We start from the raw sequence: 57,671 nt of genomic DNA on the forward strand, positions 1-57,671 counted from the left end.
ACCCCGCACTATTATAAGTTTTAAGGCATTAGTGGTGAAAGCGTGCTTTACCGAGATACATACACAGTCGCTGACGCCGCCATACTGCATAGCAGTGGCTTCCACCTCTGTGGGGTCTATCTTAAAACCACCTATATTAATAACATCATCGCCCCTACCCTGCAAGCGCAACCGCCCCTTGCTGTCTATATATCCCATGTCGTTAGTAACGATAGTGTTGTCCTTTAAGATAGTTTTAGTAAGTTCAGGGTCGCCAAAATATCCCATCATGAGGGTTTTACCTTTGCAACAGACCCTACCTTCGGGGGTTATAGCAAACGAAGAGTGTTTCATTGGCACACCCAAACACCCAGCCAAGCACTCGCCCTCATTATAATCGTAAGTGGCTATTATACCTGTTTCGGTAGAAGCATAAGTGTTATAAAGCCGTGTGTGGGGTAAGATTTTGCAAAGAGCCTCCATGTCCGTTTGCGCCATTGGGGCAGCACCTGTCTCTATGAAATCTATCTTATCGGCATAAGAGGCTAACTTCTCCTTAGATAATGTTAGCAGCATACGTATGTTAGTAGGTACTAAGAATGTGGCTACCTTAGAGGGAGCATCGTCAATGGCTTCATAAAAGGCAGTGAGGTTTTTCATTCCCCCTACAAGATGTATAGTACCTCCTACAAAGATAGTGGGGTATAGCTTAGAGAGGCTACCTATATGGCTGAGAGGTCCGCTTACTATAAAGGTAACATCTCTTGTAAACTTTTGTGCTAAAACAAGGTTTTCGGCATTAGCAAAGATAGTATCATGGCTAACCATTACTGCCTTCGACTTGCCCGTAGTGCCAGTAGTATATAGCACATCGGCAACCCCCTTGGGAGCTTTCTTACCTGCAAACATAGCTGTTATTTCCTCTTTTCGCTTTTCAGGCAGCCCTGCCTCGAAAGGTACGGCAACGGCATCTATGAGATGAAGGGCAAAGTAAGTTACTACAAACTCTATCGTAGGTGTTGCCTCTATGGGTACGAGTTCGCCGGGAAAGTATGTCATGGTCTTTGCCTTGCTACACACATAGTTGTATAGCTGTGAGTAGCTAACGGTGTAACCCTCTGCCTTTAGGGCTATGCTTTCACGATGTCTCTCGGCATTGCTTCGCAGCTTATCCTCTATTTTCATTTTAGTTTTATCTTTTCTTTAACCATATTAATAAGGCTATCTATGGTTCGGAAGTTTTTGGGAGTAACATCACTGTAGTCGAACTCTACACCATACATATCTGAAAGGGTCATCAATATAGTTGTTATACCAAGCGAATCGAGTTCCTGAAAAAGGAAATCGGAATCGAAATCGACGAGCGGCAACAGCTCTTCAAGTTTTGTTCTTATAGCTTCTTTCATTTTTATATTTATTAAAAAAATATTGTTGTTTCTATTATATATTAATGTGTCTTCTCTTAGTTTGCGTGTTATATGCTACAGGCTAATGATATTAACATCGCTAAACGTAGACAGCTTTTCGCCGTCAGGGGCAAAGGCAAAGACCTTACAGCGCGTAACGTCTAAGGCTTTAAGGTAGCTGTGAGATATTATTTTCACGTTATGCGTTATGCCTTCAGCGCAATAACTTATCAGAGCAGCCCGCTCATTATCCTCTTCGAGGACATATACCTGCACATCTTTATGTACTAAAGCATATAACAGGGCAAACTCTCCGTAGCCTTTATTTACCACAACGACATCATTATGACGTGTGGGCGTGGGCGATATCCATTTATCAAAGTCGTCAAAGCGTTTAAGGCTCTTTTTCACCGACTTATATACCTCTACGCCTTTATAACGATAACGGTCGAGCAGCAAGCCATGAAAGTAACGGGCAGTCTCCCTCAAAGAGGCTATCTTAGCATACTGCTTAACATAGTATGTATGTATGGCTTTAGTCCGGCTAACATAGTCTGTGCCCCATGTGGCATCGTTTTGTGATATTCTCTTGCCTATACTTACATCTATGTGGCCTGCATATACCATAAAGCTACCTCGTGGCAGCACCTCGTTAAGCCCATGGAGCAGTACGGGTACAATGTCTAAACTTAGCTCTTGGGCTATGTAGAACGCTCCTTTATGAAAGCGTAGTATAGACGAGAGCGGGTTACGCCTGCCCTCGGGAAACATCACAAGGCTATAACCCTGCCGCACACGCTCTTTTAAAAGGGCTATGTTAGCCTGCATATCGCTACTAAGAGTAACATATCCCAGCCAGCGATATATGCGCTTTACCACCCATGAGCTGCTTGGAGCGTTATTAGATATAAGCACCAGCTTAGGGCTTAAAGCCATAAACACGGCAGCATCTAACATAGACTGATGATTGCTAATAACCATTACAGGAGCCTTAAAGCTCTCTTTAAAAGGGTTATCTACCCTATATCTTACACTCGGTATATGCGCCAAGCTATAACGGTAAAGCCTATGCACATACTGTCTAAAGCTCTGCTCCCTACCCTCTGTATGCCTTAAAAAGCAAAAAACAAAAAAGCCTCTTACATATACTGTTATTATCTCAAAGAAGAATACCACTACAGCAAGCCCCATTCTTAGCAAAGGCTTCATAGACACTGGACGCCTTCTATAACCGCCTGCGTTACTAACTAAAAACTTAAAGATGAGCGGCGGAAAGATATAAGCCATCAAGACCACAGAAAACATACCCGTTATAGTAACCTCTGCTAAAGAATGTAGAGCAGGGTGGCGAGCCACTATAAGCGTACCCATACCTATAAACATTATCAATGCCGAGATGATAATGGACTGCTTATACGAAGATAACATCTTGCGGCGGTAAGCATACTCGTATACAGCACCCTCGGTCATAAAGATGGTATAGTCGTCGCCCTGACCAAAGATAAAAGTAGCAAGGATAATATTAACAATGTTAAACTGCATTCCCATAAGCCCCATAAAGCCTAATATCCATACCCAGCTAACAGCCATTGGCACAAACGAGAGCAAAGCAAGCTCTATGCTGCCCATAGACAACCATAAAAACAAAAACACTATAAAGCCGCATGCAAAGCCTATATAATTGAAATCGTTAGAAAGGTAACTGGCTATGGCACTGTTCATACCCACTACGTCAAAGCTACTGCTACCATTCTTCTTCAGATAAGCCTCTACGGGCTTCACATTATGCTCCTTTACAGATAAAAGGCTTATAACGTTATACTGCTTCTTGGCATGGTCTATGCTGATGTTAGAAGAAAAAATCTGCTTTATAAGCTTATCAAAGTAAGCCACTTCACGCACAGGGTATTCCTTTTCTAACAAGGCATAAAAGCTATCAAAGCTGTTAGGAGCAAAGCCTTCCGAGAGGGTACTACGGTGTAAAGATGTCTTTAGAGCCGCCTTATGTCGAGAGAGAAACTCCCGCCAGAGGCTTAACCTATGAGCCTGCTCTTTCTTAGAGGGTAAGAAGCGGCTACAAGAGGAATATTCATGTATATAGCCTTTATCTTTCAAACGCCTGAGATATGGCTGCAAACGAAGGTTTTTATCTAAAGCAGCGTCTATGGTAGTATCGGTAGAGATGGCATATACCTTCTTTAGACCGCTGCCATGGGTCATCATGCGCTGAAAGTAAGCCATGTCTGCCTTTTGAGCGCTTGTCATATAGTTGATATGTGCGATGTTGGCATCAAACTTTGTCTTAAAGCTAAAATATCCAAACACCACAGTAAGTATAAGCACTACGATAATAAAGGCAGGCTTATTCTCTAAGGATATGTTGCCAAGTTTGTCTAAAAAAGTATGCTTTCTGCTTGTAGTAGCCTTTGAGATGTGCGGAAGATATATCAAGACAAAGAAGATAGTGCCTACAAGGAGCAAAGAGCTAAACAAGCCCAAGTCTCTTAAAGCTACCGACTGCAATGGTACTAACGCCAAGAAAGCTCCCACCGTGGTAACATTACCTACCAAGAGCGGCACTACTATTTCGCGCAAAGCCTTACGATGGTTAGGCGTATGTGAGAGGTGGGCTATGAAGTGTAGCGGATAGTTGACAGCAATACCTAAGATAACAGACGATATGCCTATGACGATAACAGACACCTTATCGTGTAAAAGAGCCATAAGCCCCATAGCGAAGAGCCACCCCCACGCTATGGAAAGAGCTATTAAGAAGAGGTTACGCACATTGCGAAAAGAGAAAAGCAGCAAAGCTAATATCAGTATTACAGATATTGCTACAGACAAGATACTGTCCGTCTTTATCTGCTTAGCATTAGTAACGGCTATAACAGGGCCGCCTATGATGTGTACATCGATGTTTTTGCCTGCCACCTTAGTAGCGCAAAGATTAAGCATATCTATTAGTGAGGCGTTGTTTTCGGTCTCGCTTGCGCCATACGGCGAAGAGATCATAACAAAAGCTTTCTGCATATCGGGCGAAAAGATATGACCATCGTATAGCTCATACTGTAGGTCTGCGTCAGATGGTTGCAGCCTTTTCAGTATAGGTAAGAAAAGGTTAAGAGGGTCGCGCTGTATGTTATCTGCTAATATTCCTCCTACGGGAAACATAAGCATCTGCTTATCTCGCTGCAACTCTCTCTTAGCATACCCTTGCTGTGATAGCAGGCTGTCCATTCTTATATAATCTGCCTTAGTGAGGAAATAAGGTATGTTATCGTAAACGAAAGATGTTATATCCGTCATCTTCTGCATATCTACCTGCGACATCACGTTTCTTATAACCTTAGCCGTATCGGCTTTTGCTATTTCTTTGGTAAAGGCATCTATAGTGCTTACCATAGCATCAGGGTTAGTATGAGTGGTGTCTTTATACTGGAAGACGGCAAAGATCCTGTTAGCTCCAGATATGTCCTGATATACCTTTAAGGCGTTATGGTGTGTGCTGTCTATGGGTAGGAAGTCGGCTATGTCTTCCTTATAGTTAAGACGCAGCATAGATAGCACCAATAGCAAGGTTAAGCCTAAGAAAGAGAAGAGGCACATCATGCGGTGCATCTTCATATAGGCGTATATGTTTAATATAAAGTTAGTCATAGTTCCTTTTCTTTTACCCTTTTAAAAAACCTGTTACCTCGTTATATTTTTCTTTATTAACCCGTTTAACCATGAGAGAAACTCACCTTTCCACCTTCTGCTCTCTAAAGTTCCCTTATGTTCGGCAGCTCCAAAGCCATGCCCCCCAGTATGATATTGTATGTACTTGTGAGGTATGTTATTAACGCTTAGGGCAGAATCGAGCAGCACAGCGTTACGAAAGTCCACTATAGGGTCGTCTTTACAATTAACTAAAAACACAGGCGGGCAATCTTTTGGTACATGATTTTCTGTTGACAGAGAGTGTCTTAAAGAAATATTATTCTTCATATCATCGCCTAACAACGCCCTGCGTGAACGTTTATGCACACACATTTTCTCCATAGTAACCACTGGGTATATAGAGGCTATAAAGGTTGGGCGTTCTTTAGGTGAAAGGAGTTCGCCTGCTAACATCACCAGATGTCCACCAGCTGAAAAGCCCATAACACCTATACGGTGTGGATTAATATTATATGCGTTAGACTTTTTGCGTATATAGGTAAGAGCTTGGTGTAGATCGTTGAAAGAATCAGGGTACCTATAGCCACGAAAAAGATAACGAAAACGGGTAAGATATGCCCAAAAGCCTGCTGTACGATACCTTAGGACAAAGGCTGAAATGCCGTTTCGCTGTAACCACTTACCCACTGCTTCACCCTCTGCCTTGAGATCGTGCCAGAAGTAGCTACCCCCCGGACACACCACAACAGATATGTTATCATGCCCAGCAGCAAGATAAGGCGTCATCTCTACTGCTTTTCTTACATTGGTGCCTTGCCATACGTTTACCCTTAGCTCCTCTTTTTTAGCTTTTGTAAAGGGCAATAAGACCAACAATATTATGCTTAGCACATATAATCGCCTATTCATTAGCCTCTTCATTATTAATCTTATTTAATATATAGTCTTTTCCCAAGATAGCTTCTGCGGTATTAATAGCCGTTAGAGAGACACCACAAAAGCCATGAAGATTATTATTTTGCCCTGTAAGCAAAAGGTTGTCCACCTTAGTAAACACTGGCACTTGTGAGAGAGTTATATTTTTATAGTCCTTACTATAACCGCTCAAAGCCCCATCTTTAACACCATAAAAGTCGCGAATGGTAAGAGGCGAAGAGGCGTTTACCTTTTCTATGCAAGACATAAAGCCAGGGTGCAACTCTTCTACCTTTCTTAATATCTGCTGTGTCTTTTGCTCCTTCCACTGCTCATAGTCTTTACCACGATGACCCACAACAGTGTTTTCCCACTTAGCTACCTCCTGAAAAAGCATAGGTGCCGTAACTAATGCCTTATTAGCATACTTAGACTGCTGTTCTTCGGGTGGAGTCATAAACAAAAACCCTAATGGCCAAAAGCTATGAGGCTCACCAAAATGCCACACGTCAGCGTATTGCGTCATATAATATTCCGAATGGTTAATATAAGGAAAGGTATTAGGCTTAAACTTAATATATACCGAAAAAGCAGAATAAGAGTTTGGTATAGACCTAAGCCTGTCTCTGTAAGCCTTAGGGAATGCTTTCTGGGGCATAAGCTCAAGAAGAGTGCATGGGTGAACATCTGATATATAATACTGCCCATGATACTCTCTACCCTTAGAGGTTTTTACAAAATCTATATGATGATCGTTTACCTCTATCCATTCCACTTTATCGCCTACTATCACCTCTCCGCCAGAGCTTTCTATAATGGAAACTAACAAATCGGCAAACTTACTGCTTCCTCCCACAAACCTGCTTGCACCGTTTATATATAGCGTACTGATAATAGCATGTATAAACGAAGGAGTTTCATCGCCCCTACCACCATAAAGCGGATTCATATAAGCTACTATGCTACGCAGCTTAGGATTATTAATATACTTTGCCACAAAGGCATCTGCCGAAAGGAGAAAGTCGTCGGGATATCTTTTAAACAGGCTGTCTTTAGAAGGGCGAAGATGAAACAAGTCTACATTATCACTAATATCATATATCGCTTTAACGTATGCTGCTATATTTTCCCTTTCTTTAGGAAAATAATATGCTAAAGAGCTTATAAAGCCCTCTTTACCCTCTTTGATATTATAACGCTTTTTGTCTTCTGCAAAATAAAGACTATCCGCACATTCGGCATCAACACGCCTTAAAAGCACCTTGTCTATAATACCTAAATACTTACAAAGACGGTAAATATTACCTCCTTCCTGCATACCTCCTATAACGTGCATACCTGTGTCGAACCTTTCGCCAAACCTACTGAAAGTTTGTAACCCACCACCTATAGTAGAATTTTTCTCAAGCACTACTACCTTAAAGCCTTCCTTTGCAAGTATAGCACCAGAAACAAGTCCGCCTAATCCTCCACCTATAATAACTACTGTTTTCATTTGTTAGCCTCCTGTATCTGTTTATATATTGTTTTTGCTGTAAGAAGCTCGCTGCACGTTACTATAGCTCCTACCAAAACCCCTAACATACCATGAGAGTTAATGTTCTGCCCTGTAAGAAAAACATTCGGTATCCTTGTTCTTTGTGGCACCCTGCAAGCTGCTGCCATATTAATATCCTTAGCGTTGCCATACATAGATCCTCCCTCTGTGCCTGTATAATAACGATAGGTAAGAGGAGTGGACGTATAATATCTGCTGATATTATCACTTATATTAGGGAAATGCTGTTCTAAAACAGATATAAGTTTTTCGGCTTTTTCCTTCTTAAACTCCTCATAGTCTTTCCCCCTATGCCCTACTGAAGTGTCTGCCCACTGCTCTACATCTTTCATCTGCATATACGACAAGATTACCCCCGTAGAGGCAAAGCCTGTTAGGTTGTTTGGACAAAAGTGCATATAAAGAAAGCCTTTAGGCCACGTTTCAGAGGTATATTTCTCACAATCCCAAGGAGTATCTGTCTGATAACCATAATAATTATAATTAATATAAGGCACAGTGTTTTTCTTAAAACTCAAGTAAACAGAAAAGCCCCCAACCGTTTGTGGTATCTCGTTAATGCGCTTACGAAAGGCAGGACGTATGAGCTTGGTGTTAAGTAGCTCTAAAGTGCGCATGGGGTGAGCGTCAGAGATAACATAATCGCAAGGCAAAAGGTCTTTACCATTCACCTCAACGAAGGTGGCGTGTGTGTCGTCGCATATAATCTTAGTGGCTTTCTTACGGGTTATAACCTTACCGGCATAGCTCTCTATTACTCTTACTAACGCTGCTGCAATGGTATCGCTCCCTCCTTTCACTCTGTAAGCACTCTGATTATAAAAGTCCATAATAAAAGCATGAGTAGAAAAGGGCGTTTTATCTTTTTCAGCAGCATAAAGCGGCAAGTTGCCTACAAGAACTTTAGATAGTAAAGGGTCTGTGATAATATTGTCGATAACCTCATTTACAGAGCGTAGCTGATACTCCGTATTAACAGAAGCGTCCGTTTCGGCATATTTCAAAGAGTGTAAAGACGATGCAGAGGCTATCTTTTCTACCAGATCATAATATCTCACTAAGTTGTCGTGCTGATGTGGAAAATATTTAGTCATTTGCTTAATAAAAGCCTCCTTACCATTTGCAAACCTATACCGCTTACCCCCTAAAGACACCACATCATAACCTTTAGTATCTAATGGTGAAAGGGTAATATCCTTATCTATCTCCAGAAAAGTAAGCAGCTTTCTTAATGTTTGCCCTTCAGAGGCACTACCTATAAAGTGCATACCTGTTTCAAACTTATCACCACCACGATAAAAGCATTGCAAACACCCTCCTACCTGCGTGCCTTGTTCTAACACAGTAACATCATAACCGTTTTTAGCTAAGATAACTCCTGTGGACAACCCTCCTAATCCACTTCCTATAATAACGACCTTCTTCTTATCTGCCCTTAACATAATTATTTATATCATTTGCTCACACCTGTTAGATATCTCCTCATACCTTTCCTTATAATGCTTACGCATGGCAGAGGCTTGCTGCTGACAATTGCCCATCTGCTGCAATTCTGCCTGCGAGAAAGGCTTATCTACCTCTATATATAACAAGCCCTTGCGTAAGTGATAAGTCTTTTTAGGAAGCACCTTACCTGTACCATAAAGATACATAGGTAAAATATCTAATCCTAACTCTTGCGCTATGTAAAAAGCTCCTTGGTGAAACCTGCCTATCTTACAATCCATAGAACGAGTGCCTTCCGGATATATTGCTATGCTATACCCCCTTGCTACAAGCGGCTTGAGCTTACATACTAAAGAGTCAATACCCTCCTTAACGGGTAAATATTCTGCCTTACGTATCATAAAGCCATAGAAAGGATTGTTCCATACCCACTCATTGGTGAGAAAGATTATCTTTGGTGTAAATATAAGCTGACACATTAAGTCGAGATGCGACTGATGATTACATATTATGATACGTGGCTTATCGAAACTTACATTTGCTAAAAACTTACTATAAAACTTTGCTCCGGGAACACCATGACGCATAATAACAAAGCGTGAAGCATAATAGATAAGCTGATGTAAACGAAAACTCTTCTTTTCGGTCATCTTACCTAACTTAATATATAACCATGTGAACGGAGTAAAGATAATAAGAGAGAAAAAAACAAAAAACAACAAGGAGTATGCTGTTCTTATAAAAACCATTAAAAGACGCCATAAACGTAAAGGCAAACCATACACTACGGCTAAAAAACAAAGTATAGTGTTTAAAACTGAAATCCTCGCAAAGTCAGTCCCAGCTCTAAAATGGCTAACACGCTCTTGACGAGGAGGATAATATACATTAACAGGTATTGACACCAGCTCTACGCCATGCCATGCTGCAAAAACCAAAAGCTCTAACTCTGCTTCATAACGAGAGGTGAGCAATGATAGCCCATATAGCTTGCGTAATGGATACAAGCGATAACCCGTCTGCGTATCACTTAAAAACTTACCTGTCTGAACACAAAACCAAAAATTAGAAAACTTATTAGCAAAGCTGCTACCCTTAGAGCGATCTACCCCCTCTAAATTGCGATTTCCTATTATCAAAGCACCGGGACTCCTCTTGTTAGCCTCTAAGAAAAGCTCTATATCTTTAGGATAATGTTGCCCATCAGCATCAAGAGTGATAGCATAGGCAAAGCCCATTTCTAAAGCCTTCATAAACCCTACCTTTAGAGCATAGCCCTTACCCCTGTTTTTAGAATATGATAACAACGTGATATTATCTATCTCCTTCAAAAGAGACGTTGTGCTATCTGTGCTTCCATCATTAACAACAATAACATTATCACAATAAGACAATGTTTCCAACACCACCTTTAGAACACTTCTTTCATTATTATAAGTAGGTATAACAACACAAATGCCTCTTAGGGTAAGCTGCCTTTTTACTTCTTCTTTCAACATTGCTTTCTTAACTCTAAAGACATCTTACACTTTAACTCACCCGAAGCACTTACCTCTATTTGTGCCTTAACCCTAAGAAAGTCTTCTAAGACATCTAACTTCTTTATTTTATATTCCACCCTTGACGCATCTATAGGCGAAATAATAGAAATAAACTTTACGTTCTTTACCTTTACTATCTCTAATGCTAACTTTATAGAGAAATAATCCTCTAAGTATTCTTCTAAAAGCTCCTTACCTATCTGTACAATACATACACCGGGAGTAATAGGTTCGCCCGGGAAATGAGCCTGATAGATGATGTGAGCCTTGTTTAAAGCTATTGTAAAGCTGCATGGAGGCTCGGTTATAGACTTATCTACTATAGTATATAGATTATTCTTCAGCTGCATCTTTTAATAATGAAAATTTATAATCTATCTTATATTTCTCATTACGATAACAAGAAACACCCTGCTGCAAATTCTTCATCAGGCAAAGCAAATCGGTACGCAATACTCTCTTTATATACCACTTATCAAACATCTTAATAACACTATCTATCTTTACTTTATCAAGGTCGGGGAAATAAGTGAAGCTAATAACAGAGATGCCAAACTCATTAAACAAGCAACCCTTAACACCACTTACATCATGCATCAAGACACAGATGCCACTTGCATAGCCTTTCTGCATTTCTATAGTAGCATCATACCTTACCCTTGAGCCTATACTGTCAGGAAATAACGACTGACCATGCAAAGGTAATACCAGAAAACTTAGTATGCAAATACTAATTGATACTAAAAACCTTTGCATATATAGGAACATTAGTCTTGACATTCTTTAGCACTATAACAGTCTTATCGCCTTTCTTTTCTACAAGCTCCACTGTAGAAACCATAGAACTATGCTTGTTAAAGCGTAAAACTATCTTTTGAAACATTTGCCTCATCTGCTTTTGCTGTGGATAAAGGGTAGCTATATATTCTGTAGAAGCATCGGTTATGCTCGACTTAAAGTCCTTTGTGTCCGTCAAACATTTACCTACCACACTATTCATCATAACACGAGCTATCTCCTTAAACATCTTGCTCTGATTAATATTAATAACATCACTGCGCTTACCCCTGCTTATAAGCACCTTTTGCCCATTAAGAACAAAAGCATAAGTATAAGGAGATGTATATTCCCAACGAAGCTTATTACCCTGTTGATAAAACATCTTACCTCGTGATACCATATTATAATTGAGCATCTTGATATACTTTGTCTGCACAAAATCACATTGCATCGACTTCATTTTCAAAGCCAATGCATTTATTTGACGCTTTAGCTGTGCCTCATTAAGCTGTGCAGAAGCTATAGAGAAAAACATACCTAAAACAATAAAAAGAACAAAAAACCTTTTCATAATTATTTTGCTATTAAAAAACATCCTATTATTATAAAGCCCACTCCTAACCATTTTACCATAGAAACGGACTCATTAAAAAACAACATTGCCGCGAGAAGACCAAAAACATAGCTCAAACTTATCATAGGATAAGCAACACTTAGCGGATAACGCTTAACAATATACATCCAAAGAATGGAACTAATGCCAAAGAACACACCACAGCAGGCAAACTGCCAGTTAAGCAACAAGCTAACCCAAAAGCTACGCCTCCAGCCAAAAGGCTGCATCTTACCTAAGCCAAACTTTAAGAACACTTGCCCACCTGATAGCAGAACACTTTGCAAAACAGATAACACTATTACTCTCCACATGACAACACCATAACTACAGAATGTACCCCGGGCAAATCCTTTTGATGAACATCATCTGATAAAGTATCAAAAAGCAACGTACTCTCATCATGACAGCCCACTAACACGTTCTTAACCTTACCGCTACGCAGCAACATTTCAGCATCACGAATAGCCCAATCTAAAGAATGAGACTCCTGAGTATAAGTAACATTATAACCATTGCAATGGGTCTTTATAGCTATATTACTACCAATAGTATTATGTGTGCTCTGCATAAAATAAGTGGGCTTTAACATTACCTCACCCTCTGACCTTATCTGATATAACAAACGCTCACTGTTTTCCAAACAGCCATAAGCAGTAGCTGTAATGATAGCTTCTGGCGTCTTTATACCTGCTTGCTCCAAAGCCTCGAGCGATGAAAGAAGAGAGCTCTTCATTATCTTACCCATACGACGAGATTCCAAAGGCTTAACATACTTACTAATACCAGACAACTGCTCTATACTTGTTATCTCTACCTTAGAAAGAACCTTTATTTTATCTTTAGAAAAAACAGTTTCTTCTTTCAACGTAGGACAAGAAGATATTACTAAAGATGTATCATTACCTCCAAAACCAAACGAATTACAAAGTACATGACGCAACTCAATATCTCTTACTCCCAAAGTAGGGGTTATACCGTCTTTCATCTGATTACTCCAACCCAAATTAGCTGGAACAAAATGGTTTTCTATAGCAAGCAAACATATAACAGCTTCTATACCTCCCGAGGCACTTGTAGTATGCCCCGTAAAAGATTTTGTACTCGATACCAAAGGAAGATTATCTCCAAAGACACGTCTTAAAGACACACTTTCGCTCTGATCATTATTAGGAGTACCCGTCCCATGAGCATTTATATACTGTATATCATTAGCCGAAAGATGTGCGCTATGCAAAGCCTCCTTCATAGCAAGATAAGCTCCCTGACCATTTTCTGAAGACGCCGTTTGATGGAAAGCATCACAAGCATTACCATAACCCGTCAAGTAAGCATGTGGGCTAACACCCCTTTGCGTAGCTATCTGCTCCGATTCTAACACTAAAAAGGCTGCACCCTCGCCAAGATTTATTCCAGCTCTTGTTTCATCAAAAGGACGACACTGCTCATCATCGAGTATCATCAACGAATTAAAACCATTAAGATGAAAACGAGTCAAAGCCTCTGTACCACCTGCTACCACCATATCTGCCTGCCCTGCTTCTATAAGCCTTGCACCAAACATAATAGCATTAGCTGCCGAAGAGCAAGCGGTAGACAAAGTAGTTACATCGCTAAAGATACCAAAATAGTTAGACATAGACAACGTATTATGACCACAATCGTGATGACGTATAAGCGACGCTCTATCCTCTTGCTCTATATGGTCAAAGCAAAGCTCGGTAATATCCATACCACCTACCGTTGTTCCCGACACAAGAACTATACGCAAAGGCTTATCCCTATACTTTGATACATCTATGTGAGCATCTTTCAAAGCCTCATCTATAGCTAACATACCCAACAAAGCAGTACGGCTCATCATCTTATCGGAAGGTATGCCAAGAATAGATTTCATCTCTTCATTAGATAAATCGACCTCTGCTACAGGCAATTCGTGATGAACAGATTGTAAATGTTTCATCTTACCTATACCCGTTCTGCCATCAAGCAAAGATGACAATACCTCCTGCTTGTTTTTACCAATAGCAGAGACTATTCCCTCTCCTGTAATTGCGATATTCATCTTTATATGATTTTTAGAGAATACCTATATCTATTTTTTTCTATTCTTATCTACATAATCAGCTATTGTTGACACACTCTTAAAGATCTCTTTACCCTTTGCAGGATCAGAAAGCTTTATTCCGTATTTTTTCTCCAATAACACTATAAGTTCCAATGCATCAATAGAGTCTAACCCTAAGCCATCACCAAAGAGAGCATCATTCTCATCAATATCATCAGGGGTCATCTCCTCAAGATTTAATGCTTCTATAATTTCCTGCTTCAATTCTTTTATCAATTCTTCCATTGTTGTTTTTATTTTTTTTTATTTATTTCTTATTTCTATAAGCTCAAGATCCACTTCAAAATGGGTATCGTCCTCATAATCTATCCAGCCTGTTAACACACTCTTTATATGCTTATCCTGCGCCAAAGTATCTAACACCTCATACATCTGCTCCTCGCTCTTTTGAGGCAAGATATAAAAGGAAGTTTCACCATGATAATGATTTCTAATAGCAATTTCTCCTGTTACTATATTAGGTAATGTGTAAACAAACACCAAAGGACTGGGATAATAGTTCTCTTTACTTTGTATTGATTCTAAATATTTCCTATCCGAGGAAATAGAAGAAGAACGATTAAAAAGTACTACAGCCCTATCATCACAGTCCTTAAACCTTTCTTTCCCTTCAGCCTGCAACAACAATTCAGATGCAACAAAACCTAAACGGCACAGACCGTCCATCTTATAATACCTAATATAGCTGCCTATTTTTTGCTTATAAATAGCAGTAAGTAGACTCGCATCACCATTACCATTATCTACTACAACAGCTTTACCATCAACAAAAGCACCCTGAGCAGACAAACTTACTTTATGACGCTTTATAAAACTTACCTCCTGCATATACTCTAAACAGCTCGTAACAGGCTCTTTCTTTTCTACTAAGACTGTGGCATTACAGCCACCAAAGCCTGAAAGCATCTTTACAAAAGCCTTCTTGCTCGTAACGCTATTAGCCTTAACTACATTCACTCTACCTGAAACACCAAGCTCCTCATAACCATACGTACCTATTATGTTATTATCATCTACCGACTGCATACATAAAATAGTTTCTAACACTCCTGCAGCTCCTAAGGTATGACCAAAATATCCTTTCAATGCGTTTATAGGAACTTCTGACAAGTTAGCTCTTTGAATAGCTAACGACTCCATCTGATCATTAAACAACGTTGCTGTCCCATGAGCATTTATAAAGGCTAAGTTAGCTTTATCTACATCATATAACGTTTCTCTTAAAGCCTTATACAAGCCTTCAGCTGTCTTTGAAGGAGCACTAATGTGATAGGCATCATTCCTTACAAAGCCTTTACTTATAGTCCAAACCTTATTAGATGAAAGATGTTGAGGTAGAACCCTTGAAAGAACCAACGTTGCAGCAGCTTCGCCAAGGTTAAGCCCAGACCTGTCCATGTCAAAAGGTTTACAAGGCTTTAAGGATAAGGCCTTCAACGATTGGAATCCGGAGATAATAAAGCCTTTAGGCGTATCACAACCACATACCACTGCATAGTCGTACCTGCCTTGATCTAACAAGCGAGAAGCTAATATCAAAGCCGATAAGCCTGACACACAAGCATTACAAACCACAAAGGGCTTCATTCCAAAAGTTAGCGCAACGTCTTTAGCAACCTCGCTCAAATACCATTTATCATCATCTTCTACACCTAAGCTCTCAATATCTCCTTTGGTAGAACTTAATATAAATGCCACTTTCTGCTTTTCTATATCTACATTGAGCTTGCTAATGGCTTTCTTTACTGAGCGAAAAACTATCTTTTTAAAATCTGCAAAAAGAAAAGATCCTGTAAAAGATTCAGCAATATCATGATAACCTTTAGCATAAGTGCGAATACCAGACTTACCTGATTTCACTGCTAAATAGTTTTCTTCAGATGTTTCTCCTAAAGCAGATATGATATTATCTGATAATATATAAGCCATAATCTTCCTTTCTATACACTTTATTTCTTACCAAAATACTTCTCTTTCCATGCTTTATAAAAAGGAGGATTATCCCAAATAAGCTGATAATTCATATCTACAAAAACCTGCACAGAATGGCCTGTAGCTATCAAAGTATTATCTACGGCATCGTGTATCTCGTAATCGAAAACTATTTTTGCCGACTCTGTAGGACGATATATTATATCTATACGAGGAGTTAAACCATACTTTATAGGCTTCTTATAATGAATGCTTAGCTCTACTAAGGGTGCAAAATAGCCTTCATCGAAGAAATTCATATATTCCAATCCATATTTTTTGCCAAAAGCCTCACGAGCATCTTCAAAGTAAAGAGGGTAAGAACCATGCCATACAATATTCATAGAATCTACTTCACTAAAACGTATCTCAAACCTTTTAGACTCTTTTAGCTCTGTCATTTCTCTGTCTCCATTCCTTTTACGGCTATCTTTATATCTGTCGTTGCGAGTATCTTATCATTACTCTTTATAATAGCACTTGCTAAAGTCATACCAAAAACCTCTTCCTTTATCTCTACCTTTGTAGTAATTACATCGCCTATCTTAGGCAAAGAGATAATATCAAAGTTGCGCACTGCTCCGATAAAGCCTAACTGAACACTTTTCTTTAAAATATATTTATTAACATAACCTATACGAGCAGCACAACTCTGAGCTATGTTCTCCATCAGACCTGATGCCGAAAAACAACCATTATCCACAAAAATATTCCCAGCCTTAACCTCTGTTTCTGTTATAGTAACCCTCTTATCAAAATGTATAAGGCTACCTATCATCACAAAAGGCTCTTGCTGAGGCAGGAGTTCGTGAACGTCTATCTTGCGAAGATCTTGCTCTAATGGATTATTTACATCAAAATAGATCATAATATATATAAACACTAAAAGTATTTATCATGCCCAAAAGTCGTAAAAATTATACCACTGCTGAGGATATTGCTCAAGCCTCTTTTCCAGCTCTTTGGCATAGCTATCAGCCAATTGCTGCATCTGCGTATTACGAGATACTGTTTTGTCATATTTCAAAGATGAAACATAAACAGTATATCCCATAGCCGATGTCTTAAACACGTTAACTGCTATAACTTCCATTCCACGCATTGTAGCTACCGAGAAAGGTCCCATGGGCAGCTTTGCCTTTTTACCCACAAACATTGCTTCCAATACCTTATGCGAACCTATAACACGATCGGCAGGCATACTGACAATCTCGTTATTAGAAAGAGCTTCGTTTATCTTAAACAAATGGCTCATATCATGCTCTACAGGTATCATACGGATATTAGTATGATCAAATATTTCTTTCCTACCATTCATCACCGTAGCCTTCTCGCTGCCATAAACTAAAGCATTCACACGCTTCTTATCTGCCACTAAGGTATAACCCGCTATCTCGTAACAACCCACATGAGCACTAAGCATCATGAAGCCTTCGTCCTTATCTGCCAGGCAAGAAAAGTCTTTATAACCTTTCACTGTTACCTTAAAGCGCTTTCCTGCAAACATAGCAAACCTATCTATCACAGTCTGACCAAACAAACAGTGATTAATATACGTAGACCACGCTGCATGAAGCTTACTATATCCCCGTCGCTCACGAAAATAACGATAAGCAGTTACTCTGCTCTTATTAATGATAAGACAAACGGGAATAACAAAAACAGCAGTAAAAGCATATAGCAACCTAACATCTACATACCTTAAAATGCTTACCAAATGGTTATGCATCCAAGCTGTGCCAAAGGTAGTATTAGCTTTCACCCTTTTACCCTACCTTGCTCTGTATATAATCGCAAAACTGCTTCAAGGTTGTTACGCCTTGCATCTCTTCTGGCTTTATTTTAAAACCAAAATTCTTCTCCACGATAACAACAATATCCACAAAGTCAAGACTATCTATGCCAAGATCGTCCTTAAGACGAGCCTCTGGAGCTATCTTGTCTTCTTCTATTTCCAAATCCTCAACGAGGAAGTTTCTTACCTTTTCTTCAATTTCTGTTCTTTCCATTTACTTCTTTTTTTATTATATTTTCTTTACTTCTAATATAGTGTGTCCTTGCCCAATATTATCATGTGTAGCTACCACTTTCATACCTGATTTCTCTATTTGCTTAATAAGATCATCAGAGTGATACATCTTGCTATTACCGTTTGCCATAACCGTAAAATAAACACTGGTCATGGTAAGACACAGCGAAGCAGGTTCATACTTCTGTCTATCCCAGAAAGTCTCCATAATATATAATGTGGTAGCAGACGTCATCACCTTAGCTGCACGCTTTAGAATGCTACATATATCTTCCTCTGAAAAGCAATCGAGAAACTGGCTCATCCATATTGCGTCCCAGCTACCTTGTGGCAGCTCGTTGCACTCTTCAAGGATATTAGTAGGATAACCACTTATCCTTTCTGCACCATTCTTACCTTTTATATTATTCTGCATCATGCCTATCTGTCCCGGAAGATCCACAATGGTAACATTAACGTCCTTATCATGATCTACACAACGAAGAGCAAACCGCCCTGTGTTACCTCCTACGTCCATTACATGCTTAACTGTATTCTTGCCAAAGACTATCTCTAAAGCTGTATCGAAAGAATTATCACTATAAAAATGGTCGAACCCAAACCAGCTCCGCTGCACTTGCTCATCTAGCTTAGATAGCCCCTCATATATAGTGTGCCAATCTCCAAGTGTTTTAAGACCTGCAGGCTTACCCTCTTTAAGAGCCTCATCAAGGTAAAACATTCCACGATAGTTTACATCATGATTAAAGTCGATATTAACCCGAGTGGCAGGGTCAGTAAGCAAGAACCAACCAGTCTTAGAAATAGTATAACAATCGGTGGTTTTATCTATCAATACAGTGCCTATGCTAAGCGATGCCTCTAATAATATCTTGAGAACATACTCCGACAAACCTGTCTTTTGCTGCATATCAGCAAGTGTCATACCGCCTACACTATCGCGCAGATGATCCAAAATACCCCACCTTATCATAAGGCGGGATACTTGAAATATAATTGGTGCCCATGCTATATACTCTGCCTGACGCTGAGCCTCACGAGCCGACAAATGCTCCTTTGTATATCTATCACTTTCAGATTTGAAAAGATTCATAATTTTTATATACGTTAAGAATGCTTCTTATATATATATATCTTTACTTTAGTTTTGCTACACGCTCTGCTAAGTTGAAAAAAGTTTTTCCAAAACATTCTCTTGGCACTAAATCCTTTCCATCTTCAGCCTCGTCAATAGTTATCTTTACTAACGATTCCTTTGTCTTAACATCTACTATCTCAAGGCTTCCCCACATCTTAGCCTCATGTTTAGGAACAAAACTCATTACTGAAAAGTAACGATCTATACATGTTACTTTAAGGATAAACTTATATGTAGCCTCTGAAGCATCTTCTGCTAATTTTATTTTTTTAGATTTTCCATTAAAACCTTTTATAAAGCTCTTCTCACAATCAGACAAGACAAAGTCATAATCCGTACCGAGTTTCTCCTTTAAGTCTTTATCTTTATCATATTTTGCTTCACTCCAGTCGAAGACTATTAAAGCCTTTCCTTTCGACCTCATTATTGTAGATAGATTTTTCTTTCCTTCTATTGCCTTTAAAGGATTACTTGCCATTGCTACTATGCTACATAATAGAAGGCACATGGTCATAAAAAAGTTTTTCATTGTTAAAAAAATGTTTTATTATTAAATAGTTATTTTATTTTTTTTATTATTAATGCCGAGTTGGTACCACCAAAACCAAAGCTATTGCTAAGCACCGTATTAACCTCTGTGTCTATAGTCTTTGCTGCTATATTCAGCTTAGAAGAATACTCGTCAGGATTTTCAAAATTGATATTTGGTGCTACAAAGTTATCTTGCATCATTAATGTGCTATAAACTATCTCTGAAGCACCTGCCATCCAGCATTCATGACCCGTCATACTCTTTGTAGAAGATATTAAAGCGTGCTTACCTTCAAACATTCTATTTAAAGCTATAGCCTCATACATATCGCCTTGATGAGTGCTCGTAGCATGAGCGTTGATGTAATCTATATCATCTACGCTTAAACCTGCCATAGCTAAAGCTCTGCTCATAGCTATCACGCTACCATCATCGGAAGGCTGACTAATACCTCCACCATTACTTGAAAAGCCATAACCCACTACCTCCGCAAGGATATTAGCACCCCTTGCCTTAGCATGATCATAATCCTCTAACACCAAAGAGGCTGCACCACCACTTGGTATTAACCCATCACGATCACGATCGAAAGGTCTGCTCGACTTCGTTGGCTCGTCCATTCTTATAGAAAAAGCTCCAAGAGCATCAAAAGAAGCCATAGAATAATAGTTAGTTTCCTGAGCACCACCACAAAGCACCATGTCCTGCAAGCCTTGCTTTATCATCATAAAGCCCAAACCTATAGAATGGCTACCACTGGCACAAGCAGAGCTAACGGTAAAGTTTACCCCACGCAAATGGAATATAGTACTAAGATTCATGTTCACAGTAGAATTCATCGACTGAAAGATAACACCATACCCTAACATAGCCGAGTCGTGTTTCTCGTCCATTATCTTTGAAGCCTCTATTACTGGCTTTGCAGAAGAGTCGTTACCAAAAATACAGCCCACCTCGTTCTTTAACAAGTATTCATCTGATACACCTGCTTGAGAAAAAGCCTGCAGACTAGACATATAAGCATATTTCGCCTCTTCAGACATACCTGCACGAGTATGCCTATCCAGCATTTTCTTTGTTATAACAGGCTCTTCCACTATCCCTGTAAGAGCCGAACGGTAACCATACTCTAAACGCTCCTTCTGAAGACCTATGCCAGACTTGCCTGAACGCAACGACAACTTAACAGCTTCAAGGTCTGTACCTAAGCAAGACCAAATGCCCATTCCGGTAATAACTACTCTTCTTTCCATCTATATTCTGTTTCTTACGCTTAACTTTCTTTAATAGCTTTTCTTTCTTTAATAGCTTTTCTTCTTTTTCCTCTTATGTATATAAACCTCCATTAATACTAATTACCTCGCCCGTAATATAAGCAGCATCGTCAGATGATAAATATTCTACCAGTGATGCTACCTCCTCAGAAGTACCAAACCTACCCACAGGCACCAGCTTCTTTAGCTCTTCCTTTGGTAAGTCTTGCGTCATGTCAGTATCTATAAAGCCGGGAGCTACAGCGTTTACCGTTATGTTACGCGGAGCTACCTCTAAGGCTAATGCCTTTGTAGCACCTATTAAAGCAGCTTTTGCCGCACTATAATTTACCTGACCTGCCATGCCCTTTAGCCCTGAAAGAGAAGAAACGTTTATTATCCTGCCTCCATGCTTACGCGGCATCATGTGCTTTAGCAAACGCCTCGTAACATAGAAAAAACCATTTAAGGTAATATCAAGCACTTTTCTCCACTCCTCATCGGACATCATAAACATAACATTGTCCCTACGAATGCCCGCATTGTTTACCAACAACGAGATATACTCACCCTGATGATTTTCCTCCCAAGAGCTAAGAGCCAAATCTGTCTGTTTACTATCGGAAACATCAAAAGGTAAAAGCTCTGCACTGCCTCCCTGTGCCTCTATCAAAGCCTTTACTTCGTTTGCCTTGTCAGCCCTCGAACAGTAATTGATTATTATTTTATATTTAGAAGATAAGCGCAATGCTATAGCACGACCAATGCCACGTGAAGCCCCTGTTATTAAAGCATATTTCATATTTTTTGTCATCTTTTCTAATCTTTTATAAAGCACCACTTAAATGTCATAAGCAGCAAGTAAAGAAAAAAGCATTTTTATACATATTTAATTTATTTGCAAATGTATATAAAAAAACAGAAAAAACAGAAAACATTTTGGCTTTTTTCGATGTAAAAACGACATTCATTACAGCAAGCATCACCTTAACTTACATCACAAAAAAAGAAGTGTATATATTACCATTATCCCTATATAGCTCCTCTCGCTATGCAAAGACAAAAGTAAATATATAACATCCTCTTTATGTTATAACTCTTTAAAGTTCGAAGAACACTTTAAAATTTACTGCTATATTATCACCTGTATTTCCTAAAACTATTCCTCCTAATGCTACGTTAACAGCTTGCCCTTTTCTTCCTACACCTATACGAAGACCTGAAGATACTTCAGCATATACACCTGTAATTCCTGCCAAACTGTAACCTTCTTTTACTTCTATAAAAGGAGAAAACCTTTTACTTAATAAGTTATAACGAAAATGTGCATATACAGGAAGAAGATAATCTAATTCATCACGCTTATCAACTAATCTATAACGCTTATTAAATCGTTTATAAAACTTATCATAATATAATTCATAATCTAATTCATCACGCCCATCACCAGATATTTTTTTTAGGTAAGCAATACCTCCACCTAAGAAAATATGAGAATTAAACTGGTAACCATGACTTGTAAATACTGATGCTGACGACTCGTCGCCCTTCCAATATTGCACACCTAAACCTGCAAACCCTTTATAACCTCTTTTTGCAACACCAGCAGGCTCATCATCATCTTCGTCTTGAGATAAGCCATTTACCTCTTTTGTAATCTTGCTTATATCCTTATAAACAAGCATATTACCCTCTTGTGCTTGCATCTTAACAGGCTCGTTTGATACCATGTCCATACTTGTACCATTTAGAACGCTACCATCTTTAAGGCAAACCTCCTCTTGTGAGCTTCGTGCCATACCCGCTAATGTAAAACCTAACATAAGCGCAGCGAATAAAACCTTTTTTGACATAATGAAAATATTATTTAGTTAAACTTATATATATTTATATCGCTGCAAAGATACACTTTTTTAAAAAAAGAATTTACCCCCCCATTTTTTAACTTTTCATAACATACGGGTGATAATTACACACACGTCTCTTAAAAGTTTACACCTTACAAGAGGGGTTACCGTTATAAACAAAAAGAAACATCATGGCTCAACCATCTCTTTTAAGTTTCTTTGCTTAACAGAAACAGACACATGCCTACCGTGCCGTGTGTTTACTACACTCATCAAGCTCCGAAATATCTTACCATGAGCAGAAGAATCTCTTATACCTTTATAAGCTATATAATAATGTATCATCTCATGTATTATAACATCGTCTAAAGCATCTTGTAAAAGGTCATAAGCCGTAGAAATGCTTATACGAAAGTCGTAATACTCTATATGTCCAAGCCTTACCTTCCTTTTATATGCCATCTGCCCTAACCTTGTCTTTGCTCGAGAGAGCTTTATGACGGGTATGGGCAGACAATCGTCAAAAATCTGATGATTATACTTTTTAAAACTTTCTTCTATATAAGAAACGCTTGCTATCATTAGTCGGAGAAAAAATAAAAGTCATATAACCCCTAAGAACGATTATATGACTTTTAGCTTATTCTTAAAATTGGCTTAACGTATAAAGGTATACCACCACTGCAGGAATGGCAAGCAAAGAGGAGTCGAAACGATCTAACATACCGCCATGCCCGGGCAAAATCTTACCACTATCTTTTACACCTATTGTTCGCTTAAAGAGGCTTTCCACCAAGTCGCCCCATGTACCAAACACTACTACTACCACACCTAAACCTATCCATACCATGATGTCCATACCCTTAGTTCCTGCGCCATTAGCTCCATAATGACCTATGAGAGCTGCCACGATAATGCTTAGCACACCTCCTCCTATGCTCCCTTCCCAGCTCTTTGCGGGAGAAATGCGTGGGAAAAGCTTATGCCTTCCTAATAACGACCCTGTGCAATATGCCCCTGTGTCGTTTGCCCAAAGCAATATAAAGACGCTTAAAGGTAAAAGCATATTTGCCGATCCTCCCACACTAACATCACCGTTTCCAAAGGCAAGTATGTTTATCAAAGACAGCGGAAAGGCTATATACATCTGTCCCAGCATGGTGTAAGCCCACGAGAGGATAGGACTCTCGTTTTTAAGATATAGCTCTGCCACAAAAAGATATATAACACAAAGTATATAAGGCACAAAAACTACAAAGCTACTCACCATACCCAGCTCTAAAACAGCAACGGCTAAAAAGAAATAAACACCTGCCACAGTAGATATAAAACGATTTATCCTTACGCCTTTTATCCCGTTTACCAGCCCTGCATATTCCCATATAGTAAGCCCTGTTATAAGGGCAAAGAGCCCTATCATAAAGTCGGCACGGGTAAAGCTACAAAGTATTACCACTACGAATAATATGCCAAAGACGGCTCGAGTAATAAAATTGCGCTGCTTATCTGTCATAGCTCCTACTCTCCTTTCTTATCATTATCTATACCACTACCTTCTTTAGAGCTTTCCTTAGACGATGCTCCTTCTAAAGGTGCTTGCTCTTGCTTAGAGCCTTCACCGTCCTGCTTAGCCCGTAAAGCTGCCTCATGCTCTGCCTGTGCCTGCTTTACTGCTTCTGGCATATCCTCTAACTTAGGCTGAGATGCCTTTTCTGCCTCCATAATCTCTTGCGAACGGCTCACCCAAGGACGTTTGCCAAATATCTCTTCTACGTCTTCTACCATTATCACCTCACGGTCAATAAGCACCTGTGCCAGCTTGTTATGACCCTCTTTATGCTCTGTAAGTATATCTTTAGCACGTTTATACTGCTCGTTTACCATTTTAAGCACTTCCTCGTCTATAACCTTTGCCGTTGTTTCAGAATAAGGTTTTTGGAAGCCGTACTCATCGTTGTTATAATAACATATATTAGGTAAACGCTCGCTCATACCTGCATAAGCTATCATTCCGAAAGCACTTTTTGTAGCACGCTCTAAGTCGTTCATAGCACCCGTTGAAATATGACCCGTAAAAAGCTCCTCTGCAGCCCTACCACCAAGCAAAGCACACATCTCGTCTAACATCTGTTCCTTTGTTGTTATAGGACGTTCTTCAGGCAAATACCATGCTGCACCTAAGGCTTGCCCACGAGGCACTATGCTCACCTTAATAAGCGGATTGGCATGCTCACAAAACCAGCTTATAGTGGCATGACCAGCCTCATGAAGAGCTATGGTGCGCTTCTCGTCAGCCGTTATTACCTTTGTCTTCTTCTCTAAGCCTCCCACGATACGGTCTATGGCTTCAAGGAAATGCTGCTTACCTACATGCTTATCGCTATGACGTGCTGCTATAAGCGCAGCCTCGTTACATACATTTGCTATATCTGCACCCGAGAAGCCCGGTGTTTGACGAGATAAAAGGTCTACGTCTACCGTAGAATCGTACTTTATCTTGCTCATGTGCACCTTAAAAATGGCTTTACGCTCAGGAAGGTCGGGCAAGTCTACATGTATCTGACGGTCGAAACGGCCAGCACGCAACAATGCCTTATCGAGCATATCCACACGGTTAGTAGCTGCCATGACGATAACCCCAGAGTTAGTACCAAAGCCGTCCATCTCTGTAAGCAAGGCGTTAAGAGTGTTCTCACGCTCGTCATTACCTCCCATAGAGGGGTTCTTTGAGCGGGCTCTACCCACGGCGTCTATCTCGTCTATAAAAATTATACAAGGAGCTTTTTCCTTTGCTTGGTGGAAAACATCACGAACACGGCTCGCACCCACACCTACAAACATCTCCACAAAGTCAGACCCGCTCATAGAAAAGAAAGGCACACCAGCCTCGCCAGCTACTGCCTTTGCCAGCAACGTCTTACCTGTTCCCGGCGGACCTATAAGCAATGCTCCCGCAGGTATCTTGCCTCCTAAGTCTGTATATTTACCCGGATTTTTCAAAAACTCCACTATCTCTTCCACTTCCTGCTTGGCTCCTTCCTGCCCGGCTACATCTTTAAAGGTGATGCCCATCTCGTTACCTCGCTCATATAGCTTAGCCTTCGACTTGCCTACACTGAAAACGCCGCCGCCGCCAGCACCGCCGCCCATCTTACGCATTAAGAACCACCAAACACCAAAGATTAATATCCACGGTATTAAGCTACCAAAAATATCAAAAAAGCCATTACTCGACTCGTTGTCATACCTAAAACTGCTTATCTTATGCTGTGCTATGGCTTGAGTAAGGAATGTCTCTAAATTGTCTACCGACCCGAATTGCACCGTAACGTATGGCGCATTACCTGTTTGCTTAGGACCTTGCTGAAAGATATCGCGTATGTGATTAGGTGCCACATACATCTTTAGCTCGTTTTTGGTCTTGTTTACTACAACACGCGTAGCATACCCCTTTTGCACATATTGCTTAAAGGCTGTATAGTCTTTTTCAGCACTTATGCTGGAAGAAAACAGTCCGTTTCCACCTCCTGAAAATGCTACTAATGCTAAAACGAGAATTACAAGCACATAGATCCACGTCATGTTAAATCGTGGCATCTTGGGCTTATTTGGCTTGTTGTTGGGTTTTTTATTGATCATTTCTTTTTATTGGTTTCAAAATAGGTTATAAACACTTATCTTAACGGCTTACCTTTAGCTTAATCGACATCTTGCACACAAGTTATCTTAGCATCAGCCCAAAGATGTTCCAAGTCGTAAAAAGCACGAGTTTCTGGCAGAAAGATATGCACTAAGACATCTACAAAGTCTATCGCCACCCACTGATTATTCCCCAGACCTACACAGCTTACAGGCTTCTCACCGGTAGTTTCTCTAACATAGTCGCTCACCGAGCCTGCTATAGCTTCCACCTGAGTGGGAGAACTACCCTGACAGATTACAAAATTACGACATATTGCGCCGTCTATATCTGATAGGTCTGCAATAACTATGCCACAACCTTTCTTGTCTTGAATACCTTTTATTATTAAGCTTACTAATCGTTTTGTTTCTTCCATCTATATATGTATATATAATATAATAAGTTACAAAGTTACAGTAATTAGCATGAAGTGCAAAATAAATTTATTTTATTTTACTTTTATAAAAGGTCTTATCACGTTTATAAAGGGCAAAACACTTTTTTTCCTATATTTTTTTCTTAAAATTTTGCGTTTTACGAAAAAAGATATAACTTTGCACCTGCAATCTTAACACAGATGCTTATCCAAACCTTGGGATATGGTGTAATGGTAACACTACAGATTCTGGTCCTGTCATTCCTGGTTCGAATCCGGGTATCCCAACCATAAAAGTAATTAATAGTCCTATCTGTTAATTACTTTTTTCTTATTCACCCAAACTTCCCTCTTCTACTCTTGACTCACACATAGACATATATAATAAGAAAGAAAGCCACATATAAAAGGGCTGAAACCTAAAGAATGGTCTCAGCCCTCACCTTATTATGGTTAAAAGCTATAATCGTCTTTACCGAGTGTTATATACCCTTACCCTTATAAGAGAACAGTCTTACTTTAGCAGCTCCACAGCCTTATCTACTGCGGCATCGATGTTAGAGGCATCTTTACCTCCTGCCTGAGCATAATGAGCCTGACCTCCGCCACCGCCCTTTATGAGCTGAGCTGCCTCACGTATAACCTTGCCAGCATTCTTTTTGCCCTCTTTCACCATGTCGTCGCTAAGCATAACGCTAATCTGGGGACGGTTACCACTAACCGAACCTAACACGCAAATGAGCTTACTGTCAAAGGCCTCACGCACCTTAAACACTATATCCTTAGCCGAAGAGCTATCTACCTCAAGCACTGCCTTTACTATATGAACGCCATCTACCTCTTTTGCCGATTCTATCAACGTCTTAGCATGGCGGGCAACACCCTGCTTGCGAAGGCTCTCCATGTCCTTCTTCATAGCTTCATGCTCTTCTATATATTTCTTTAAAGCTACCTTTAAGTCCTTAGGATTATTAAGCATCTGCTTAAGATCGCGCAAAGTATCTTCCTGAGTGTATATAGCCTCCTCGCTATTAGCACCCGTAAGAGCCTCTATACGACGAACACCTGCTGCTACACTGCTCTCGCCTACTATCTTAAAAAAGCCTATACTACCTGTCGATTTGGCATGAATGCCACCACAAAACTCACAGCTTGGACCAAAGCGCACCACTCTTACCTTGTCGCCATACTTCTCGCCAAACAAAGCCACAGCACCCATCTTCTTAGCTTCTTCTATAGGTGTGTCACGATGCTCATCACAGCTATAATCTGCACGGATAAACCCGTTTACTATCCTTTCTACCTTACGTAGCTCCTCGTCGGTAATCTTTTGGAAATGAGATACATCAAAGCGTAGCGTGGTCGGACTCACATACGAGCCCTTCTGCTCTGCATGCTCGCCCAAAACCTCCTTTAACGCATAATCGAGCAAATGGGTTGCAGTATGGTTAGCAGCACTTGCCTCACGCTTGTCAGTATCTACACAAGCCATAAAACTTGCCTCTACGTTCTTAGGAAGCTCCTCTATGATATGTATGCTCTGATTGTTCTCGCGCTTGGTATCTAACACATTTACCGTTTCCTGCTCACTTACCAGCACACCCTGATCGCCTACCTGACCTCCCATCTCTCCATAGAAAGGAGTGTTGTCAAGCACCACCTCATAGAAGGAATGCTTCTTTTGAGTTACCTTACGATAACGTAGTATCCTACATTCATACTCTGTATAATCGTAGCCTACAAAGGTCTGCTCGCCTTGCCTAACTATCATCCAGTCGCCATTTTCCGTTACAGCCGCATTTCGGGCACGTGCCTTTTGCTGAGACATCTCCATGTCAAACTGCTTCTCATCTACAGTGTAACCATTCTCACGACAGATAAGCTCCGTCAAATCGAGCGGGAAGCCATAGGTATCAAACAGGCGGAAAGCCTCTTTACCATCAAGACAGCTCTGCCCATGAGCCTTTAGCTCGTCCATAGCTCCGTTTAAAAGAGTTATACCCTTTTCTAATGTGCGTAAGAAAGAGTCTTCCTCCTCCTTTATGACACGCCCTATAAGCTCCTCTTGAGCCGATAGCTCGGGGTACGCAGCACCCATCTCGCTCACTAAGGTAGGTAAGAGCTTGTACATAAAAGCCTCGCGCTGATTAAGGAAAGTATAAGCGTAGCGCACACCGCGACGCAGAATACGACGAATAACATAACCTGCCTTTGCATTGCTTGGCAGCTGACCATCGGCTATAGAAAAGGCTACTGCACGCAAATGATCGGCTATGACACGCATAGCCACGTCTATCTTTTCCTGCTCTGTCAAGCACTCGCCGTCCTTTCCCGTAGGCGATGTAAAACCATACTTATAATTGCTTAAAGCCTCTATCCTCTTTATGATAGGCTGGAAAATATCTGTATCATAGTTAGAATGCTTGCCTTGCAGCATACGCACTAAACGCTCAAAACCCATTCCAGTATCTATAACATTCATGGCTAAAGGCTCTAAGCTGCCGTCCGACTTGCGGTTAAACTGCATAAAGACAATGTTCCATATCTCTATAACCTGAGGATCGTCCTTGTTCACTAAGTCGCGACCTAACACGCCATTACGCTCATCTAAAGGACGAGAGTCGATATGTATTTCCGTACATGGTCCACAGGGGCCAGTATCGCCCATTTCCCAAAAATTGTCGTGCTTGTTGCCGTTTATGATGTGATCCTTTGGCAAGTGTTTCGACCAATATTTTGCTGCCTCATCATCGCGAGGGATATTCTCGTCCTTGCTACCTTCAAACACAGTAACATAAATATCCTTCTCTGAAAGGTGAAGCACATCTACCAAATACTCCCAGGCATAGTCTATAGCACCTTCCTTAAAATAATCGCCAAAACTCCAGTTGCCTAACATCTCAAACATGGTGTGGTGATAGGTATCATGGCCTACCTCCTCTAAGTCGTTATGCTTACCACTTACACGAAGACACTTCTGCGAATCGGTACGACGGCGAGGCTCGGGCGATTTCGTACCTAAAATAATATCTTTCCACTGGTTCATACCCGCATTGGTAAACATCAGTGTAGGATCGTCCTTAATTACCATCGGTGCTGATGGTACGATAACATGTCCTTTCGACTCAAAAAACTTCTTATACGAGTCGCGGATTTCATTTGCTGTCATCATCTTTTTTATGTTTTAAATCTATATTTTCACTCAAAATAATTGCAAAGATACTGACTTTTGAGTATTTTTGCAAACAAAAAAGAAGCAGAACATATAAAAACATCTACCCTTTATCTATTTTGCCTAATGGGTTATATTTATATATATGTTCCACACTTCTATTATAAAATATTCTTAATTAACACTGTCTCGTCATGCAAGAAAGCCCTCAAAAGCTATACTATTCCATTAAGGAAGTGGCATCGGAGCTCAACGTTTCAGAAAGTATGCTACGCTATTGGGAGACCGAATTTCCACATCTACGCCCTAAAAAGAAAGGAAACGGAACACGCCAATATAGCTTAAAAGATATAGAACAGATAAAGATTATCTATAACCTTGTAAAGGTACGCGGATTTAAGATAGCTGCTGCACGTAAAATGATAAACGAAAACCGTAGCGGAGCAGAAAAAAGCCAGCAAGTATTAGGCACCCTTATCTCTGTACGCGACCAGCTTAAAGAGCTTAAAAAAAGGTTAGACCTCCTTACATAGAGCCCACACCTCTTTTATCTATCTGAAAAGAGAAAAGTTCACACTGCCATAACTTCTATGCTCTATGAAGCGAGCATGCCCAGAGAAGTCATTACCCTTACCATGCTCAAAGACTAACAAGCCCCCACTTTTAAGCAGATTATTAGACAGGATAAGTTCAGGCACAGCCTCTATATCAGGTAAAGCATAAGGAGGGTCGGCAAAAATAAAGTCGAACTGCCGCGTACAAGCCTTTATAAAACGCAGAGCATCACCCTTTACCAAGATGTCGTTATCTGCCTTTACCTTTTCTATACACTGCCCTATAAAGCGAGCATGATCCCTATCTTTCTCTACAGTAACTACCTCCTTACAGCCTCGTGAGAGCAGCTCTAAGGATATGCTGCCCGTACCTGCAAAAAGGTCGAGAGCCTCCATATCCTCAAGGTCCATATATCCCCTTATAACGTTAAAGATGTTCTCTTTAGCAAAATCGGTAGTAGGACGTGCCTTAAAGCTATGAGGCACATCAAAGTGTCTTCCTTTATATAAGCCTGTTATTATTCGCATCACTTCGCTCTTTTTATACGCTATCTCTGGTCTAAATATAACACCTTCTCGTCGTAATGCATAGCTTCCGGCATAGTGCCTCCACGCTTTTCTATCTCTTTTTCAAGCGTGTCTACATAAACACGAGAAAGAAACTTTTCTAATTCCTCCACAAGCCACTTCTCATAAGATACTTTCCCCATTATGTGAAGCTCGTCTTTTTCCACACTCATACCAAGCTCTCGCCACACAAAAAGCAAATAGTAAAGCGCATCATGACCATGACTACCATCGAAGGTGTTATTATATCTGAAACGAGTTTGCTGAAAGCTCACCACCTCCATGGTATGATCATGAAAATAAGCAAAGAGCTTACGCCTTTTGTTCTGATATGACAGCTTTTGCAAATAAGCCCATACAGGCTGCATAAGAGGCTGTATGCTTACCATGGGGAAGTGGTCGTCGATAACCATCTTCAAGTCTTTATTAATAGCCATGACAGCTTTCACACTAAGGCTCGGTAGCTCTACCTGCACTATCTCCTCATTTCCCTTTAACGAAAATGCCGACTTATATAACACCTCGCCATCGTTTTCCTCTGCCTCTTCCATAGGTATAAGCATAGCAGGAACGTCTAAAAGCACCAAAGCACACTTATAACCGCTCTGTAATAATTCCGACACTGAGAAAGCCTCACGCAGATTAGCTGCCACCGAGATGCCCTTATTAGTGTTATAAGGCTCATAAACAGCATACCCCTTCTCTATAGTTGTGCACACCGAGAAGCTCAAATCGCTCCGCCCTATACGTATGGTAAGGCGAAGACGCATATCTTTTACATCTGTGTCTGCTGCCATTTTAAAGTTGTTACATTTAATAAGATGCAAACTTACAATATTTTTTCCAATTACCTTTTACCTACTTTGACAAATATCACAAAACTGCGTCTTACATGCAAAATCTTACGCAAAAGTGGCTTTTTATCGATTTTTAGCAGTACCTTTGCCACACAGGATATACAAAACAAACAAATGGCAAGAGCATTTTTTATTATCTTCGGGTGCTTAGGGCTCGGAGAGTTTATCGTATGGGCTACTGGTATAAAGTTGCCCTCAAGTATTATTGGCATGCTGATGCTTACCCTTTTTCTGAAAATAGGTTTGGTAAAGCTCGACTGGATAGAGCGCATGTCAAAGTTTTTAATAGCAAATCTTGGCTTCTTTTTCGTACCGCCCGGAGTAGCTATAATGCTTTATCTCGACATCATAAAAGCACAATGGCTACCCATAACAGTTGCTACCATAGTTAGCACCGTTTTAGTATTGATAGTAACAGGGCACATGCACCAGTTTGTCATTAAGTGCGAACGCAAGATAGGGGGCATGGACTTGCTACATCGCCACATAGACGACGATGCCTTTTATGCCAACAGGCACCACCCTAACAAGCCGCAAGAGCTTCAGGAACAAGACTTAGATGAGGCTTCAGAAGAAGAAGACTTACCAAACATTGACGACAAATAAAAACATACAAAAACAATTATGATAGAGATTTTTTCCAATCAATATCTTATCTTAGCACTTACCTTTGGCATTTACTTCTTATGCAGATACATACAAGTGCGCATGGGGTGGCTACTGCTCAACCCTATCTTAATATCTATAGTAACACTTATAATATACCTAAAGTTTACAAATGTGCCTTTCGAGGTATATAAGCACAACTCCGAGCTGATAGACTTTTGGTTAAAACCTGCCGTTGTTGCTCTCGGCGTACCTCTATACCTACAGCTTGATGCTATAAAAAAACTATGGTTCCCCATTGTTATGTCGCAGCTCGTGGGCTGCCTTGTAGGTATAGTAAGCGCAGTGGTAGTAGCTAAAGTGTTAGGCGCACCAGACGCCATTATACTGTCGCTGGCAAGCAAGTCGGTAACAACACCTATAGCAATGGAGGTAACACAGAGCGTGGGAGGTATACCCTCTCTTACTGCTGCCGTAGTAGTGATAACAGGTATCATAGGAGCCTTAATAGGATTTAAAACCCTTACAGTGGGAAGGATAAACAGCCCAATAGCACAAGGCCTGTCTATGGGTACGGCATCACACGCCGTAGGAGCATCTACAGCTATGGGATATGGCACCAAATACGGAGCTTTCGCCTCACTGGGCATAACCCTTAACGGCATCTTTACTGCCATGCTGACACCCACCATACTACACCTTATAGCTTCAATACTTTAAAAAATAATATTTTTAAAAAGATGAAAACGAAAAAGCTAATTTACCTCATTGCCCTTTGCATAGCCTTTATAACATGCAAAGCCGTAAAAGACCCACAAAAAAGCACTGCTGCCACACCAATACAACAGTATGCTAACATAAAGGAAAAGCCCATATCCGGAAAAGCAAACACTGCCTCTTCTAACACATACGGCTCTTCTTTTAACACATCAGCAACATTCAACTTCTTACCTCGAAACCCTCGCAATCTACCATCTAAAACATTAAACAGAATGGGGTACACCGTGTCTTATAACCCTGTTACTAAACAACCTAACTGGGTGGCATGGCACCTTACATCATGGCGCACATACGGCGAGGCTACACGCAAGGGTATAGAGTTTCAGGCGGACTATGATGTAGCCAACCCTGTAGACACATACGACTACGTAAGGTCTGGCTTCGACCGTGGGCACATGTGTCCTGCTGCAGATAACAAATGGAGCCAAAAGGCTATGATACAGAGCTTTCTCATGACTAACGTCTGCCCACAGACCCACGCCCTAAACGCTGGGCTATGGAACAGCCTTGAGACACAATGTCGCAACTGGGCACGCAAATACGGCTCGGTGTACGTCGTTTCAGGTCCCATCTTCACACGCGGCTCACAACAATACATAGGCAGACACCACGTTATGGTGCCAGAGGCGTTTTTTAAAGTGGTGCTATGCCTCGAAGGAAAGCCACGGGCTATAGGCTGGATAGTTAGAAACACTGACGAGAAAGGACGCAAAAAGACACACTTCATTAACACCATAGACCAAGTGGAACGCATCACTGGCTTCGACTTCTTCCCCGCTCTACCCGATAAGATAGAAAACAAAATAGAGGCAGAAGCTAACTTTACACAGTTCTGACAAAACACATATAATGCTAAAAGACCAGCTCCTTTATCTTCTTAAAAGCAACTTTCCACTACCGCCTACAAAAAACCAGGAACAGGCCTTAGACACCTTTGCCGAGTTTGTCTTCTCACACAACGAGCTGTCTATAATGCTCCTTAGAGGAAGTGCCGGGACAGGAAAAACACTTACGGCATCTATCATTGTAAAAACAATGCTACAGATGCACTATAACATCACCCTGCTTGCACCCACAGGAAGGGCATCTAAAGTGCTTTCGACATACGCCAATTACCCCGCATCTACCATTCATCGCTTCATATACAGAGAACGTGCCTTCACAGGCACTGACGGCGAATTTAATCTTAACAACAATCTATACCACGACCGCTTCTTCCTTGTAGACGAAGCATCTATGATAAACTATACCTCATACAACAGCTCCTTCGGTAGTGGAAGCCTATTACAAGACCTTATACAGTATGTTTATAATGGCAACAACTGCAGGCTCATTCTCGTAGGAGACAATGCACAGCTACCACCAGTAGGAGAAGAAAGTAGCGCTGCTTTAAGACGCGACATACTACAGAGCATGAACCTCCAAGTGTTCCATACCGATATAGAAGAAGTGCTAAGACAAAGCCTCAACTCTGGAATACTATACAATGCTAACAGCATACGCTACATGATAGACAGTGGCACACTAAACACACTACCACAAATAGCCACAAAAGGATTCCCTGACATCACCATAGTGCCACAAGACGAGATTATAGACACCATAGCCTCATCATACTCGCTCCAAGGCATAGACGAAACCATCATCATAACACGATCTAACAAAAGAGCTAACGTCTTTAACCAAGGCATTCGCAACATGATACTCGATAGGGAAGAAGAGCTATCTACAGGCGACATGCTCATGATAGTACGCAACAAATATCTATCACAAGAGAAAAAACAACAACAAAACAGCTCTGGACGAAAACTAAACTTCATTGCAAACGGCGACAGAGCCATCGTAAGACGCGTTAGAAACTATAGAGAGCTATACGGGTGCCGATTTGCTGATGTTACACTACGCTTCCCAGACTTTGACGACACCGAACTTAACACCACCGTACTGCTCGATGTTCTAAACTCCGAAGCACCAAGCCTTACAAGCCAACAAAGCAAAGACCTCTTTAACAACATCATGGAAGATTATGCCGATATAACACGAAAAGCCGAACGCATGAAGCTGCTTAAGCAAGACACCTACCTTAACGCACTACAGGTAAAGTTTGGATATGCCATAACCTGCCACAAAGCACAAGGAGGACAATGGCAACACGTCTTCATAGACCAAGGCTACATCACAGAGCAAACACTATCTCCACAATACTACCACTGGCTATACACTGCCTTTACCAGAGCCACCAAGCACCTGTATCTCATCAACTGGCCTAAGCAGCAAGTAAAGCAGACATAACCCCTCACCTTAGGGCTACACAGCTACCTTTAACCATAAATAATCTTACACCAATCTGCCTTAAACGCCACTTCTTAGAAAAGAAAACAATAACTGTTCTAAAGAAAAATAAATTATTTTTCCTACATTTTTAATTTATTTTTGCTACAAAAATAACCTAAAAATATTTTTCACCCTCATCTTCCAGCTCTTTCATCAGATATTTTTTGCTTTAAACAATCTAATGTTTTTCCTTCCATGTTATAGTGTGCAATCTACTGTAGGGAAAACTTATTCTGAAAGAATAATTTTGCGCTCTAAAGGGTTTTCATTATATTTGCATTAAGAAAGTAAAGATATATAAGTGAGGTTATTTTTTTTATATGATAGATAGGCAGACAGTAGACAAGATTACCGATGCTGTAAACATTGTCGATGTTGTAAGCGATTTTATTTCCTTACGTAAGGCAGGCACCAGCTATAAGGGCTTGTGTCCTTTCCACGACGATACTACCCCCTCCTTTTCGGTTAGTCCGGTAAAGGGGGTATATAAATGTTTTGCCTGTGGTGCAGCAGGCAATGCTGTAAAATTTGTTATGCAATATGAGCAGATGACTTATTGGGAGGCTCTCAGATGGCTTGCCAAGAAGTATAACATCGAGGTAAAAGAGCGTCAGATGACAAGTCAGGAAAAGCAGCAAGCCAGCATGCGCGAATCGATGTTTATCATAAACGAATGGGCAAGCAGGTATTTTCAGGACGTCCTCCATTCTTCTACCGATGGTAAAGCCATAGGGTTACAGTATTTTCGCAGTCGTGGTTTTCGCGATGACATCATAAAAAAGTTTATGTTAGGCTATAGTCTTCCCCGCCGTGATAGCCTTGCTATGGCAGCCTTAGAGGCAGGTTATAAAAAGGAGTTTTTGCTAAATACGGGTCTATGCTTTGAGCGTCAGACGGGCGAGCTTACAGACAGGTTTAGCGGCAGGGTGATATTTCCGTGGCTAAGCCTCAGCGGTAAGGTAACGGGCTTTGGTGGCAGGCTCTTAGACTCACGCACAAAGGGTGTGATGCAGAAGTACGTCAATTCTCCCGACAGCGAGATATTCCACAAAGAGCGTGAGCTATATGGCATCTTCTGGGCTAAGAAAGCCATAGCCAAACACGACCTTGTGTACATGGTAGAGGGCTATACCGATGTCCTTTCCCTGCACCAATGTGGCATAGAAAACGTTGTGGCTAACAGCGGCACAGCCCTTTCTATATTTCAGATAAGAATGCTCCACCGCTTCACCTCTAACATCGTCTTGATATACGATGGCGATGCTGCTGGGCAGCATGCAGCCCTTAGAGGTACTGACATGCTGCTCTCTGAGGGTATGAACGTAAAGGTCTTGCTCCTGCCCGACGGTAAAGACCCTGACGAGTTTGCTAAGATGTATAGCTCGGAAGAGCTTGTGAGGTATATAGAAGAACACCAGACCGACTTTATTGTGTTTAAAATAGCTCTACTTCTAAAGGGCGTTACTGACCCTATAAAGCGTTCGGAGGCTATCAACTCCATCGTAGAGAGCATATCCGTAATAAAAGATCCTGTCCTTCGCGATACCTACCTACACGAGTGTATGGCACGCACAGGGGTGGCAGAGCAAACGCTCATCTCGCAGATGAACCGCTTTATATATAATAACAAGGAGCGCGAGCGCAAAGACTCCACACCAAGGGCTGAGATAAAAGCAGAGCCGGCTGCAACCTCAAAGAGCTTTCCCACAGCTATAACTGCCCAAGCCGAAGATGTAGAGACATGGCTCATACAGCAGGTGATAAGATACGGAGAGCAGATAATTATAAAAGACGTAAAAGACAACTCGTCAGGCAACCTCATATCGCTCAACGTAGCACAATATATATCTTACGACTTAGGCTTAGACAACCTCAGCTTTACCTTTCCTCTATACAACAAGATACTCCAAGAGGCTATAGAACACTCCTCAGACGAAGGCTTTGTGGCAGAAAACTATTTCATACAACACCCCGACATTAACATTTCTGAAATAGCCACAGAGCTTAGTGTAGAGAAATTTAAGCTATCTGAAAGCCTACAACCTAAACAAGACGAGGCTGCACTGCTTGAGAACGTAAAGCATCTTATATTAGACTTTCGTCGCAACTATGTAGAACACCGTTACAACGAGCTAAAAGAACAGATAAAACAAACCCAAACCAACGAGGGTAAGATAAAGGCTTTGGCAGAGCTACAGAAGATGCAACAGCTAAGAAACATAATAGCCAAAAAGTTAGGCAACAACATTATAATATAAAAAAAGCTAAACTTATGCAATACGCCTATTGGATAATCCTCACCATTTACACCCTTATAACCCTTGCCACCATCGTTCGCATTCTCTTAGAACACAGGCAGCCGGCTATAACGATGGCATGGGTTATGGTGCTGGCGTTCCTGCCTGTAATGGGTATAATACTCTTTTTCTTCTTCGGACAGAAAACACGCAAAGAACGAAAGATATGGCAGCGCACACTTAACAAGCTCACAAAGCGGTCTATGTTAGAGTTTGTAGAGCAGAAAAATCTTTTCATAGAAGAGCGTTATCGCACTATAATAAACCTCTTTATAAACCAAAACCTTTCCCTACCCTTTAAAAACAACAACGTAGAAATATATACCCATGGCAGCAACTTCTTCCTTGCTCTGCTTAAAGAGATAGGTAAGGCTACTAAGCACATACACATAGATGCCTTCATCTTCAGCGACGACGCCTTAGGTAGGCTCATTGCCGACGCCTTGATAGATAAGGCTAAGGAGGGCGTAGAGGTGCGCATAGTGTACGATGACGTAGGCTCGTGGCGAGCAAAGAGCTCCTTTTTCCTCCGTATGAAGAAGGCTGGCATAGAGATATATCCCTTTATGCCCGTGCGTTATCCCTTCTTAACAAGTAAGGTAAACTATCGTAACCATCGCAAGATGTACATCTTCGACGGCAAGGTGGGCTTCATAGGCGGAATGAACATCGCTTTGCGTTACATAAAAGGCACACGCAAGCAAGCCTGGCGCGATACCCAAGTGCGCATAGAGGGTGCTGCTGTGTATGGGTTACAACGTGCTTTCTTTGTAGACTGGTTTTTTGTTTGCCACACCCTGATGACCAATCACAAGTATTACCCCACTATATCTATACCCGAGAACGACACCTTAGTGCAGATAGTAACAAGCAATCCTACCAGTCAGTGGCCAGAGATAGAGCAGGGCTATGTGCGCATTCTTCTCGATGCAGAGAAATATGTTTACATGGAAACCCCTTACTTTCTTCCTACCGAGCCTATACTCTTTGCCATGCGCACAGCAGCCGTTTCAGGGGTGGACGTGCGGCTTATGATACCCTTCGACACTGAAACAAAGATAGTGGAATGGGCATCACGGTCGTATGTAGTAGACACGATAAGGGCAGGGGTAAAGGTGTTTTTCTATAAAGCAGGCTTTAACCACTCCAAGCTGCTTGTTACCGACGACTGCCTTGCCACGATAGGTTCTACAAATATCGACTTTAGGAGTTTTGAAAACAATTTCGAATCGAATGCTTTCTTCTACAATAAAGCCATAGCACGACAGGTAAAAGACATCTTTTTACAAGATCAGGCTCAAAGCTCAAGCATCGACGACCTTCGTAACCGCTTTCGTCTTCCTTTCATACAACGGTTGTGGGAATCGGTAGTAAGGCTACTTAGTCCGCTCATGTAACAGAAAAAAAAGAATAAGCCCCATGCTTTTTACTTGCTTTTCTGAATTATATTCCCTACTTTTGCATAAAAATTAAGTCTATGACGAGCGATAGTATAGTAATCATTCCTACTTATAACGAAAAGGAAAACATTGAGAAAATCATAAGAGCAGTGTTTGCCCTTGAAAAGTCCTTTAACATTCTTATTATAGATGATGGTAGTCCTGACGGTACAGCACAGATCGTTCATGGCTTAATGGATAAAGAGTTTTCTTCTAAACTCTTCATTATAGAACGCTCAGGGAAGTTAGGTTTAGGCACGGCTTATATCACAGGTTTTAAATGGGCCATAGAGAAAGGTTACGAATATATCTTCGAGATGGACGCCGACTTTAGCCACGACCCAAAGGATCTTCCCCGCCTTTATCACGCAACAAGCTCTCAGGGCTACGACATGGCTGTGGGTTCGCGTTATGTTAGTGGTGTGAATGTGGTAAACTGGCCTATAGGTAGGGTGCTGATGAGCTTCTTTGCCAGTAAGTATGTGCAAGCCGTTACAGGCGTTAAAATCCACGATTTTACTGCAGGCTTTGTATGCTATCGCCGTAAGACACTATCTACTATACCCTTAGATAAGATACGTTTTAAGGGATATGCTTTCCAAATAGAGATGAAATATACTGCTCATCGCATAGGATTTAAGATTAAAGAAGTGCCAGTAGTGTTTGTTAATCGTCGTGAAGGGGTTAGCAAGATGAGCGGAGGCATCTTCTCGGAAGCATTCTTTGGTGTGATGCGCCTACGCTGGGACGGCTGGTTTAGAAAATATCCAAAGATAAAAGGCTAATGGTTTTAACAACTAAAACGCACTGACACTGTCCTTGCTGCAAGACATATAATGACAATACAAGAAGCAACACATATATATTCCTCTCTGCCGCAGGTAAAGGCTTTAGAGCTCTTCATAAAGGAGGAAAGACACAAAAACATTCTCTTAAAAGGCTTAACAGCGTCGGCTCCTGCCATGCTCTTTGCCGCATTAGCCCACAAAGTGGCATCTACCTTCCTTTTCGTAATGAACGATAACGACGAGGCAGGCTATTTTTATAACGACCTAAAGACGATGCTCTCCCATAGCAGCCAGTACGATTCTGCTTACGAAGTGCTATTCTTTCCCTCATCTTTTCGCCGCGCTATAAAGTTTGGACAGCGCGATGCAGCAAACCAGATACTACGCACAGAGGTGCTTACAAGGCTCTCGGCAGCTAAAAGCAGTAACGACACAAGCCACCCAAAGGCACCACTTTTTATAGTTACAGAGCCTTCTGCCATCAGCGAGCTTGTCATTTCACAACAACAGTTAGACTCTAAACGCCTCACCCTAAGCGTAGGAAAGCATATAAACATTACTAAAGTGGGTAAGACCTTACGAGAGTTTGGCTTTAAAGAAGTACTCTATGTATACGAGCCGGGAGAGTTTGCCATACGAGGAAGCATAATAGATGTATATTCTTTCTCGGGAGAAACTCCTTACCGCATCGACTTTTTTGGCGACGACATAGATACCATTCGCACCTTTGAGATAGAGAGCCAACTCTCTATAGATAAGAAAACGAGTATAGACATAGTACCAGAGCTTGCCAAAGTGGCTCACGAAAAGGTATCTTTTCTTAAGTTTTTACCACAAGAGACAACCATAGTATTTAAAAATTTCCTTTTTGTACGCGACTCTATCGACAAGATATATAAAGACGGATTTAGCCACCAAGCTCTTACAGAGCAACTCGAAGGAAAGACCGAAGTGGAGCAAGACGAGATAAAACAACGCTATATAAAAGAGACGCAGCTGCTTTCTCCAGCTGCTTTCACCACTGACGCCACAGCCTTTAAGCGTATAGAGATAATAAGCACAGACCACTCTCTATCGCCCCTAAGCTCCACATATAAACAGCAAGACATCATATCCTTTAACACTACACCACAACCACTGTTCCATAAAAATTTCGATCTGCTCATCACCTCCCTAAGAGATTATATGCTCAAAGGCTACCATATATACATCTTTGCAGATAGCAAAAAGCAAACAGAACGCCTCAAAGACATCTTCGATAGCAAAGCAGAACAAGCCTTACAGGAGAACCACTCTTACAGCGATAAGGCTCAAAGCAATGGCAGACACATAGCTTTCACTCCTGTAGAAAACACCTTACATGAGGGCTTCGTGGACGATGATAAGAAGATATGCTTCTTTACCGATCATCAGATATTCGACCGTTTTCATAAATATAGCCTCTCTTCAGACAAAGCACGACGAGGAAAAGCGGCTCTTACCATGAAGGAACTACAGGAAATGGAGCCCGGCGATTACCTTGTACACATAGACCTCGGTATAGGAAAATTTGCCGGATTAGTGCGTGTACCTGTAAAAAACTCCTATCAAGAGATGATACGCCTTGTGTTCCAAAACAATGTTATAGTGGATATTTCCATACACTCGCTATATAAGATAAGCAAATATAAACGTGCCGATACTGACGAGCCTCCACGCCTTTCGGTATTAGGGTCAGGAGCATGGGAACGCTTAAAAGAAAAAGCTAAGAAGCGTATTAAGGACATTGCACGAGACCTCATAAAGCTATATGCCAAACGCCGGCACGAGAAAGGGTTTGCCTTTTCGCCAGACTCCTTTATGCAGCACGAGCTCGAAGCATCGTTCCTATACGAAGACACACCCGATCAGCTTAAAGCTACACAAGACCTGAAGCAAGACATGGAAAGCTCTCAGCCTATGGACAGACTCATTTGCGGAGACGTAGGCTTTGGAAAAACTGAAGTAGCCATAAGGGCTGCATTTAAAGCAGCTGCAGATAACAAGCAGGTGGCAGTACTCGTACCTACTACGGTGCTGGCCCTTCAGCATTATAAATCGTTCCAAAACCGACTAAAAGATATGCCCGTAACAATAGACTACCTATCACGGGCACGCACAACAAAGCAAACAAAACAAATACTTTCTAACCTTGCTACAGGCAAAATAGACATTCTCATAGGTACACACAAGCTGCTTGGCAAGACCGTAAAATGGCACGACCTTGGACTGCTCATCATAGACGAAGAACAAAAATTTGGTGTATCTACCAAAGAAAAGCTAAGACAGATAAAAACAAATGTAGATACACTTACCATGACCGCTACACCTATACCACGCACACTACAGTTCTCCTTAATGGGAGCAAGAGACATGAGCATAATGAAAACACCACCTCCTAACCGCTATCCTATACAGACGGAGATAATAGAATTCGACCCTGAGACAATAGCAGAAGCAATAAACTTTGAGATGAGCCGCAACGGTCAGGTGTTTTTCGTTAACGATCGCATAGGAAAACTACAAGACCTCGCTGCCATGATACGCAGGAAAGTGCCCGACTGCAGAATAGCTATAGGACACGGACAGATGAAGCCCGAAGAGCTGGAAGAGATTATTATCGGATTTATGAATTACGATTACGACCTTCTGCTATCTACTACAATAGTAGAAAACGGTATAGACATATCTAACGCCAATACCATTATAATAAATGATGCACACCACTTCGGACTGAGCGACCTACACCAAATGCGCGGAAGAGTGGGCAGATCGAACAAAAAAGCCTTCTGCTATCTCATAACACCGCCTATGGCTCTACTAAACACTGAAGCCCGACGACGCATAGAAGCCTTAGAAACCTTCTCCGACTTAGGGAGCGGATTTAACCTCGCCATGCAAGATCTCGACATAAGAGGAGCAGGAAACCTCTTAGGAGCTGAGCAGAGCGGATTCATGGAAGACCTTGGATACGAAACCTATCAGAAGATTCTCTCACAAGCAGTAACAGAACTTAGAAACGATGAGTTTCATGATCTTTACACACAACAACAACAAAACGGCATACCTATCGCTAACAGCGACTTTGTAGACGACTGCACCATAGAAAGCGACTTGGAGATGTATTTCCCTGACAACTACATACCGGGAGCCTCTGAACGCATGCTTCTATATCGCGAGCTCGACAACATTAATGAGGAAAAAGCCCTCGATGAGTATCGTAAACGCCTCGAAGACAGATTCGGACCTATACCACAACAGGGCGAAGAACTTATGCATGTAGTGGCTCTAAGACGCATAGGAAAACGCTTAGGGTGTGAAAAGATAATACTAAAACAGGGCAATATGCACCTGCAATTTGTGTCTAATCCTAAAAGCTACTTCTATCAAAGCGATGCCTTTAACAGCATACTCTCATACATAGCCACATACCCCAAACGGTGCAACCTTAAAGAGAAAAAAGGCAAAAGACTAATGGTTATAAGCAACGTAACATCGAGCAAAGACGCCATAGAGATATTACGAAAAATAGAAAGTAAGCATACCACTACGCTTAAAACCACTTAAAGCCCTTTCCGTTATACACAAAAAACCTCCCCGTATAAATATATAACGAGGAGGAAAATATTACTTTTTGACTTATTCTATCTAATATCATTTAGCAAGCAATCGCGCTCCTAACTTCTCAAGCATATCTTTTGTCATACGCTCCAAGTCGTATTCAGGCTTCCAGCCCCACTCCTTACGAGCACAACTGTCATCGAGCGAGTCTGGCCAGCTGCTTGCTATGCTCTGCTTTAATGGGTCTACAGCATACACCATCTCAAAGCCTGGCTTATGCTTAAGGATAGCTTTATAAATAGCATCTGGGTCGAAACTCATCGAAGCTATATTAAAACCATTACGATGCACCAAGAGCGAAGGGTCTGCCTCCATAAGATTAATAGCACCATTAAGAGCATCAGGCATATACATCATGTCCATACGAGTGCCCTTAGCTATAGGACACACAAACTTTTCGCCACGCACAGCACTGTAATATATGTCTACAGCATAGTCCGTAGTGCCACCTCCGGGAGGAGTAACATACGATATCAAGCCCGGAAAACGTACCGAACGAGTATCTACACCATACTTATTAAAATAATAATCGCTCAAAAGCTCTGTAGTAACCTTAGAGATACCATAAATGGTCTTAGGCCGCTGAATAGTATCCTGTGGGGTATTCTCCTTAGGAGTGCCAGTACCGAAAGAGCCTATAGAGCTTGGTGTAAACACTGCACATTTGTTTTCACGTGCTACCTCTAAAATGTTCCACAAGCCCTCTATACCTATCTTCCATGCCAAACGTGGCTTACCCTCAGCTACAACAGAAAGAAGAGCTGCAAGGTTATAGATGGCATCGATACCATACTGCCTCACTACAGCAGCTATCTGCTCAGGATTAGTAACATCGGCAATGGCACATGGACCTCCCTGACGTAGCTCTTCCGTAGGCTCTGCCCCAACGATATAGCCTGCCACTACATTGCTACTTCCATAATGTGCCCTTAGTTTGCAAGTTAGCTCTGAACCTATTTGTCCAGTAGAACCAATAACTAATATTCGTTTCATTACTTATATTTAGATTTTATGCAACAAAGTAAATCTTTTTTTATGAGGTATCAAATAAAGAAATGCTAATTATTTTTAAAATACCAAATATAAAGAATACTACAACCACTCATACATGAAAAAACTAACCATAAAATATCCTTTAAAAGAAAATAGTAGTGGAAAAGGACTTAATTTATCAAAAAAACTTTGTATTTTTGCTATTATTATTGTCGTATATGCTATATTTCTTTATCAACGCTGAGATAAACGATTCTTTAAAAGAAGTTATATCCTTATTTAAGAAGAAGCTAAAACATAAAAACAAATAACAACATAATATGAAAACAGAAGACATCAAAATAGCCGTAATAGGTTTAGGCTATGTAGGACTTCCTTTAGCACGGCTCTTTTCTACAAAATACAAAACTATAGGCTTTGATATGAATCATAGTCGTGTGGAAGATTTGATGAAAGGACATGATAGTACCTTAGAAGTATCTGATGATTTGCTACAAGAGGCTATAAAGAAAAACGGCTTCGTCTGTACTACCGACCTTAATAAAATAAAAGACTGCACATTATATATTGTTGCTGTTCCTACACCTGTAGACTATAACAATCGCCCCGACTTAAAACCTTTAATAGGAGCAAGTACCACCGTGGGAAAGGTTATCTCTAAAGGTAACATCGTAGTATATGAATCTACCGTCTACCCCGGAGTAACAGAAGAAGAGTGTCTACCTATAGTGGAAAAAGTTTCTGGCTTAACATTTAATCGCGATTTTTATGCAGGATATTCACCAGAACGTATTAACCCCGGAGATAAAGAGCATACAGTAGAAAAAATTAAGAAGGTTACCTCTGGCTCTACACCTGAAGTAGCCGACATAGTAGACAGAGTTTACAACTCTGTCTTAGTGAATGGCACACACAAAGCACCATCTATAAAAGTGGCAGAGGCATCTAAAATAATAGAAAACTCTCAGCGAGATGTAAACATTGCTTTCATGAACGAACTGGCAAAAATCTTTAATGCCATGGGCATAGATACCCATGATGCCATAGAAGCAGCATCTTCTAAATGGAACTTTATAAAGCTTAATCCAGGTCTTGTTGGTGGACACTGCATAAGTGTAGACCCTTATTACCTAATACAAAAGGCACAGGTATATGGTGTTCTGCCACGTATCATGTCGGCAGCACGAAGGCTTAACGATGGCATGGGCGACTATGTGGCCAACCAAACCATAAAGCTGATGAACAAAAAGGGCGTTATCGTGAAAGATGCTGATATACTTATACTTGGCTTTACATTTAAGGAAAACTGTCCAGACATACGCAACACAAAGGTAATAGATATCTATTCTACTTTAAGAGAATATACCCCTAACATTACCGTCTTTGACCCTTGGGCCAACAAGGAGCATGTAAAAAGAGAATATAACATAGACATTACCTCTACGCTCGATAAAGACAAACGTTATGAAGCTATAATACTCGCCGTAGCACATAAAGAGTTCTTAAAGATCAACTTGACGTCTTTACTAAAAACAAACGGAGTAATATACGACGTTAAAGGCTGTCTCGACAAGAATATAATTACAGGAAGGCTATAAAACATAAAGCATGAAGCAATACTTAATAAACCATTCCAAGGGATTATCTGCCAAACTCATGAAATATCCCAGAGACTGGTATCACAAAAAGTTAGCAAAAAGAAACAACAACTCTTCGCCTACTATAATATGTAACAATTGTACAGGTGGGGTAATATTACACGATTTAGGGTTAAGATTCAACTCTCCCACTATAAATACATTGTTTTATAGCTTCGACGACTTTTTGTTTTTCGTGAAAAATATTAAGGCTTTTTCTAATGTTGAAATGTTTGAGATAAAACAAGATACCCATTCTTACCCTGTAGGCGGATTGGAACTTAATGGTAAAGTAATAAAAATAGGATTAGTACATTACCGCTCTTTCCTACAAGGAAAGCTAAAATGGCATGAACGCTTTAAAAGAATAAGATATAATAATATCTATATAATATACGAGGGGGGGGGTATCGAAGAGAAATGCTTAAACGACTTCGCTAAAATACCATTTAAAAAAAGAATTTACTCTTGTACTAACAGCTATATGCAGAACAAGTTTGCCTTTTACCAAGGTCATGATCTTTATTTTAATTGGTATCCCGGCAAGATATTAGATTATAAACACCTCTTAGGATTAAAACGCTTTTTAGACGACTTTAACTATATATCCTTTTTAAACACATAACATGGAAAGTAAGTGTAAAATAAGTATCATCATACCAATGTATAACGCCGAAAAGTATATTGATAATTGCTTAGGCTCTATCACCTCTTCAGACCTACAACAAGGCGAGTACGAAATAATAGTAGTCGATGACGGATCGATAGACAATGGTGCTAAGATAGTGGAAAAGTACGCCTGCAAACACCCTTTCATACACTATCTAAAACAAGAAAACCAAGGGCAGAGCACAGCACGAAACTATGGCATCAGGGTTGCAAATGGGGAATATATATGGTGTGTTGATGCCGATGACAGTATAGAAAAAGCTGCTAACAACATATTATTAACTCTAAAGAAACACCCTGAAATAGATATTTTAGCAATACAGCTCAAAAAGGTTTCAGAGCAAGGTGAAGACCTCGGAAAGGAGTGTGTGCAGCCTTTAGTAACTCATCAAAAGATAATATCAGGTAAAGAAGCTATGATAGAGGGATACCTACCCTCATCGGTATGTGCACTGATAATAAAGAAAACACTTTTCTTCGATAACAATATCTTCTTTACCCCTGGCATTACTCACCAAGATGTAGAGCTTACTTACCGCCTTATGCCCTTTGCTTCTAAAGTACTCTTTAGTGATGATACACCATATAGATATATTCATCATGACAACTCTACGAGCAAATCGTTAAAGCCAGAGAAGAAAATAAAGTATATGCTCGATGAGATTGTCATAGTAAAGTCGTTTATCGCATCGGCTAAAAAATACTCTTCTACAGACCCTCTACTATCTAAAACCATAAATAAAAGAGTATACGACGTACTCTTCGGGTTAGTTCTTTCGCTATTTAGGAACAGAAAACTATATAATAAGATAGGTGTAAACAAGATTGTTATAGATAAATTAACCCAAGAGGGGCTATATCCTTTAAAAGGAAGCAACTACTCTTTTAAGAAAAAAATACTGATACATGGTATATTAAACTTTAGGTTTCTCTTAACAAGGAAATACTAAGAACAAAGAAAAAAAGTGGAAGATAAGCATAAAAAGTTATACATATTATTGCCTTATTTCAAATTTATTGATTTCCTTTGTAATATAAAAACTTAAATAAAAGCCTTATGTACGGAAAAATGAAAGACTTTCTCAGCTCTACACTCGCTGAGATTCGTAATGCAGGCCTATACAAAGAGGAACGTCTCATTGAGAGTCCTCAGCAGGCTGTTATTAATGTGAAAGGGCAAGAAGTGATTAACTTCTGTGCTAACAACTATCTTGGCTTGTCCAATAACCCTCGCTTAATAGAGGCATCTAAGAAGATGATGGATAAGCGCGGTTATGGTATGTCGTCTGTGCGCTTTATATGTGGCACACAAGATATACACAAAGAACTGGAAGATGCCATAAGCGATTATTTCAAAACTGAGGATACTATCCTCTATGCTGCATGTTTCGATGCTAACGGGGGTGTCTTTGAGCCTCTCTTTACAGAAGAAGATGCCATCATTAGCGACTCGCTTAACCACGCATCTATCATAGATGGTGTACGCCTTTGTAAAGCAAAGCGTTATCGTTATCAAAACGCTGACATGGCAGACCTTGAGCGTGCCTTAAAAGAAGCTCAGGCACAACGCTTCCGCATCATTGTTACCGATGGTGTGTTCTCTATGGACGGCAACGTAGCTCCTATAGATAAGATATGCGACTTAGCAGAAAAGTACGATGCTTTGGTAATGGTAGACGAGTCGCACTCGGCAGGTGTAGTAGGCGCTACTGGTCATGGTGTTAGCGAGCTATGCCATACCTATGGCAGGGTAGACATCTATACGGGTACGCTGGGTAAAGCCTTTGGCGGTGCTTTAGGTGGTTTTACTACTGGTAGAAAGGAGATTATAGACATGCTTCGTCAGCGTAGCCGCCCTTATCTGTTCTCTAACTCGTTAGCTCCTGCCATTATTGGGGCTTCTATAGAGGTGTTTAAAATGCTTAAAGAGAGCAATGCTTTACACGATAAGCTTATAGATAACGTGGCTTACTTCCGCGATAACATGCTTGCTGCTGGCTTCGACATTAAGCCTACACAAAGTGCTATATGTGCGGTAATGCTCTATGATGCTAAGCTATCACAAGTTTTTGCAAGTAAGATGCAGCAAGAAGGCATTTATGTTACTGGCTTCTATTATCCCGTAGTGCCTAAGGAGCAAGCTCGTATACGTGTGCAGCTCTCTGCAGGGCATGAGCGCGAGCACCTCGACAGGTGTATTGCTGCCTTTATAAAAGTGGGCAAAGAGCTTGGTGTTTTGAAATAAACTATAACAAAACCATAAAAGGTGTACTTACGATATATGCATATATGTAAGTACACCTTTTATAATGCTTATTACAATAGGAAAGATTTCACCACCTTACCCTTATATGTATTTACGGTGATATATAAAGAGTCGCCAGAGTAATAGTTATAAATAGGAATACTGACATACCCCTTTACGCTATAATATTCTGGCTGCCCTGCCTGATAATGTGTAAGTAGGAAATGGTAGGCTTTACCCTTTTCATGCTTTGTAACAGCTTCCTTTAACACTCCTATCTTTTGTGCTGAACTTAAAGAGGTGTTGCTGCCCTTTTTAATGATTAAGGAAAGGTTAGCATACCGCTTGTTCTTGCTTATCCAGATGCTCTCCAATCCAAGCGGATCGGTGTGCCACTCTTTTTCCTCATCTTTAGTTTTAGGCTTTAGCAACAAGACGCTTTGTAGCGATATAGGTTTGGTAACCCCGTTTTCCACCTTATCATAATATAACATAGCACGATAAACAGCCCTTGCTTTAGGCTTCCAGTCTACATAAAGAGCAGGCGACAATGTTAAAGAAACACCGTCATCGGTTACAGCAGAGGTAAAAGCTCCTACCCCGTTGGTAGAGGCTTCTACAAAGTCGGCACGCAGATAAGACAGCTCCGAATCGCCCGTTTCATATAAGCCATACTTACATGATACCATAGCTACTAATAGGAATACTATTACAAAGAGCTTCTTCATCTACTATAATAAGTTAACTTTCTTAAAACTGGTTTTCTACAATATCTGTAAGAACGTCCTTCATCTCAAGCCCTGCAGCACGCACCTGTTGTGGAATAAAGCTCGTAGGTGTCATTCCCGGTGTGGTGTTTATCTCAAGCAGATTAATAACATCGTTGCCCTGCTCGTCTTTAGATATGATGTAATCTATGCGGATTATGCCGTTAGCATGTAGTATGTTATACACCTTATCTGTTAGTGCTGATACTTTTTGGGCTGTCTCTGGGCTCATTCTGGCAGGTGTTATCTCCTGCACCTCACCATTATATTTTGCGTTATAATCGAAGAACTCGTTCTTTGTAACTACCTCTGTAGCAGGAAACACTACCGTTCCGCTCGCCTTTGTCTTATAAGCACCTTGCGAAATCTCCATTCCCTGAAGATACCTCTCTATCATTACCTCATTACTTTCCATAAAAGCCACACGAAGGGCAGGTGCTAACTGGTCTGCATTCTTTACCTTCGACACACCAAAGCTACTACCGTCTGCAGCAGGCTTAACAAAGCAAGGCATTCCTAAACGAGCCTCTACAAACTTCTCATCTATAGATTCGCCACGACGCACCAAGATGCTATCAGCCACGTTAATACCAAAACCACGCAGGTAATTGTTAAGGACATATTTATCGAAGGTAAGAGCCTCTACAAGCACACCACTGGTAGAGTAAGGCAAGTGGATAAGCTCAAAGTAGCCTTGCATCATGCCGTTCTCTCCCGGCTGTCCATGAATGGTAATATAAGCATAGTCGAAAAACACAGCCTTACCATCTACTACAAACGAAAAATCGTTCTTGTCTATAGCAGCAATATCACCATTAGGCAGATCGACGTGCCAGTCGGTACCCTTCACATCTACTATATATATGTTATAACGGTCTTTATCGAAAAAGGAATATATACCTTGAGCAGAGCGCATAGATACATCATGCTCTGACGAATCGCCGCCACATACAATGGCTATAGTTCTCTTTAAATCTTTCATCTCTTTGTCTATATTACTGTAATATATATATGTTTTTATAAATGTTATTCTGTCTTTATCCTTCCATCACTGCCTTTTATAAAACCTCTCCATTTATCTATGAGAGCCGATAAGTCGTCTGGCAAAGGGCTTGTAAAGTCCATCTGCTCGCCTGTTACGGGGTGTACAAAGCCCAATGTCTTAGCGTGCAAGGCCTGTCGCGGACATATCTTAAAACCATTCTGCACAAAAGCCTTATACGAGCTCGACCGTTGCCCTCTAAGAATCTCACGCCCTCCATAACGCTCGTCGCCAAAGAGCGGATGACCTATGTGCTTCATGTGGGCACGTATCTGATGAGTGCGCCCCGTTTCTAACACACACTCTATGAGGGTAGTATATCCAAAACGCTCTATTACCTTATAATGGGTTACGGCAGGCTTACCTATATCGCTTTCAGGTGGAAACACCGTCATGCGAAGTCTGTCCTTAGGGTCGCGAGAGATGTTGCCTTCTATACGCCCCTGCTCATCTACTATGTTACCCCACACCAAGGCTATATAGCTGCGATGAGTGGTTTTATAAAAAAACTGCTTACCTAAAGAGCTTTTTGCTTCTGGAGTTTTAGCAATGAGCAGCAGCCCGCTTGTGTCTTTATCTATACGATGCACCAGCCCCACCTCAGGGTCGTTAGCATCGAAAGACGCCAATCCTCTCAGATGCCATGCTATAGCATTTATGAGCGTACCATGAAAGTTGCCTGCGCCGGGGTGCACCACAAGGCCTGCGGGCTTCATAACCACCATTAAGCTGTCATCTTCATACACCACATCTAAAGGAATATCCTCTGCCTCAATAGTGTTATCGTGCTTAGGACGATCGAGCATTAAGGTAATAACATCTTCTGGACGCACCTTATAATTGCTCTTCACCGGACTGCCATTTACATGTATAAAACCAGCCTGAGCAGCCTTTTGTATGCGGTTCCTACTGGAATGCTGCATGCGCTCAAAGAGATACTTGTCTATACGCTCCGCTTTCTGCCCCTTGTCCACCTCTATCTTAAAGTGTTCATACAGCTCTAAGCCTTCCGGGCTATCTTCTTCAGGCTCTAAAAGCAGCTCCTCATCGTCGTCGTCTATATATTCCATAATGATTTATCATTTATCTACACCCCTATCCTTAGGCTGCGACTCTTTCTTTACAGTAGGCACTGAAGGCACCGTAAGCGGTCTGTTCGTAGGTATCTCGTTGCCGTTCTCGTCTACAGGCACTTCCACATATTCATATACCTCATCATACTTAGGCACCTTCTTTTCTACCTGCACCTCTTCATATTGTGGCTCATCAAGACTGTCGCCGGGAAGTATCTCACGCGTACCATCGCCCACCTGAAGAATAATCTTTGCGTCTATAGGCACACGGTCGCCAGCCTGCACATGCTTACCGTTTACTATGATGCCATAGATCCAGTCTTTCTCGCCCGGTATATACTCTGGCTCGCCCACATTAAAGCCCTGAGAGAGCAGCTGCGCCGTAGCCTCTCGCAAGGAGTTGTTGTCTATAATGTCTGGAATTACAAGCGTAGGTGCTGTGGCAGCATTTATGGTAACATATATCGTACGGGTAGACTTCACACGATTACCGCTGCGAGGCGTCTGCTCTAAAATACAGTCAGGAGGAAGCTCCTTTACATAGCCCGTATCAGAAACCTCTATAGTAAGACCCGCCTTATCCATTATACGCTCAGCCTCATCATACTGCTTATGTATAACATTAGGCACTACAATAGACTCACCATGACAGGTATAATAATCTATGCCATATTTAATACCTATCCCAAGGAGTAACATAATGATAACCATTGCCAGTATATTACCCCATATATATGTACAGCTTAGCTTTTTAAAGACGTTTTGCGAACTCATTCCTCTTGACGTATTTCTACATATAATAACGAAACAAAGGTATATAAAAAAACGGAAAGAAGCAAAGTTTGCCCCTCACTTCTTTCCGTTTTGCATTAAAATCCCATAAGGGAAAACTACTTGTTACTTGCCGTGATGCTCGTCAGAAACACTTAACTTCTTACGACCTTTTGCACGACGAGACGCCAACACACGACGTCCATTCTTTGTAGCCATTCTCTCACGAAAGCCATGCTTGTTCACACGGCGACGGTTATGGGGCTGAAATGTTCTTTTCATTTTATTGTTTTTTTATTTGTTATTGTGCTATTTATACTATAGAGGCATAATAAAACACCGCTTTTTAGGTCTGCAAAATTAATTAATCTTTTTGGATTAACCAAGAATTAAGCGATTTTTACACCAATAATTTATGTTTTTTGTATAAAATAAGTAACTTTGCAGCGCATAAGAAAAAACTGCAAAGAATATAAAATAATATATCAGATAAATAATAAATTATGATTAATTCACAGGAAATCAAAATCGGAACATGTATCCGTCTTGATGGTAAGATTTGGACTTGTATAGACTTTCAGCACCGTAAGCCCGGAAAAGGTAACACCGTTATGATAACAAAGCTAAAGAATGTAGCTGACGGGCGTGTTATTGACCGCACATTCCAAGTAGGGTTCAAACTGGAAGATGTACGCGTAGAGCGTCGCCCTTTCCAATATCTTTATCAGGACCCTACGGGGTTTATATTTATGAACCAAGAGAATTTCGAGCAGATTCCTATCTCTGAACATCAGATAGCTGGGTTTCAATATATGAAAGAAGGCGACATTGTAGAGGTAGTTACTGATACCAGCGACGGCACTATCCTTTCTGCTGAGATGCCTGCTAAGACCACTTTAAAGATAACACACAGCGAGCCAGGCGTTAAAGGCAACACTGCTACCAACGCTACAAAGCCTGCTACGTTAGAGACAGGAGCCGTTGTGCGTGTACCTTTGTTTATTAACGAAGGGGAAACAATACAGATAGACACACGCGATGGTAGCTATCTGGGGCGTGTAAATGCATAAAACGTTAATATAAAGCAAATATAAGAGGGTAAGAAAGAGTGCGGTTTCTTAGGGAGAAAATCCTGTTGAAAGCTCCTTTTTCTTACCCTTTTCTTATAACTCCTTACTGCTCTTTACGTATAACATACCTCTTTCTTTTTTCCATTACTACAACCATAAAGTCATGAAATATAGCGTCATAGTGCCTGTTTATAACCGCCCTGATGAGGTAAAAGAGCTTTTAGAAAGCCTATCTGAGCAGGAGTACACCAGTTTTGAAGTAATAATAGTGGAAGATGGCTCCAGTGTGCCATGCAAGGATATATGCCTACAGTTTGCTGACAAGCTACAAATACACTATTTTTTCAAGCCAAACTCCGGACCATCGCAGAGCCGCAACTATGGTGCAAACCATGCTAAGGGCGATTATCTCATCATACTCGATTCTGATGTCGTAGTGCCAAAAGGATATTTTAAGGCTATTAACGAAGAGCTTGACAAGCAATATGCCGACGCCTTTGGAGGTCCTGACCGTGCCGACGACTCCTTTACAAACACACAGAAAGCCATTTCCTACGCCATGACCTCTTTCTTTACCACAGGAGGTATTCGTGGTGGTAAGAAAAAGCTCGACAAGTTTTATCCACGATCTTTTAACATGGGAGTGAAAAGAGAGGTATATGCCGAGTTGGGAGGATTCTCTAAGATGCGCTTCGGTGAGGATATCGACTTCTCTATCCGCATTTTTAAAGCCGAAAAGCAATGCCGACTTTTCCCCGATGCGTGGGTATATCACAAGCGGCGCACAGACTTCAGAAAGTTTTGGCGGCAGGTGTTCAATTCTGGTATTGCACGCATCAACCTATATAAAAAATATCCCGAAAGCCTAAAGCTGGTACATCTCCTACCAATGGTGTTTACTTTAGGCGTAGGAGCATGCTTGCTTATAACCCTTATCGGACTGTTCTGCTACCTTCTTCAGTGCTGCCACTATTTCCCAACGGCAGGAAATAACACACAAGAGCTCTTACACTTTAGCTCTTCAGCACTTATCTTGCTTGGCTTAACCCCACTCGTGCTTTACTCGATGTTAATATTTGTTTGCTCCACACGTGAGAGTAAGAGCCTCTCTGTGGGCTTGCTCTCTATCATAGCTGCCTTTGTACAGCTAACAAGCTACGGATGCGGATTCTTAAAAGCTTGGTGGAAAAGATGCGTAAAAGGGCAAGGCGAATTTAAAGCATATCAAAAGAACTTCTACAAATAATCACAATCATACGCCACGAGCCTCGCTCGCCTCTCTAATCATTTATCATTCAGCACGTTACAAAACATCACCTTTTACCCTACAAAAGATGATGTTTTATGCTGCAAAAGATGATGTTTTTAAACGAGAAAGATGACCTTTTACTTCGTAAAAAGCCATCTTCCGATAATTAAATTTGCTTAGCGTGTACCACTGTACACTAACTTTTAAACCTTAAAAATTTAAATTTTGAAAAAATTACAACGGGTCTTCACAGATTACCTTTTTTCGTTTTATTTTGTTTCACTACATTTTTTATTTTCCTTGCAGCATTGCTTATTTTCTTTACCGCACTTCTTATCCATCTTACAGCACTGCTTCTTATCTTTCTTACAGCACTGCTTTTTCTCTACGCTGCACTGCTTCATCTCCTTGCGGTATTGCTTCATCTCCTTGCGGCATTGCTTCATCTTCTTGCGGCATTGCTTCATCTCCTTGCGGCATTGCTTCATCTTCTTGCTGCACTGCTTTTTCTCCTCTGCGCACTGCTTCATCTCCTCTGCGCACTGCTTCTTCTCTTCTGCGCACTGCTTTTTCTCCTTGCAGCACTGCTTCTTTTCTATTACAGGCTTATCGCTTTGAGTAATTGTATTTGCTGAAACTGATGTTGCCATCATGCCCATTGCCATAAGGGCTAAAACTAATTTATTCATAATCTTACGTTTTAAAAATTAATACATTAATGTTATCCTTCACCCTTAGAGAAACTTCTCTTGGAGTGTTTATATTTTCTTTGAGCCAAAGATACATAAAAATAATAATACCTTCTGCACAAAAAGCCATTATTTACCTTTTTTTTATAAATAATTTATTACATTAATAAAAAGGCTAACAGAAGCAAAAGAACACTTCTTTTTTGTTACTTTATGGCAGAATATTATTATAATCTCGCCTCTTACCACTACCCAAAGCAACATATCCTTTAGCTAAGAAGCATGGCTTACATCTCCACCTTTATGTTACACTCTTCGTGTACTAAGCGTCCCTGTGAGGTTACTCCCTCCACAGTAATGTGATAATTGCCCGTAAAGGGTAGGGCATCAAACTCTATATAAGGTTTTATTATAACAGGATTCCACCACACCGTTCGGCTGTTTTGCGAAAGACGCGAAAAGTCGGTACCCACTTCATAGCCTAAAGGCATTACCTTCTTCTGACTGGTAGAGGCTATAGGCTCATCGGTATCGCACCCTCTTTTAGTGGTTATGGATATTACTCCGCTGCCTCCTCGCGCTCCCCAGATAACGGTGGTGCCACTTTTATAGACATCTATGCGAGCTATGTCCGACATGTTTATCTGGTCTAAGTCGTAACCCTCTTCTGCAAACACTCCGTCTACGACAATAGCCGCAGGACGCTGCTTGCCATATACTGTGGTTACAGCTCTGACATAACACTGCTCCTTTCGTATAAAAAGTCCGGGAACACGGCGTAGAAGTTCGTGTATGCACGTGGCATTGATATCGTTAATCTCTTTTGCACCAAAAGAATATTCTGATGTACGCGAATAAGCATCGCTCTTACTGGAAGAATAGCTCTTTTTTGTTACCACATTAACATTATCGAGCAATATTCCTCCAAAGCTCTTTTCATCTACCTGCTCATAGTTGTCAGCGCCGTTCACATTAAAAGTGGCACCAGCCTGTAAGACCTGCTCTTTGGTAGGCAGTGCAGGGTAATCGGTTTCATGCATAACCAGTTCTAAGCGCTCACTACCGTTTTGCTTGTTAGCCTTAACGAGGCATTCCGTTCGTGCAGGTATATCTATGCCGTTAAAGGCAAAACCTCCCAAGCTATCTGTCTGGGTGTTACTGGCAAAGCCTAAGGCAGGTATTATGAGGCTTACCTTTGCGTTAGCTATGGGTAAACGTCGAAGTAGTGTGCGCACATTTCCCGTTAAGGCAACCGACTCTTCTGCGGTGGCTAAAGGTGCAGAATACTTACCTTTTATAACCTCAGCCATATTATACCTTGTCCACGAAAAGGAAGATAAAAGCTCATCAGCAAGGTGCGAATTATTATAAAAGGTGGCAGCATCAGGTAGCAATGTGTTTACATCGCTTGCTAAAAAGAGCTGTGAAAGGATATTTGTGCGATCGCTATTAAGGGGTGCTTCCTCTCTTCTTACAGATACTGACAGGTCGGCACGCTCTGCTTCATGCAGCATCGACTTGTCGAAAGGTATCCTTATATGCTCTCCTTGCTTATATGTCAGCTTACTGGGCAATA

At 40.9% G+C, this 57,671-nt stretch carries 53 protein-coding genes and 1 tRNA gene (2 of these 54 running past the window's edge); 16 read left to right on the forward strand and 38 right to left on the reverse strand.

Translation table 11 applies throughout. The annotated features are described in order from the left end of the window. From HMPREF9018_RS00510 to rsfS, 27 genes are all read right to left on the reverse strand, one after another. A protein-coding gene (locus HMPREF9018_RS00510; protein ID WP_008446672.1) for a class I adenylate-forming enzyme family protein crosses the window boundary here: on the reverse strand, positions 1-1,164 show its 5' portion. 138 nt of this gene lie to the left of the window's left edge; the window shows 1,164 of its 1,302 coding nt (coding positions 1-1,164); it begins with the start codon at positions 1,162-1,164; its stop codon lies off the left edge, out of view. Continuing rightward, positions 1,161-1,385 (reverse strand): phosphopantetheine-binding protein, encoded by a 225-nt coding sequence (locus HMPREF9018_RS00515; RefSeq protein ID WP_008446483.1) that lies wholly within the window; start codon positions 1,383-1,385, stop codon positions 1,161-1,163. Before HMPREF9018_RS00515 ends, HMPREF9018_RS00510 begins: the two co-directional genes overlap by 4 nt. 75 nt (positions 1,386-1,460) lie before the next feature. Next, positions 1,461-5,045, reverse strand: coding sequence for a 1-acyl-sn-glycerol-3-phosphate acyltransferase (locus tag HMPREF9018_RS00520; protein ID WP_008446620.1), 3,585 nt, complete (start codon positions 5,043-5,045; stop codon positions 1,461-1,463). A 33-nt stretch (positions 5,046-5,078) separates the two neighbouring features. After that, a complete protein-coding gene (locus HMPREF9018_RS00525) occupies positions 5,079-5,957 on the reverse strand; it encodes an alpha/beta hydrolase (RefSeq protein ID WP_008446426.1) in 879 nt (292 codons plus the stop codon). Further along, a complete protein-coding gene (locus HMPREF9018_RS00530) occupies positions 5,950-7,458 on the reverse strand; it encodes a phytoene desaturase family protein (protein ID WP_008446557.1) in 1,509 nt (502 codons plus the stop codon). Before HMPREF9018_RS00530 ends, HMPREF9018_RS00525 begins: the two co-directional genes overlap by 8 nt. After that, positions 7,455-8,963: a phytoene desaturase family protein gene (locus HMPREF9018_RS00535; protein WP_008446497.1), complete on the reverse strand. Its 1,509-nt coding sequence runs from the start codon at positions 8,961-8,963 to the stop codon at positions 7,455-7,457. Before HMPREF9018_RS00535 ends, HMPREF9018_RS00530 begins: the two co-directional genes overlap by 4 nt. Positions 8,964-8,969: 6 nt before the next feature. Further along, the gene (locus tag HMPREF9018_RS00540; protein ID WP_008446686.1) at positions 8,970-10,466 is read right to left on the reverse strand and encodes a glycosyltransferase; all 1,497 of its coding nucleotides are present in this window, start codon (positions 10,464-10,466) and stop codon (positions 8,970-8,972) included. Then, positions 10,460-10,858: an ApeI family dehydratase gene (locus HMPREF9018_RS00545; RefSeq protein WP_008446555.1), complete on the reverse strand. Its 399-nt coding sequence runs from the start codon at positions 10,856-10,858 to the stop codon at positions 10,460-10,462. Before HMPREF9018_RS00545 ends, HMPREF9018_RS00540 begins: the two co-directional genes overlap by 7 nt. Beyond that, a complete protein-coding gene (locus HMPREF9018_RS00550; protein ID WP_039863833.1) occupies positions 10,842-11,264 on the reverse strand; it encodes a hypothetical protein in 423 nt (140 codons plus the stop codon). The genes HMPREF9018_RS00545 and HMPREF9018_RS00550 overlap by 17 nt, the downstream gene beginning before the upstream one ends. After that, a complete protein-coding gene (locus tag HMPREF9018_RS00555) occupies positions 11,239-11,859 on the reverse strand; it encodes a flexirubin biosynthesis/transport protein LolA2 (RefSeq protein ID WP_008446664.1) in 621 nt (206 codons plus the stop codon). The genes HMPREF9018_RS00550 and HMPREF9018_RS00555 overlap by 26 nt, the downstream gene beginning before the upstream one ends. Before the next feature lie 2 nt (positions 11,860-11,861). Then, positions 11,862-12,215, reverse strand: coding sequence for an EamA family transporter (locus tag HMPREF9018_RS00560; RefSeq protein WP_008446559.1), 354 nt, complete (start codon positions 12,213-12,215; stop codon positions 11,862-11,864). Next, complete coding sequence (locus HMPREF9018_RS00565) at positions 12,203-13,966, reverse strand: beta-ketoacyl-[acyl-carrier-protein] synthase family protein (RefSeq protein WP_008446603.1); 1,764 nt, start codon at positions 13,964-13,966, stop codon at positions 12,203-12,205. Before HMPREF9018_RS00565 ends, HMPREF9018_RS00560 begins: the two co-directional genes overlap by 13 nt. A 30-nt stretch (positions 13,967-13,996) precedes the next feature. After that, entirely contained in the window at positions 13,997-14,254 is a 258-nt protein-coding gene (locus tag HMPREF9018_RS00570) for a phosphopantetheine-binding protein (protein ID WP_008446553.1), read from the reverse strand. Between the two features lie 18 nt (positions 14,255-14,272). Continuing rightward, positions 14,273-15,958: a beta-ketoacyl synthase N-terminal-like domain-containing protein gene (locus HMPREF9018_RS00575; RefSeq protein WP_008446453.1), complete on the reverse strand. Its 1,686-nt coding sequence runs from the start codon at positions 15,956-15,958 to the stop codon at positions 14,273-14,275. A 20-nt stretch (positions 15,959-15,978) separates the two neighbouring features. Continuing rightward, positions 15,979-16,401 (reverse strand): acyl-CoA thioesterase, encoded by a 423-nt coding sequence (locus HMPREF9018_RS00580; protein WP_008446634.1) that lies wholly within the window; start codon positions 16,399-16,401, stop codon positions 15,979-15,981. Beyond that, positions 16,398-16,868: a hotdog family protein gene (locus tag HMPREF9018_RS00585; protein ID WP_008446469.1), complete on the reverse strand. Its 471-nt coding sequence runs from the start codon at positions 16,866-16,868 to the stop codon at positions 16,398-16,400. The genes HMPREF9018_RS00580 and HMPREF9018_RS00585 overlap by 4 nt, the downstream gene beginning before the upstream one ends. A gap of 27 nt (positions 16,869-16,895) precedes the next feature. Beyond that, entirely contained in the window at positions 16,896-17,729 is an 834-nt protein-coding gene (locus HMPREF9018_RS00590; RefSeq protein WP_008446430.1) for an LpxL/LpxP family acyltransferase, read from the reverse strand. A gap of 37 nt (positions 17,730-17,766) precedes the next feature. Further along, positions 17,767-18,009 carry an acyl carrier protein gene (locus HMPREF9018_RS00595; protein WP_008446605.1) on the reverse strand — a complete coding sequence of 81 codons (243 nt, stop codon included), beginning with the start codon at positions 18,007-18,009 and terminating at the stop codon, positions 17,767-17,769. Positions 18,010-18,024: 15 nt separating this feature from the next. After that, complete coding sequence (locus HMPREF9018_RS00600) at positions 18,025-19,122, reverse strand: FlxJ family methyltransferase (RefSeq protein ID WP_008446724.1); 1,098 nt, start codon at positions 19,120-19,122, stop codon at positions 18,025-18,027. 43 nt (positions 19,123-19,165) lie between these two features. Further along, positions 19,166-19,696, reverse strand: a complete 531-nt coding sequence (locus HMPREF9018_RS00605; protein WP_008446625.1) for a hypothetical protein — start codon at positions 19,694-19,696, stop codon at positions 19,166-19,168. A gap of 29 nt (positions 19,697-19,725) precedes the next feature. Beyond that, the gene (locus tag HMPREF9018_RS00610; protein WP_008446654.1) at positions 19,726-20,952 is read right to left on the reverse strand and encodes a beta-ketoacyl-[acyl-carrier-protein] synthase family protein; all 1,227 of its coding nucleotides are present in this window, start codon (positions 20,950-20,952) and stop codon (positions 19,726-19,728) included. Between the two features lie 73 nt (positions 20,953-21,025). After that, entirely contained in the window at positions 21,026-21,754 is a 729-nt protein-coding gene (fabG, locus tag HMPREF9018_RS00615) for a flexirubin biosynthesis SDR family reductase FlxB (protein WP_039863837.1), read from the reverse strand. A 298-nt stretch (positions 21,755-22,052) separates the two neighbouring features. Next, a complete protein-coding gene (locus HMPREF9018_RS00625) occupies positions 22,053-22,805 on the reverse strand; it encodes a hypothetical protein (protein ID WP_039863842.1) in 753 nt (250 codons plus the stop codon). Between the two features lie 183 nt (positions 22,806-22,988). Then, positions 22,989-23,381 (reverse strand): SprT-like domain-containing protein, encoded by a 393-nt coding sequence (locus HMPREF9018_RS00630; protein WP_008446515.1) that lies wholly within the window; start codon positions 23,379-23,381, stop codon positions 22,989-22,991. Between the two features lie 64 nt (positions 23,382-23,445). Further along, complete coding sequence (locus HMPREF9018_RS00635) at positions 23,446-24,312, reverse strand: phosphatidate cytidylyltransferase (protein WP_008446495.1); 867 nt, start codon at positions 24,310-24,312, stop codon at positions 23,446-23,448. A 5-nt stretch (positions 24,313-24,317) separates the two neighbouring features. Continuing rightward, the gene (gene ftsH, locus HMPREF9018_RS00640) at positions 24,318-26,438 is read right to left on the reverse strand and encodes an ATP-dependent zinc metalloprotease FtsH (RefSeq protein ID WP_039863844.1); all 2,121 of its coding nucleotides are present in this window, start codon (positions 26,436-26,438) and stop codon (positions 24,318-24,320) included. A gap of 59 nt (positions 26,439-26,497) precedes the next feature. After that, positions 26,498-26,857, reverse strand: a complete 360-nt coding sequence (gene rsfS / locus HMPREF9018_RS00645; protein ID WP_008446690.1) for a ribosome silencing factor — start codon at positions 26,855-26,857, stop codon at positions 26,498-26,500. A 217-nt stretch (positions 26,858-27,074) separates the two neighbouring features. Between rsfS and HMPREF9018_RS00650 the strand changes: the two genes are divergently transcribed. Continuing rightward, a tRNA-Gln gene (locus HMPREF9018_RS00650) sits at positions 27,075-27,148 on the forward strand. 223 nt (positions 27,149-27,371) lie between these two features. On the opposite strand, the gene alaS is transcribed toward HMPREF9018_RS00650, so the two are convergent. Further along, the gene (alaS, locus tag HMPREF9018_RS00655; protein ID WP_039863845.1) at positions 27,372-30,029 is read right to left on the reverse strand and encodes an alanine--tRNA ligase; all 2,658 of its coding nucleotides are present in this window, start codon (positions 30,027-30,029) and stop codon (positions 27,372-27,374) included. Between the two features lie 194 nt (positions 30,030-30,223). Between alaS and HMPREF9018_RS00660 the strand changes: the two genes are divergently transcribed. After that, complete coding sequence (locus tag HMPREF9018_RS00660; protein ID WP_008446682.1) at positions 30,224-30,562, forward strand: MerR family transcriptional regulator; 339 nt, start codon at positions 30,224-30,226, stop codon at positions 30,560-30,562. An 18-nt stretch (positions 30,563-30,580) separates the two neighbouring features. On the opposite strand, the gene rsmD is transcribed toward HMPREF9018_RS00660, so the two are convergent. After that, the gene (gene rsmD / locus HMPREF9018_RS00665) at positions 30,581-31,135 is read right to left on the reverse strand and encodes a 16S rRNA (guanine(966)-N(2))-methyltransferase RsmD (RefSeq protein WP_262498005.1); all 555 of its coding nucleotides are present in this window, start codon (positions 31,133-31,135) and stop codon (positions 30,581-30,583) included. Continuing rightward, positions 31,132-31,947: a DUF3822 family protein gene (locus HMPREF9018_RS00670; RefSeq protein WP_008446566.1), complete on the reverse strand. Its 816-nt coding sequence runs from the start codon at positions 31,945-31,947 to the stop codon at positions 31,132-31,134. The genes rsmD and HMPREF9018_RS00670 overlap by 4 nt, the downstream gene beginning before the upstream one ends. Before the next feature lie 174 nt (positions 31,948-32,121). Here HMPREF9018_RS00670 and HMPREF9018_RS00675 point away from each other — a divergent pair, with 174 nt between their 5' ends. The 8 genes from HMPREF9018_RS00675 (at position 32,122) to mfd (ending at position 43,836) form a co-directional block, all read left to right on the forward strand. Then, positions 32,122-32,613, forward strand: coding sequence for a CidA/LrgA family protein (locus tag HMPREF9018_RS00675; protein ID WP_008446705.1), 492 nt, complete (start codon positions 32,122-32,124; stop codon positions 32,611-32,613). 18 nt (positions 32,614-32,631) lie between these two features. After that, a complete protein-coding gene (locus HMPREF9018_RS00680; RefSeq protein WP_008446449.1) occupies positions 32,632-33,333 on the forward strand; it encodes an LrgB family protein in 702 nt (233 codons plus the stop codon). 20 nt (positions 33,334-33,353) lie between these two features. Then, entirely contained in the window at positions 33,354-34,229 is an 876-nt protein-coding gene (locus HMPREF9018_RS00685) for a DNA/RNA non-specific endonuclease (protein ID WP_039863848.1), read from the forward strand. Positions 34,230-34,242: 13 nt separating this feature from the next. Beyond that, positions 34,243-35,685, forward strand: coding sequence for an ATP-dependent DNA helicase (locus HMPREF9018_RS00690; RefSeq protein ID WP_008446424.1), 1,443 nt, complete (start codon positions 34,243-34,245; stop codon positions 35,683-35,685). Positions 35,686-36,047: 362 nt separating this feature from the next. After that, positions 36,048-37,985, forward strand: coding sequence for a DNA primase (gene dnaG / locus HMPREF9018_RS00695; protein WP_008446657.1), 1,938 nt, complete (start codon positions 36,048-36,050; stop codon positions 37,983-37,985). Between the two features lie 14 nt (positions 37,986-37,999). After that, positions 38,000-39,421, forward strand: coding sequence for a cardiolipin synthase (cls, locus tag HMPREF9018_RS00700; RefSeq protein ID WP_008446520.1), 1,422 nt, complete (start codon positions 38,000-38,002; stop codon positions 39,419-39,421). An 80-nt stretch (positions 39,422-39,501) separates the two neighbouring features. Beyond that, positions 39,502-40,248: a polyprenol monophosphomannose synthase gene (locus HMPREF9018_RS00705; RefSeq protein WP_008446526.1), complete on the forward strand. Its 747-nt coding sequence runs from the start codon at positions 39,502-39,504 to the stop codon at positions 40,246-40,248. Positions 40,249-40,299: 51 nt separating this feature from the next. Continuing rightward, positions 40,300-43,836 carry a transcription-repair coupling factor gene (gene mfd / locus HMPREF9018_RS00710; RefSeq protein WP_008446656.1) on the forward strand — a complete coding sequence of 1,179 codons (3,537 nt, stop codon included), beginning with the start codon at positions 40,300-40,302 and terminating at the stop codon, positions 43,834-43,836. A gap of 87 nt (positions 43,837-43,923) precedes the next feature. On the opposite strand, the gene HMPREF9018_RS00715 is transcribed toward mfd, so the two are convergent. Next, positions 43,924-44,883, reverse strand: a complete 960-nt coding sequence (locus HMPREF9018_RS00715; protein WP_008446538.1) for an NAD-dependent epimerase/dehydratase family protein — start codon at positions 44,881-44,883, stop codon at positions 43,924-43,926. 320 nt (positions 44,884-45,203) lie between these two features. Between HMPREF9018_RS00715 and HMPREF9018_RS00720 the strand changes: the two genes are divergently transcribed. The 4 genes from HMPREF9018_RS00720 to kbl all read left to right on the forward strand — a co-directional run bounded on the left by HMPREF9018_RS00720 (position 45,204) and on the right by kbl (position 49,434). Continuing rightward, entirely contained in the window at positions 45,204-46,481 is a 1,278-nt protein-coding gene (locus HMPREF9018_RS00720; RefSeq protein WP_008446532.1) for a nucleotide sugar dehydrogenase, read from the forward strand. A gap of 10 nt (positions 46,482-46,491) precedes the next feature. Then, complete coding sequence (locus HMPREF9018_RS00725) at positions 46,492-47,145, forward strand: DUF1919 domain-containing protein (protein ID WP_008446545.1); 654 nt, start codon at positions 46,492-46,494, stop codon at positions 47,143-47,145. A 1-nt stretch (position 47,146) separates the two neighbouring features. Continuing rightward, on the forward strand, positions 47,147-48,139 hold the full coding sequence (locus HMPREF9018_RS00730; RefSeq protein WP_008446703.1) for a glycosyltransferase: 993 nt from the start codon (positions 47,147-47,149) through the stop codon (positions 48,137-48,139). A 107-nt stretch (positions 48,140-48,246) separates the two neighbouring features. Next, the gene (gene kbl / locus HMPREF9018_RS00735; protein WP_008446437.1) at positions 48,247-49,434 is read left to right on the forward strand and encodes a glycine C-acetyltransferase; all 1,188 of its coding nucleotides are present in this window, start codon (positions 48,247-48,249) and stop codon (positions 49,432-49,434) included. A gap of 71 nt (positions 49,435-49,505) precedes the next feature. Here kbl and HMPREF9018_RS00740 read toward each other — a convergent pair whose 3' ends face one another. From HMPREF9018_RS00740 to rpmH, 5 genes are all read right to left on the reverse strand, one after another. Continuing rightward, a complete protein-coding gene (locus HMPREF9018_RS00740; RefSeq protein WP_008446627.1) occupies positions 49,506-50,162 on the reverse strand; it encodes a NigD1/NigD2 family lipoprotein in 657 nt (218 codons plus the stop codon). 22 nt (positions 50,163-50,184) lie between these two features. Continuing rightward, the gene (locus tag HMPREF9018_RS00745; RefSeq protein ID WP_008446594.1) at positions 50,185-51,183 is read right to left on the reverse strand and encodes a D-alanine--D-alanine ligase; all 999 of its coding nucleotides are present in this window, start codon (positions 51,181-51,183) and stop codon (positions 50,185-50,187) included. Between the two features lie 44 nt (positions 51,184-51,227). Then, entirely contained in the window at positions 51,228-52,313 is a 1,086-nt protein-coding gene (locus tag HMPREF9018_RS00750; protein WP_008446439.1) for an RluA family pseudouridine synthase, read from the reverse strand. A gap of 9 nt (positions 52,314-52,322) precedes the next feature. Further along, a complete protein-coding gene (locus HMPREF9018_RS00755) occupies positions 52,323-53,090 on the reverse strand; it encodes a PASTA domain-containing protein (protein ID WP_008446447.1) in 768 nt (255 codons plus the stop codon). Between the two features lie 123 nt (positions 53,091-53,213). Then, a complete protein-coding gene (rpmH, locus tag HMPREF9018_RS00760; protein ID WP_008446714.1) occupies positions 53,214-53,369 on the reverse strand; it encodes a 50S ribosomal protein L34 in 156 nt (51 codons plus the stop codon). Positions 53,370-53,590: 221 nt separating this feature from the next. On the opposite strand from rpmH, the gene efp reads away from it, so the two are divergent. Both efp and HMPREF9018_RS00770 read left to right on the forward strand, forming a co-directional pair. Next, entirely contained in the window at positions 53,591-54,157 is a 567-nt protein-coding gene (efp, locus tag HMPREF9018_RS00765) for an elongation factor P (protein ID WP_008446726.1), read from the forward strand. Between the two features lie 163 nt (positions 54,158-54,320). Then, positions 54,321-55,403, forward strand: a complete 1,083-nt coding sequence (locus HMPREF9018_RS00770) for a glycosyltransferase family 2 protein (protein ID WP_008446547.1) — start codon at positions 54,321-54,323, stop codon at positions 55,401-55,403. 272 nt (positions 55,404-55,675) lie between these two features. Here HMPREF9018_RS00770 and HMPREF9018_RS00775 read toward each other — a convergent pair whose 3' ends face one another. Both HMPREF9018_RS00775 and HMPREF9018_RS00780 read right to left on the reverse strand, forming a co-directional pair. Then, positions 55,676-56,095, reverse strand: a complete 420-nt coding sequence (locus HMPREF9018_RS00775) for a hypothetical protein (protein WP_050773456.1) — start codon at positions 56,093-56,095, stop codon at positions 55,676-55,678. Between the two features lie 287 nt (positions 56,096-56,382). Then, positions 56,383-57,671: the 3' portion of a carboxypeptidase-like regulatory domain-containing protein gene (locus tag HMPREF9018_RS00780; RefSeq protein ID WP_008446707.1), read on the reverse strand. The gene runs 772 nt beyond the window's last position; 1,289 of the gene's 2,061 nt are visible here — the last part of the coding sequence; its start codon lies off the right edge, out of view; its stop codon occupies positions 56,383-56,385.

It is taken from the genome of Prevotella amnii CRIS 21A-A (assembly GCF_000177355.1).
GTDB classification, from domain to species: Bacteria; Bacteroidota; Bacteroidia; order Bacteroidales; family Bacteroidaceae; genus Prevotella; species Prevotella amnii.

Excerpts from the sequence above, each read along its gene's own strand:
- HMPREF9018_RS00515 (WP_008446483.1), bottom strand. The coding sequence starts at position 1,385 with ATGAAAGAAGCTATAAGAACAAAACTTGAAGAGCTGTTGCCGCTCGTC.
- HMPREF9018_RS00520 (WP_008446620.1), bottom strand. The coding sequence starts at position 5,045 with ATGACTAACTTTATATTAAACATATACGCCTATATGAAGATGCACCGC.
- HMPREF9018_RS00525 (WP_008446426.1), bottom strand. The coding sequence starts at position 5,957 with ATGAATAGGCGATTATATGTGCTAAGCATAATATTGTTGGTCTTATTG.
- HMPREF9018_RS00530 (WP_008446557.1), bottom strand. The coding sequence starts at position 7,458 with ATGAAAACAGTAGTTATTATAGGTGGAGGATTAGGCGGACTTGTTTCT.
- HMPREF9018_RS00535 (WP_008446497.1), bottom strand. The coding sequence starts at position 8,963 with ATGTTAAGGGCAGATAAGAAGAAGGTCGTTATTATAGGAAGTGGATTA.
- HMPREF9018_RS00540 (WP_008446686.1), bottom strand. The coding sequence starts at position 10,466 with ATGTTGAAAGAAGAAGTAAAAAGGCAGCTTACCCTAAGAGGCATTTGT.
- HMPREF9018_RS00545 (WP_008446555.1), bottom strand. The coding sequence starts at position 10,858 with ATGCAGCTGAAGAATAATCTATATACTATAGTAGATAAGTCTATAACC.
- HMPREF9018_RS00550 (WP_039863833.1), bottom strand. The coding sequence starts at position 11,264 with ATGCAAAGGTTTTTAGTATCAATTAGTATTTGCATACTAAGTTTTCTG.
- HMPREF9018_RS00555 (WP_008446664.1), bottom strand. The coding sequence starts at position 11,859 with ATGAAAAGGTTTTTTGTTCTTTTTATTGTTTTAGGTATGTTTTTCTCT.
- HMPREF9018_RS00560 (WP_008446559.1), bottom strand. The coding sequence starts at position 12,215 with ATGTGGAGAGTAATAGTGTTATCTGTTTTGCAAAGTGTTCTGCTATCA.
- HMPREF9018_RS00565 (WP_008446603.1), bottom strand. The coding sequence starts at position 13,966 with ATGAATATCGCAATTACAGGAGAGGGAATAGTCTCTGCTATTGGTAAA.
- HMPREF9018_RS00570 (WP_008446553.1), bottom strand. The coding sequence starts at position 14,254 with ATGGAAGAATTGATAAAAGAATTGAAGCAGGAAATTATAGAAGCATTA.
- HMPREF9018_RS00575 (WP_008446453.1), bottom strand. The coding sequence starts at position 15,958 with ATGGCTTATATATTATCAGATAATATCATATCTGCTTTAGGAGAAACA.
- HMPREF9018_RS00580 (WP_008446634.1), bottom strand. The coding sequence starts at position 16,401 with ATGACAGAGCTAAAAGAGTCTAAAAGGTTTGAGATACGTTTTAGTGAA.
- HMPREF9018_RS00585 (WP_008446469.1), bottom strand. The coding sequence starts at position 16,868 with ATGATCTATTTTGATGTAAATAATCCATTAGAGCAAGATCTTCGCAAG.
- HMPREF9018_RS00590 (WP_008446430.1), bottom strand. The coding sequence starts at position 17,729 with ATGCATAACCATTTGGTAAGCATTTTAAGGTATGTAGATGTTAGGTTG.
- HMPREF9018_RS00595 (WP_008446605.1), bottom strand. The coding sequence starts at position 18,009 with ATGGAAAGAACAGAAATTGAAGAAAAGGTAAGAAACTTCCTCGTTGAG.
- HMPREF9018_RS00600 (WP_008446724.1), bottom strand. The coding sequence starts at position 19,122 with ATGAATCTTTTCAAATCTGAAAGTGATAGATATACAAAGGAGCATTTG.
- HMPREF9018_RS00605 (WP_008446625.1), bottom strand. The coding sequence starts at position 19,696 with ATGAAAAACTTTTTTATGACCATGTGCCTTCTATTATGTAGCATAGTA.
- HMPREF9018_RS00610 (WP_008446654.1), bottom strand. The coding sequence starts at position 20,952 with ATGGAAAGAAGAGTAGTTATTACCGGAATGGGCATTTGGTCTTGCTTA.
- fabG (WP_039863837.1), bottom strand. The coding sequence starts at position 21,754 with ATGAAATATGCTTTAATAACAGGGGCTTCACGTGGCATTGGTCGTGCT.
- HMPREF9018_RS00625 (WP_039863842.1), bottom strand. The coding sequence starts at position 22,805 with ATGTCAAAAAAGGTTTTATTCGCTGCGCTTATGTTAGGTTTTACATTA.
- HMPREF9018_RS00630 (WP_008446515.1), bottom strand. The coding sequence starts at position 23,381 with ATGATAGCAAGCGTTTCTTATATAGAAGAAAGTTTTAAAAAGTATAAT.
- HMPREF9018_RS00635 (WP_008446495.1), bottom strand. The coding sequence starts at position 24,312 with ATGACAGATAAGCAGCGCAATTTTATTACTCGAGCCGTCTTTGGCATA.
- ftsH (WP_039863844.1), bottom strand. The coding sequence starts at position 26,438 with ATGATCAATAAAAAACCCAACAACAAGCCAAATAAGCCCAAGATGCCA.
- rsfS (WP_008446690.1), bottom strand. The coding sequence starts at position 26,857 with ATGGAAGAAACAAAACGATTAGTAAGCTTAATAATAAAAGGTATTCAA.
- alaS (WP_039863845.1), bottom strand. The coding sequence starts at position 30,029 with ATGATGACAGCAAATGAAATCCGCGACTCGTATAAGAAGTTTTTTGAG.
- HMPREF9018_RS00660 (WP_008446682.1), top strand. The coding sequence starts at position 30,224 with ATGCAAGAAAGCCCTCAAAAGCTATACTATTCCATTAAGGAAGTGGCA.
- HMPREF9018_RS00670 (WP_008446566.1), bottom strand. The coding sequence starts at position 31,947 with ATGGCAGCAGACACAGATGTAAAAGATATGCGTCTTCGCCTTACCATA.
- HMPREF9018_RS00675 (WP_008446705.1), top strand. The coding sequence starts at position 32,122 with ATGGCAAGAGCATTTTTTATTATCTTCGGGTGCTTAGGGCTCGGAGAG.
- HMPREF9018_RS00680 (WP_008446449.1), top strand. The coding sequence starts at position 32,632 with ATGATAGAGATTTTTTCCAATCAATATCTTATCTTAGCACTTACCTTT.
- HMPREF9018_RS00685 (WP_039863848.1), top strand. The coding sequence starts at position 33,354 with ATGAAAACGAAAAAGCTAATTTACCTCATTGCCCTTTGCATAGCCTTT.
- HMPREF9018_RS00690 (WP_008446424.1), top strand. The coding sequence starts at position 34,243 with ATGCTAAAAGACCAGCTCCTTTATCTTCTTAAAAGCAACTTTCCACTA.
- dnaG (WP_008446657.1), top strand. The coding sequence starts at position 36,048 with ATGATAGATAGGCAGACAGTAGACAAGATTACCGATGCTGTAAACATT.
- cls (WP_008446520.1), top strand. The coding sequence starts at position 38,000 with ATGCAATACGCCTATTGGATAATCCTCACCATTTACACCCTTATAACC.
- HMPREF9018_RS00705 (WP_008446526.1), top strand. The coding sequence starts at position 39,502 with ATGACGAGCGATAGTATAGTAATCATTCCTACTTATAACGAAAAGGAA.
- mfd (WP_008446656.1), top strand. The coding sequence starts at position 40,300 with ATGACAATACAAGAAGCAACACATATATATTCCTCTCTGCCGCAGGTA.
- HMPREF9018_RS00715 (WP_008446538.1), bottom strand. The coding sequence starts at position 44,883 with ATGAAACGAATATTAGTTATTGGTTCTACTGGACAAATAGGTTCAGAG.
- HMPREF9018_RS00720 (WP_008446532.1), top strand. The coding sequence starts at position 45,204 with ATGAAAACAGAAGACATCAAAATAGCCGTAATAGGTTTAGGCTATGTA.
- HMPREF9018_RS00725 (WP_008446545.1), top strand. The coding sequence starts at position 46,492 with ATGAAGCAATACTTAATAAACCATTCCAAGGGATTATCTGCCAAACTC.
- HMPREF9018_RS00730 (WP_008446703.1), top strand. The coding sequence starts at position 47,147 with ATGGAAAGTAAGTGTAAAATAAGTATCATCATACCAATGTATAACGCC.
- kbl (WP_008446437.1), top strand. The coding sequence starts at position 48,247 with ATGTACGGAAAAATGAAAGACTTTCTCAGCTCTACACTCGCTGAGATT.
- HMPREF9018_RS00740 (WP_008446627.1), bottom strand. The coding sequence starts at position 50,162 with ATGAAGAAGCTCTTTGTAATAGTATTCCTATTAGTAGCTATGGTATCA.
- HMPREF9018_RS00745 (WP_008446594.1), bottom strand. The coding sequence starts at position 51,183 with ATGAAAGATTTAAAGAGAACTATAGCCATTGTATGTGGCGGCGATTCG.
- HMPREF9018_RS00750 (WP_008446439.1), bottom strand. The coding sequence starts at position 52,313 with ATGGAATATATAGACGACGACGATGAGGAGCTGCTTTTAGAGCCTGAA.
- HMPREF9018_RS00755 (WP_008446447.1), bottom strand. The coding sequence starts at position 53,090 with ATGAGTTCGCAAAACGTCTTTAAAAAGCTAAGCTGTACATATATATGG.
- rpmH (WP_008446714.1), bottom strand. The coding sequence starts at position 53,369 with ATGAAAAGAACATTTCAGCCCCATAACCGTCGCCGTGTGAACAAGCAT.
- efp (WP_008446726.1), top strand. The coding sequence starts at position 53,591 with ATGATTAATTCACAGGAAATCAAAATCGGAACATGTATCCGTCTTGAT.
- HMPREF9018_RS00770 (WP_008446547.1), top strand. The coding sequence starts at position 54,321 with ATGAAATATAGCGTCATAGTGCCTGTTTATAACCGCCCTGATGAGGTA.
- HMPREF9018_RS00775 (WP_050773456.1), bottom strand. The coding sequence starts at position 56,095 with ATGAATAAATTAGTTTTAGCCCTTATGGCAATGGGCATGATGGCAACA.